This is a genomic window from Luteimonas aestuarii, assembly GCF_004357985.1.
Classification (GTDB): domain Bacteria; phylum Pseudomonadota; class Gammaproteobacteria; order Xanthomonadales; family Xanthomonadaceae; genus Luteimonas; species Luteimonas aestuarii.
The window spans coordinates 224,367-279,856 of the sequence record NZ_SMTF01000003.1 but is presented as its reverse complement, the minus strand read 5'-3'; the positions used below and the strand labels follow the sequence as shown (position 1 = coordinate 279,856).

Below are 55,490 nucleotides of genomic sequence, written 5' to 3'. Positions count from 1 at the left end.
GCGCTCGGCAATCGCTATGCCATGAGGGGTCGGCTCCCTTGTTCCAATAATCGCGATAGACTTCTCTGGGTCTGGCGCAAAGTTGCCGCGCACATACAGGAGAAATGGGTCATCCTTCGTCGATGAGAGCAGCGACGGATAGTCTTTGTCGACCGGAGAGATGATACGAGCTCCAATCTGTTCGCATGCTTCGATCTGTGCTTCAGCCTTTGCACGGGCCGTTCGCCATAGCCGACCGTCGTCGAGTGCGTCGGTGAGCGCATTGTTGCTGGCGGCGATGTCCTCCGCTTCAAGGGTGTCGATGCCGGGGTCTGAAGCGAAGCGACGCAACGTGGCGGGGCCAACGCCCGAAAGCTGCGAGAGCTCCAGAAGCTTCCTGGTAGTAGAGGAGATTGCCTTCATTCGGGACCGATCGCCTTGGCTAGCGCTACGCATTCTACCTTGGACGCACCGGCTGCCTTGAGGTATTTCGCGGCATACACCAGGGATGCGCCAGTTGTTGCGACGTCATCGATCACCACCACGTTCTTGCCGCGAGCCTGATCCGGTCTGGCTACTTGCAGATGGTCGCGAACATTGATGAATCGTTCCTCCCTGGTCAAATGTTCGCCGTGATGGCTGCGTGCCCCATTCGTATAGCGAAGCAGGTCTGGCACGAAGGAAATGGGTGTGAGCGGATGGATGTCCACGGCTGCGTCGGACGCTTGTAGTTGGTTGAGGAGCCGCTCAAGTCGTGGTTGGCGACCGGGCTTGAAGGGTATGACACTGACGACGGTAGGCTCCAGATGGTGCACGGGCCAACAATGGTGCAGGTATGCGCGGAGCGCATTGACCCAGTGACCAGGGAATTGTTGTGCGTCCTTGAGGTCAGCAATTTCCTGCGATAGCCGGTGCCAATTGCGGCGGTGGTCAAGATCGCGATAGTCCGAGAATGAACGCCCCAAGACATGGACCCACGCAGATCCACGTTCGATGGAGTTTGGAATGAAGTGATTGATCGCATCGTAGCGACAAGACGCAAGCAGGTTCGCCCCCGGCCGTTCGCCTGCCAGCTCCAATACGGGCAAACTTGAAATGGGATCAGCGATCTTCCTGCGCAAGTCGGCCGGTCCGTTGACAATCACGTCCGCGACCCGCTCCACGGCGTTGTATTGCGGAGAGGTCCAAGGTTGGGGCCATGCTCCCTGGTCTAGGATGGCCCAACAACCAGCACGGTAGGCTGCGATGACATCTGCCTTTTCATCCCCAACGACAGCGACGCTTCGCACATCTTGGATGCCCAGCTTCTGCATGGCCAGCCAAACGCCATCGGGATACGGCTTGGTGTGCCGAACATCCTCGTAGGCGATGACGCAGGACCATGGAGCTCGCGGGAAACACTCTGCCAACAGCGTAGCGGCATAGGCGCTAGGGGACCGGGTGAAGACGCCTATGCGCCGCCCCTGCGCTAGGGCGATCAAATCGTCCTCCGTGTAGTGGAGTCGATCCGAATTGGCGCGGATGGCGCGCGTCAGTGCCTGAATGCGTGCTGGGGTCCGTGGGCCGGTTCCTTCGGCGCCCCGAAAAGGATCCAAGTCGGTAGAGCGAACTAGGGTGTTGTCCAAGTCGAAGAGCAGCAGTTCCAGTGCCATGATCGCCTCCCAACCGATGTGTGGACGCTAGCGGGAAACGCTCGCCAGTTCAAAGGCTTAGGCAGCGGAGTATTACATTTTGACAGAATAAGACTGGTTCGACTTGACATTGGGGCGTGGCGGCTTTTACGCTGCCCCCATGGCCGAGAACGAAATCATCGATTTGGGGCACACGTCGCGGTGGGCCCGCACGCGCAGAGCGCTGAAGGACCCCGGTTGTGCGGTGGACGATGTTGCGACCGCAATGGCTGCGGACATGGAGGGCATGTGCGCCGCCTTGAGCGGTGCGCTGCGCAACGGGCCGCCGCTGTCGAGCTTGCTACGCCTCTCACTGGGTGCCCCTGTGCAGGTCCAGACGGTCATTGCCCAGTTCACTGAGAAGGGCCTCGCCAGCCTGGTCAACGATGCCCGCAACCGCTGCCGAAGCAATGACCCGGCGGAAGTCGCCGCGGTCGCCGCGCGATTGCTGACGCAGCGCTTGATCGATCAGGCGCAGTGCCGGGCGGGTCAGGAGGAGCGCTTCCGCGATCCAGAGCTTCGGAGCGAGCTTTCAAGCCAGGTTGCCACGGCCTTCGGGGCATACGAGGGCGATCTTCGGGCCATTCTGGAGGCCGCGTTGCGGGATGGCGCCCCGGTGCGCTTCAAGCGGCGCCTGACCGCGAAGCGGCGCATGAGCTCCAAGGAGTTGATGAATGTGTCGCTGGTCCCTACCGGACCGCAATCGACTACGGAGACGGATCGTGCTCGTTGAGCTGCCAACCCAGTTGCATGTCCGCTACGCTAATGGTCGCCTTGAAGTTCAGGGCGACACTACGCGCCGCATGAGCATCAGTGCTCAAGCCATGATCCATGACCTGTTGGCGTGCGTAGACGACCGCTCGATCGATCTGATCAGCATTGCTGCAGGCGCCTATGCGATCGATCGCATCCATCGTCGCAAGGTCAGCATCAAGAACGAAGCCGGATTGCGCACGATCCCGGTCTGCTTTCATGTGGCCGACCTCGCTTACTGGTCGCAGCCGCACGTCGTCGATCAGCTGGCAGAGCTTCTGCATTTCCTGTCCGGCGACTTCTGGCTGATTTCCTTCTCGCCGCACGAGCGGCCAGCCCCTGCCGTTGGCCAGACGACGCTGGACTTCGGTCCGCACTTGAAGCCTAGTCGCGTGGCGCTGTATAGCGGTGGCCTGGACTCTGCAGCGGGTCTGGCGGCGTCGCTGCAAAGCGGCCAGCGCGACATCATGCTCCTTACCGCAGGACACCAGTCGGCTATCCGCCGACGGGCTATGGACCAGATCAAGCTGCTCAAGCATGTCTTGCCGCAGGCGGGCTCCATTAGCCATGCGTCCTTCGTCCTGGGTCTGGAGCGATCGGGTCGTATCCGCGATCAGGAAACGACGCAGCGATCTCGCGGGTTCTTGTTCTGCGCCTCCGGAGCCGTTCTCGCCTCGGTTTGCGGGGTGGACGTTGTCCATGTCTACGAGAATGGACACGGCGCGATCAACCTGCCGTTGGGCGGGGCCCCCTTGTCCAATGGCTTGTCCACGCGAGGCGCGCATCCGACCTTCCTTGCCATGATGACGCAGGTCGCTAGCGACGCGCTGGAGCGGCCGGTTCGCTTTGAGCTGCCGTTTGCGCGTGTGACCAAGGCGGCGATGATCGAGGCTCTGGTGCACACCCCAGGGCTCGTCCAGTGGGCGCAACAATCTCGATCGTGTGTCCATACCTCCTGGCGCGAGGCTGGGGTGACCCATTGCGGCTATTGCGCCGCCTGCATCGAGCGGCATCAGGCCTTCGTTGGTGCCGGTGCTCGCGACCTCACCCCATACAGCCGGCCACTGTGGGAGCGCGAGGACGCCATGAACGATGACTACTTTCGCAGCTATGTCTGGCAGGCGCAGCGCTGGGCGGAAGGAGACCTTGGCATGAGGGACCGGCTTGGGGATCATTGCGCCCCTTCCCAGCTGTCAGCGCCCTTCGAGGATCTTGTCTTGCTTCACCAAAAGCACGCGGAAGAAGTTCTGAGCGTTTACGCCAGACACGCCGATCCATCGCCTTCCGGGCGGGCTCGTCAGGCCCAGTTGAGGGCCGCATGACCGCGCTCTCTGCCCGACTGGTGGCCGCACGTAAGGCAGCTGGAGTGTCCCAGCTCGACGCCGCGAGACACATTAGCATCAGCCGACCGACGTATATTGCGATCGAAAAAGGTGAGCGCGACGTAAAGCCTGGAGAGCTGGTGGCATTGGCGGCACTGTTCAACACGTCGGTGAGCCGCCTGATCAGGCAGGACACCGCGCCGCCGATGATCGCCCCCCACCTGCGCGGAGAGATTCCGCAAGCGTCGCAGGAGGCTGGGGTCAGTGAAGCAATCGACAAGCTCGCAGAATTCGTCGACGACTACCAGTTCCTTCTGGAGAAGAACCACGTCCGCCTGGTCCAGGCGATGATGCCGCCTAACATTGACCGATCGGCGGCGGATCTTGATGCGCTGCCCGCACGTGTCGCGCAGTATGAGCGAAGCAGGCTTGGCTTCGGTGAGCGAGAGCCGATCGGCGACTTGCGCAAGACGTTGGATGAGGTGGGCGTCCACGTCTTCGTCGACGCACTGAACTCGAAACTCGCAGGGCTCTATTCCTATGCCCCGGGATTTGGATACTGCATCCTAGTCAATCGGCTTCACCCTCGCGAGAGGATGCGCTGGACCATAGCGCACGAATACGGACACTTCGTTTTCGATCGCGACAAGCCGGGGGTGGATTACCTGAGCTCAGGGGAACGTAAGCCGCTCAGCGAGCGGTTCGCGGATGCGTTCGCATACAACTTTCTAATGCCGGCAGAGGGTGTTCGAAGGCAGTTTGAGGACGCCAAGGCCCGCGCAGGTGATGTCAATGTCGCCGACGTTTGTCGGATGGCGGACTTTTATGGCGTGTCGATGATGGCCATGACGCTACGAATGGAGAAGCTCCGGCTCATTCGCTCGGGCACGTGGGATTTCCTGAAAGACTCCGGTGTTCGGGTTAGCGACATGAAGCGCGAGGCGGGGATCGCAGAGCCCGATCAAAAGCCCCACATTGATACGTTCCCGGAGCGTTATCTCCTGCTTGCCATCCAGGCTTGGAACAACGAGGAAATCACGACCGCACAGTTTGCCAAGCTTCTTCGGCGTTCACCAATCAAAGCTCGGGAACTGGCTGAGAAGCGATCGCTGCTCGACGAGGAGGGACTAATTCAGTTTAAGCTCAATGCGTCGGTTTTGGACCGGAATAACGCTCCTGCATGAATGGATATGTGCTGGACAGTTGCACGCTGCTCAATCTCTACTGTGCTTGGGGCAGCATCGCAAACCTGAAAGCGTTTCCAGTGCGGTTCTATCTCGGGACCGGTGTCGAAGCGGAGATCCACCACGTCCGCGAGTTCGATGCGAGGGGTGGCATTGTTGGCAAGAAGCTAAGCACCGTTGAGCTGGCCCGTCACTACCCTCTCGAAGCGTTGGCGCCAACGACCGCAGAAACCGAACTCATGGTCCGGATGTCCCAGTGGTTGGATGACGGCGAGGCCCAAGGCCTGGCAATCGCAGTGTCTCGCAATATGGTCTTCTGCACGGACGACGGCGCAGTTCGCAAGTTGCTCAAGGCGCAGGCAATTGAAGCGAAGCTCGCGACTACTCCCGAGCTGCTACAGGGCTGGGCTGGCAGTGACACGAAGCGCCTGGCCACTTTGCCAGACGCCGTAAGAAGGGTGGTTGAGCTCGGCAAGTTCCGCCCCCATCGATCCAGTCCGCATTTCGAATGGTGGACGCACACGCTAGGCGGCACCGTGGAGCAGCACGAGTGAGACCTTTCCGATGACGGCACCCCGCGTTTTCCTCTCCTACTCCCACGCCGACGCTCAGTGGCGCGATCAGATTGAGAAGCAGCTGTCAGCGCTTCAGCGCCAAGGCGTGATCGAAGTTTGGCACGATCGCAGGATCGAGCCAGGGCAAGACTTCGCGCAGCAGATCGATGACCATGTCAATCAGGATGAGATCATCCTGTTGCTCGTGAGCTCCGATTTCATCCACTCCAGCTACTGCTATGAGATTGAGATGCAGCGGGCAATGGAGCGGCACGCAGCCGGAGAGGCGGTTGTGATCCCGGTTATTCTGCGGGCGTGCGACTGGACGTCATTGCCATTTGGCAAGCTCCAGGCCGTGCCGGAGGACGGCAAGCCCATCAAGCAGTGGGCCGACCCCGATGAGGCCATGCTTCAGGTCGTTAAGGGCGTTCGGAAGGCTGCCAGTCGGTGGCTTAAGGCGCCTGTCGAACAGCCGACGCCACCTGCCTACGCGGTCTCTAGCAGTGCAGCTCATGGCAAAACGCCGGGCCCGCGGTCCAGTAACCTGCGACTGGCCAAGAGCTTCACCGAGCGAGACAAGGACCGGTTCAAGGACGAAACGTTCGAATATGTGGCCAAGTTCAATGAGAACTCACTGGCCGAGCTCACCGACCGCAACCCTGGCTATGAAGGCGTGTTCAAGCGGGTCGATGCCAATCGCTTCTTCGCGACCATCTACCGCGACGGAAAGGATGTCGCACGAGCCACATACTTCACCGGAGGCGGGATACTCGGGGAAGGCATCAACTACCGGCAGGGTGAGACAACCGAAAGCAGCTCAACGAACGAGACCCTGACTGTTGAAGCTGACGACCAAGCCATCTTTATGAAGGCCATGGGAATGCCAATGCTCGGCTCTGAGCGCGACCGTAAATTGTCGCAAGAGGGCGCCGCAGAGTATCTGTGGAGCCTGCTCATCGAGCCCCTTCAGCGCGACGTTCGCTAGGGATCAGTGTCGACGGTCGTGAACTCCTCTCGATATAACTGCCGGGTTCTGCATTTGACAGGCGGCGAAGTTCGGTTAGGTTGGCGGCATGGTCGACAGTGAACCTATCCAACGCCCCGGCAGATGCATCCCGCTCGAAATATGGACGGAGGCTTACATTCTGGCGTTGCAAACCGAGGTTGCGGAAAAAGCAGCCCTGACGGCGGACGGTGCAGTGGAACGCTGGGCTCGGAAGCGGTTGCAATATGGATGTGATCAAATTCGTGCTAAGAGAGATCGTTAATCGCTTCAACTTTGACTGTCTCGGCCGAAGCACATCTCGACCGAAGCACTCTAGGGGCGGCGGGGCTTTCTGGCGCCGGTGGTAGGGGCACAAACTATCCTTAGTTGTGTAGTTCCGATCGAGCGCGGCTTCCCTGTCCTTCGATGACCGCTCGAACGAGCTGGTTTAGCTGATGCCGTGTTTTTCGCCCAGTCCACGCCTAGCTGCACTGCTTCCTGTAGCGAACTTATTCGCCTTACAAACCCCGATTCAGGGCTGAACGCGATCAACTTTAAGGCGATGTCGGCGCTCCCATCTATCTCTTTCCGCAAGTGTTGGACGAAGTCGAGAAACTCGTTGCGACCAAGGCCGAGCTTGTATGCCTCTACGTTGTCACCGGTTGATAGATCTCCATTAACCGCTGTCGCCGAGCCATTGAACATCGCCTCTATAGGCGCAGCTTCAACGATCGTTTCTCCATCGTTTGTCCGAAGCGAAATCGCATGCGCTAGGCGGAGATCCAATGCGTAGCGACCTGGTTGATAAAGTTGATCGAGAACGAACAAGGCATAGGGACTAAATGAGATCGATCCGCGAGTATTTCCATCGCTTAGTCGCACATCGTCCTCCCAGTAAACAAGGTGATGACAGCGGATGGATAAGGAGAGAAGCTCGTCGAAAGCAATGCTTGTGGAGTGCGCCGAGGAGTGCAACTTCTCGTAAAGACCAAATATTGGCTTGTTTTTCTCGGTATTCGCGCGTTCCCACGATGCTTTCAGTTCGAATAGGAATAGGCGGTCGTCTGCTTTCAGGACAACATCGCCAAGTGCGGTTTCAGCCGCGTGATCGAGCGCAATGACTAGGTCCGGCCGCTGCGATGAGGACTTGAGAAGATGAACCCAGCGCATATTCAGAAGTGCAGTGAAAACTGACACCTCCCACGGCGTTTCATCAACATTCTGTTCGCTCATAACGCGTCCGCCTTGTGCCTATCGCGTGCGACCGTCGAACTATCGTTCGACCGCGCCAAACTGAACCGATGTGTGCGCTGCGACACCCGTCGCCGCGCGGGCGACCTAGCCTAGATCCGGGCAGGAGCCCTGGACGGTCCTAAAGCTTCGTCAGTCTCACGCTCCAACCTGAAATTCAAGGAAGCTGCCTCATCACTAGCCGCAGATAGCTTCAGCTCATCAAGATATTGACCTAGCGTGAGCCATAAGCAGCTATTTTCGTCGCTTAAGCCCATCGCCAATGATCCGATAAAATCCACCGGTCGGCCTCGGGCGATCACGAACGGCCATTGATCGAGCAGGTAGCCTTCCGCCAGGAATGAGGTGAACGTCGAGAACCCCCGAACGTGATCTTGCTGCGCTTTCTTGGCTGCCACATTGCTTGGTGCCGCCGCCGACCGTCGAGCGGCCAGCACCTCGCCCAGAAGATAGGACACCTTGGTTCCCCGGCCGCCAGGCTGGCGAGGGAGGGGCGGTCGTCCCGAACGCTTACGCTCTGCCATCCCGGACACCGCGCATCCCAGCAGCATCGCCGCTTGTGCTGTGGTGATCAGCAGCTCCGGATCCAGTTCATGGACGCCGCCAGCGACCAGCATCTCGTCGGAGATTGTCTTGACCCGTGCGCCCATGGCCAGATGGTAGTCCGTGGGCGCCTTAGGTTGCGAGCAGCCCCAGGATCATCGGGATCTTGGTCGCCACCGCCTTGCGGCTGGTGGGGCTGCGCTTGGCCCTAGCCAGGAAGGCCTCCAGATCGGCGAACGGGTCCTCTGGGGCCTCGATTTCGAGCCCGGCGGTGCGGCGCAACTCGATCTCCCGGACCTCAAAGACGGGCCGAAGCATGTTAGCGATGTTCCGGATGTAGCCGCGAGTGGTGCTCGCACCACTGGAATGGTTCAGGGCGGCAGAGACAAGCAGGATGTTCTGGGTCTGGATCGCGGTCTCGGTAGCGAACGTCCGGCGCAGGTCGTGCGCCGTGATCCACAGGCCGGTTTCCTTCTTGAGCTCCAGTAGGACGCCCCGGAAGTTCGCAATGTGCTTGCCGTGGTGGCGGGAGGGGAAGACCCAGTCGCCGTCGCGCTCCCAAGCCCGGTTCTTGGCCCGGCGTTCTTCGAGGATGGTCCGGGCCCAAGGAGTGAGTGGCAGATAGTGAGCTCGGCCGCTTTTCGTGTTCTCCTCCCGGAGAACGACGATGTCCTCGGCAAAATCGATATCCCGCCACTGCAACCGCTCGATCTCTTCCTTTCGCGCCCCCCACAGCAGCAGGCAGATCAGGTAGTCCGCTGCGACGCCGACCTCCGGCCGCTCGTGATCGCGCATTGCGACCAGCTGCGCCAGCCAGGCCTGTCCCGTGGCCTTGCTGGTATCGAGGTAGGTGGTGCGGGTCTTGGGCTTGGGCCAGTTCCGGGTGGTCTCCAGCGCGGCGAACGGAGAGACCCCGCGACGGCTGGCGACCCCCTCTTTGGCCAGCGCGTTGTTATAGGCGGCCTTGGTATAGCGCCAGATCTTCCAGGCGCTGGACAGGCTCCGCTTCTTCGGGCCCCAAGCAGGCTTCTTGGCCTTCTCGGACAGTGCCGCGTTGAACAGGGGATCGAAGGTCTTCTCCAGGTCATCAACCGTCAGGGCGTGTAGGGAGACGGCCCACAAGGGGCTGGTGTCCATCCACTTGGCCACCTTCGATCGGTCGGTTGCGGTGCTCGCCTTACCCAGCTGCACGCCTTCCTCCCCGCCGCTTCCGGACTTGGCCGTCATGTAGTCCGCGTAGACCACGCGCATGCTCTGGCGGTCCCGCTTGCGCTGCGCTGTCGAGGCGCGCTGTGAGGCCTGCTTCTCGACCAATGGATCCTTGCCGCTGGCCATCATCCCCAGCCACTCCTGGGCGCGACGGCGGGCCAGATCCAGGGTGATATCGGAGACCTTCCCCAGGGTGCGCTTGATACTGGTGCTGCCCCCCATCTTGCGCTGGACGAAGTAAGAGGCTGCGCCAGGAGAGACCCGCACGCCCATCCCGCGCACGACGCTGTCGCGAACGATCCAATCGCTCATGGTGGGCGGAGTGGCCTGCGTGATGGCCTTGCCCGCCTTGTCGACCGCGATCACGCGATCGGCAAACGAGAGGCCTTGGAGGATGTCTTTGTTAAGCCGGATCCGGACTGCGCCCATGGCTGCTCTCTCGATGCCCAAAGGCTCTCATATGGCTCCTCCATGGCTCCCTGCGGAGCGGATTGGAGCATATTGGAGCAGTGCAAAGACTACCTGAAATCAGGCGTTTGCAGTCAATCCGGAGCGCGAGAACTGGCCCGAAAGGGGATGCAAAGGGCTTGAAAATCCCCGTGTCGGGGGTTCGATTCCCTCCCCGGCCACCATGAAATTCAAGCACATATGACGAAGGCGCCGAAGGGCGCCTTTTTCGTTCTCCGGCAGTTCTCCGGAGGAATAGGGGCGGAATTCAACTGAGGCGTGTCGGGTGCTGCCGCTGACGCCACGATCCCCACCCAGCGCACCTGCCAGAGCCCTTCAATTTGAGGGTGAGGTGCCATCTGCTGCTGAGGCCCATTGCGACCCGAAAATCTCTCGACCACCGCGGCCTTGCCTCCCCGCGGTTCCGCGCGCGCCGCGCTGGGGCCCCCGACGGCCGGTCATCGCCCGCCGCGTCGCACCGCGCTGCGTGCGTTGCTCAGCGAGCGCGACCGCTCGATCATCTGGATGATTCGTGGTGCGGCGGCGTTGACCAGGCGATCCATCACCTCCTGCTCCCCGGCGCGGAGCGCGGTTGCCATCGCCTTGTCTGGTGCGACGAACTCCACTTTCAGTGTGTCGGTCACCGGTTGCGCCAGCCCCTCCTGCGCAGCCGCGCGCCGCGTCTCTTCCGCAGCACGATCCGCCTCCTCGCGAAGGCGACGGGCCTCGTCCCGGCGGCGTGCCACTTCCTGCTCCACCTGCATCTTCTTCTGAGCCAGGCCGCGCAGGGTCGTCTCGTCGACCATCCGGAACTGGTCGCGAAGGCGTTCCAACTCCCTCTCGATCGGGTCGTAGGCCTTGGCGTTTCGCTCCAGCTCCTCATTCAGCCGCGTGACTTGGTCGTACTGGTCGTTGATCGCGCGTATCGTCCGATTCCACGCGGGCAACCAGGACTGGGTGCCGGCCAGCCAGTTGAGCCCTTGCAGCGCGCGGGCGGCCTCATCGGACATCTGGCGCAGTGCGAAGCTCATCTTGCCGACGTCGCCGGCGGCACCAGCAGTGCTATCGCCTGCGTCGCCGGCAGCCGTGCCGGCCTTCTCCAGGCTGCTGGCCGCTGATTCGGCGGCGTCGACGATGCGGGTGAGGGCGTCCTCGCCCACGCGCGCACCCTTGGCGATATCGGTGCCCACCTCGGTGCCGGTCCGCTTCAGCGCCTCCAGCTTGGCGTCAACCTCTGCGATGCGGGCTTGGAACTCGACGAAGCCGATCGAGCCCGCGTTGAGCGCATCGATCAGTGACTCCTTCAGCGCCTGCAACTCGCTCTGGGTCGATGCCTGGCGGAAGGCGTTGTCGAAGGCCTGCGCGATCGCAGCCGCCTTCTGGGTTGCCGTGAGTCCAAGGTTGTCCACCTCCCGCACCGCGACGGCGAACGCATCCACCGCAGTTTTGCCCACGTCGGTGAAGCCGGTGCGGATGGCGTTGATGTCGACGCCGAGCTTGGCGAAGCTGGCCGTGTTGACCAGCTCGACCATGCGCTTGGCCTCTGTATTGCCAGCCGCGAAGGCCTCGGCTGCCTTCTTCTTCACCTCCTCCAGCGTCTCGTTGGAGAGCTTGGACAGCGCCTCGATCAACTCGCCTTCGACAACGGCAGCGGCCTCGCGACCGCGACCGCTCACCTCCTCCAGTATCTTCGAGGCGTTCTGGATGCCCTCAGCGCGCGTCCAGTCGACACCGTCGAAGATCCCGGCGACGGCTGCTTTCGCCTCCTCTCCCTTCCATCGCAGCTCGTCGAACTTCTCGACCGCCTTCTCCGCAGTGCTGAACATCGCGGTCTGGCGCGCCGCGGTGCTGTCGAACTCGATCAGGCGCTGTTCGGTCTGCTTGAGGGCCTCGCCGAGTGCATGCCAGTGCTTCAGGCCGGTCGCCTCGGCTTGGGCATCTCCCGTCGCCCGCGCCTGCCTGATCACGCCGGCGTAGAACAGTCGGGCCTGCTCCAGGGTGAACTTGTAGTCTTCGGCCTGGCCGCGGGTCAGCTCGCGCAGCTCTTCCGCACCCTTGATGGCAGTGCCGGCGCTGTCGGCGTAGAGCTGCTGGAGCTGTTTGCCCAGCGCCAGCTGCTCCTGCTGCAGCATCTTCTGGTTGCGATCGAATCGCTCCTGCGCCTGCAGCGCGCCCTGGTAGTACTCCACCGCACCGGCCAGCTTCTGGAACTGCTGAATGGCGAAGTCGACACCGAATACGGCCACGCCGATGCGCAGCATCTGGGGGAGCTTGCCGATCAGGGTGCCCATCGCGCCGAACTTGCCCGTGGCGCCCGCCGCCGCGTTACCAGCTGCCGTCGTGGCTGCGGCGTTGGCCAACGTCGCCCGGGTCAAGATGCTGAACTGCCCGGCCAGCTCGGCCAGCTTCAGGGCGGCGTACACCTTGCCGAGGAAGATGACCTGCTTCGCGTGCTCGGCGATGGCTTGGGCAAGCCCCGCCAGCAGCGCGCCCAGCGGTGCGAGCTGCCGGAAGAGCCCGGCCACGGCCTTGGCCGTGGAGACGATGGCATCTGCGGTGCGTTGGGCCCAGAGGGCGAGGGTGCCGTTGTCGCGCAACTCGGTGATCGTGCGCAGCAGGTCCTGCAGTTGTCCCTTGAAGTAGTCCAGCACGCCGCGGGCGGCGATGTCGTTCTTGAACTCGGCGAAGTTCTCGCGGATCGTCTTCCACAAGCCGGCGATCGTGCCCAACTGCTGGGCCTGGGCGGCACCGCCATAGGACTCGGCCAGCATATCCATGATGACCGCCTGAGCCTCGGCGGTCCGACCGGTCTCCTCCAACTGCTTCAGCAGGGTCTTCTGGCCCTCCTCAAGCACGAAGCCCTGCCGGCCCAGCGCTTGCATCGCCTTGACCGGCTCCTGCAGCGCGCGCCCGACCAGTTCGGCTGACTGTTCGAGGGAGATACCAAGCCGGGCCGACTGGTCGAGGACGATCTGCATCGCGCGGGGGAACTCTTCGCGGGCGATGTTGGTGTAGGACAGCAGCCGGGTCTCGGCGTTGGTGATGTCGCCGACCATGAACCTGCTGGAGCTGGCCAGCTCACGGGCGAGGTTCTGCAGTTCCTGGGCACTGAATTCTGCGGTGCGGCCGGTCGACGCCAGCACGGCATTGAGCTGGCCCAGCTCCTGTTCCGCGTTGCTCCCCTCGCGCACGATGCTCTGCAGGCCACCGACCAGGGTGCGGACGGAGAAGAACGCCAGCACAGGGCCCAGCAGGCCGCGCAAGCGCTGAAAGACACCGGCCGTGGTCGTGCCCGACTGGCTGAGCTGTTCGGTGGCCTCAGAAGCTGCCTGAGCGCGCTGGCGATAGGCATCCAGCGCCTCGCGCGCGTTACGGGTGGATTCGGCTTGGCGCTTGAAGGCTTCGTCGCCGGCAGCGAGTCGGGTAGCCGTGGCGTTCGCTGCGTCGCGGGCCTTCAGCAGGTCGCCGGCATAGGTACGCAGCGCGGCAGCGGATTGCGACTGGCGGCTGGCGATCTGGCCCTGCAGGTCCGCGTAGCGCTTGGTCGCGATGCCGTTCTGTTCGAGCACCTGGCGGTGCTGGGTCCATTCGCCCCGGGCCTTGCTCAGCTCGGTGCCGGTCTTCGTGAGGTCCTTCGATAGCCGTGCTAGTTCCGCTCTCTGGCGCTTCGTGGGCGCCTCGGCGTTGGCGATCTCGGTGGTGAGGGCAGTGATGCGTTCCTTCGTGACCTGCTGTTTCCGGCCGAGGTCGATCACTTCGGTGCCCAGCTCGCGGAAGCGCTTCGCGGTACGGTCGAGCGCCTGGTCCCTGGAGAACGCCTCCAGGAGGCCGGCGACCTTCTCCTTCGCCTCGTCGCCGTCGTCGCCGAGTGCCACGAGCTGGCGCGCGAGCTTGGCGACGTCCTCGTTCCCGTCGGCCTCGATCAGGAACCTCAGGACTTCTTCGTACACGTTGCGTGTAGACATGCGATCCGGCCGGATTGGGTGTGGTGTGCCAGCTCACCCCCGCTACAGGACTATTGCCAAGAGGATGCGCAGGGCGCTGGCTGCCGGTGTTGTTTGCGCCACCGCCGGCTGGGCGCTTGCTGGACCTGCAACCAACGCTGATCAGGTACGACGGCCCTGAATGAGGGTGCGCGGACGCGTGCAGTAGCTGAGCGGGTTCGACTCGGCGTAGACCTGCACCCAGCGGCCGGCCTGATCCGGCACGACGCGCGCGTAGTAGGGGAGCCCGATCGCATTGACCGTGTCGATGAAGTTGCCCGGCGCGAAGACCGTCTTGAACACGCCCGGGGTGGCGACCGGGAAAAAGTGCGCTTTGTCGTTATCGACGAACTGGATGGTGCCGACCCGGCCGCGGTACTCCTCGAACGTGATGCCGGCGTAGAAGAAGGTGCGGCGTGCAGTGCGCTCCCGCAGGGCTTCGCCGTTGTTCCAGCGCTGGTAAGCCTCGCGCGTCTCCGGATGGTCGACCAAGGCGTCGAAGAAGGCCGGACCGACAAAGGAATGGACGCCGCCGAGGGGCAGGGCGCCGAGTTCGTCTTCCATCGCACGGATCACCGCGCTGCACTTGCCGCGGACCGCTCCAGGCGCCGGGCTGGCCGCGTCGAGGTCGAAGTCGATCTCGGTCGGCTGGCTCACGTTGAAGAACTCGAACAGGTCGATCAGCTCGGATCCGTCGGCGTCGAGGACGCGGCCTTTCAGCGCGCCCAGCCGCTGCCATTCGATGGTCACGTCCATCGACGTGCGCATCTCGGTCATCCGTTCCGCGAGCACCGTCTGCGCGGTCTCGAGCTCGGCTTCAGTACCGAATCGGCGGGCATCCTGCAGCGTGGCCGCGTAGATGGTGGTGCGCATCGGTAGGTGGAGGGTCGAGAGTTGGCGCAACGTCCGGCCGCCAGTCAGATGGGGCGTCGACGGCGCGCCTCGCGGCTGGGTCGGGACCAGGCGAAGCACCCCCTCGCGCGCCTCGATGTTGGCCTTGGTGGTGTTGATACCGCCCTCTTCGAAGAGCTGCATGCTCTGGATGCGAGTGGGCACGAAGGGGAGGTCGTTGATCTGGCTGGTGAGGCTCGCCAGAGTGAAGGCGTCGCGTTCGAATACGTCGAGCAACATCAGAGTTCTCCAAGAATGATCGCCGGATCTGCATCCGGGCGACGATGGACGTTGAGACCGGAAACTTCGGCCTGGGTGATCAGTGCCTCTTCCTCGATCTCGGCTTCCCGCAGTTCCGCGGTCAGCGCTTCGATGCGTTCGGCGCGCTCGCCCTGGGCGGGGCCGCGGAGGTGATCGCTGCCCTTGATCAGCTTCTTCAACAGCTCGTGCATCCGCTTCGGCTCCAGCGCACAGAACAGGTCGAAGGCCGATGGCTCGATGCTGCTTCCGTCCTGGTCGACCGGCCAACCGATGCGTGCACTGGTCGACGCGTGGATGAGGTGGGAGAGGATGCGATCGGTCTGCGCGCCAGCGGCATGCGCGGCGATCATGGCGGTTGCCTTCTCGGCAGCTTCGTCGTCGCTCAGGGGGGCGCGCCGCTGCGCGTCCAGCTCGAGTTGCAGTTCGCCGATGCGTTGGCGGATATCGGCGACGGCTTGGGGCGTGCTGAACATGATCATGCCCGGACCTCCAGCGGGTCCGAACCGACGCCGTGCTCTTTGCACCATGCGGTAAGACGGTCGACGGTATGCCCCAGCGCGCGCGCGTCCTGTCCAAGTACCTGCCGACGGGCGCGGAGATCGTCGACATCGGCCGCTAGCTTTGCTAGCTTCGCGGCAGCGGCCTGGTACTGGTCACTGTCGGGTACCAAAAGCCCCACCTCGACGCGCTCCTCGAAGTTCTGGCGCTTCTCCTCGAGGTCGTTGACCAGGCGGGTGATCTCTTCGTCCATGCCGGCGATCATCTGGCGGATGCCGATGCGCAGGCCGGCGAGGCGTTGCAGTTTTTCGGGTCGGGCCATGGATGAGGATCAGACACGCAATCGCAGCGCGCGCGTAGTACCTAAGTGGCCGGGTTTGGCCGGGTTCGGGACCCGGTGGCCGTGTTTGGCCGACTACCTGTCGCCGGCGACCCCGTTGGCTTCGATGAAATGCAGCACATCCGCCAGCGCGTACGTGACCCTCCCACGGATTCTGGTGAAGGGGATTACCACCTCACCTGCAGCGCGCCACGTGCGCAAGGTCTTCTCTGAGCGCCCCACGATCGTGCTCACCGCGTCAGGCGCGACCCTTCCGTCTGGGCTTACCCAGAATCCTGCGGCCTCCAGCCGCGCCCTGAGTTCATCGATCGACATGTCAGTGCTTCGCCGCCCATGCCGATTCAGCGCGCGCCGACGCGATCGGCTTCATCCGGCCGCCTGCGTCGATCAGCACCAGGTCAATCTGAGGCGCCCCGCCGGCTGTGACGATGACCACCACCAAGCGATCACCAGCGGCGAGGGCATCGAACACGCCCGCCGCGGCCGCGTCATCATGCTTCGCTAGCGTTGCTACCTGGTCTTCCGCCCATTGAACCGCTTGCTGCTGCAGGCCCGCCGTAGTGCCCGCGGGCGATTGGTTCTGATCTTCGCTCATTTCGCGTTCCTTGGCGTCTGGTCTGGGTAGTACTGCTCGGTGCCGTGAAGGCGGCTGGTGACGGTGTCAATCCACGCATCCATTGCGCGCTGGTCGAAGTACAGCTGCCGCGAGGCCTTGGCCGCGCCCAACGCCTTGAGCACACCCTCGAACCCGGTGCGGGTGTACTGCATGCCTTCCCCCCAGTCCATGCCGAGCACCCGGTGCTCGGGGCAGTAGAGGATCCTCACGACGTCGTGCTGATCGTGCAGCCAGAGCGTGGTGTCTAGGAGGCTGCCGATCGTCGGCCGATCGCTGGTGAACTCGGTCATGGTGCGTCGGTCCTCCATTCGGGCAGCTGGCGCAGCACGTCATCGCTCCAGCGCGCGACGTCGGCCGCGTCGAAAGCCAGCCCTTTGTGGCGCACCTCCCCGACCAGGCGGGCGGCGTCACCGAAGGGCATGCGTGCGTACGTCCAGCCCGCCGCGGTGATGCCGCCGAAGGTGTGCGTGGTGGGGAAGTAGGCGACCCGGAACAAGCCGCTGGCGCTGGCCAGCTGCACGGCGGGGCCGAAGGCGACGGGGTGCAGGTCCATCGTCAACCCTTGGCCTGCCGCGCAGCGCGCGTGGGGCGTGCGGTGGCCGCGGCCGGCGGGGGTGGCTCAGCCCGCTCGAGCAACTCGGCGAGGCGGGCCAGGCCCTTGGGCGTCACCAGCACCTGCTCGACGATGCGTGGAGTGCCGTCGCTCCGCTCGACCGTGATAACCCGGTGCTTCAGCTGGCCCCGCGCGATCCGGGGCTGGAAGGCGAGCCAACCCCCGTGGTCGCTGCTGCGGTAGATCCAGCTGTGCTCCTTCAGCCAGGCGAAGAACGCGCTCGGGGGGATGCTCAGGACCTTCGCGGCGGCGGTGATCGAGACGGCGCCGCGTGCCTCGGCGATGCGCTCGAAGGCCGAGACATGTGCCGTCTGCTCTTCCAGCTTCTGCTTCAGCTCGATCTCGCGCTCGGTGTGCTCCAGCAGCAGGCCACGTAGGGCGGCCGGATCGTCGAGGGGCGCCAGTTGCGCCGCTGCCCTCGCTTCACGTTGCACCTGCAGGAAGGTTCGGAGGACTCGGAGGTGGAAGTGGGTGTCGATCCACGCCGCGAAGGCGATCGCCAGCTCCGCACTCGCGAACGTTCCAGCGCGCGTGCCGCCGCGGACCTTCGCCACCGCCGGAATTCCGGCTTCCAGCTCGACCGCCTCCACCAGGTCCTGCACCTGCTGGTTCGCCAGCCACACCGATGGCCGATGCTTGGGAAGCCCGCCGCTCGCGCGGTGAAGATCATTGAGCGAGTACCTGCCGTCGGCGTCGCGGCGGATAGGGGTGTCGGCGATGATGAGCGAGCTCAAGGTGCACCTCCGTTGGTACTTCTAGAAAGGTGTTCGGTTTCCGAAGCGGCGTTGGTGCTGAAACCGCGCTTAAAGGTTCGATTTCCGAAGCGGTGTTCCTCTTCAACTGACGTCCCCGCTTCGAAAATCGAAGCGGGCTTGTTCGATTTCCGAAGCGGCTTTCTTGTTTCTGGCGGCACGAACTTGGGACGTTCCTCACGCCAAAAGCCTGGCGCTGTAGTCGTGGCCGCGACTTCCAGATGACCACCGCAGTGGTCGATCGCGTGCCACGTGAGGGCGTAGAGGCTTGGCATGCCGAGCCCCCCATGCTTCGTCTGCACGAGAAGCCCGTAGTGCACCAGCTCGCGCAACGCGCGGACCTTGGCCTCTGAAGCCGGACGCTTGATCAACGCAGGCGCGAGATCGCCGTTGTTCTTCCCGCGGTACAAGCCCGCGATGTCGATCAGCAGCTTCGCTGCAGTGCCGCTGCATCGCTTCCAGTTCTCGCTCTCGAGCACGGCGTGAGGGATGGCGAGAAAGCTCCCGCCTTCCCTGCGACCTTTCTGCCGATTTCGCTTGCGCGCGCTCACGCCAAAGCTCCGGCTCGCAGTGCATTTGGAGACGCCGTGTCCGCTTCGGAAATCGAAGCGGTGGCCGCCAGCGAAGCGCAACACGATCGCGTTCGGGTATGATCGTCGCGCAGGTCGCCGCCAAGCTCTGCGCACGCGCCCCGGCTCGCCGGGGCGTTGCTGTTTTCAGCCATCGGGCGGGCCCCTAAGCGGAAGCCGATCGCGTGGGCGCTCCAAGCCCGTTACGCTGCAGCGCGCGGATGGCTCACGCATCGTCGTGTTCCACGACATGCTTGGCGATCCAGCCGTTGATCCGCTGGCGGTCGTAGAGAACGCGATCTTCGATCCGTACGTACGGCGGGCCGCGGCGCAGGCGACGCCACCTGATCAGCGTCTTCTCGCTTCGCTTCAGGATCTTCGAAGCGGTAGCGGTGTCGACTAGGTCGACGTTGTCGCCGGTACGGCCGCCGGCCGAAAGATCGTCTTGTGCGGCGCTGTGGGATTTCTGTGGCACTGGTAGGCACTCCCGTGGGGTGCCTATTAATTGCCTATGGCTTCCGGCTAGTCATTCTGAATTTTCGCCCAGAAATAGAACCGTCTGCATTGCGCGTGCTGCGTTTGGGGGCGATGATCGGCCTCCACTTGTAGTACGCCGCCCGCACAGTCTCGAACGAGCAGGACATCTCAGCGGCGACGGCGTGCATGGCGCTGGTCACCCTCTCTTTGCGCATTACTCGTGCTGCCACGGTCAGCGCGATGTTGAACTCTTTCTCGTCTCGGGGATGCCAGCCAGTGCTCCCCGGCTGCGGCGCACGGCCTGGAAGATCGAACTCGTCGTGCCATTCGCCACCTTTCAGCACGCCGAGAAGCGAATCCGCGAGCGCCTCTAGCATCCAATGCTCGATCTCTCGACCGTCCAATGCGAAATCACAGAAGCGGTTGATGATCGCCGGGTGGAAGTGGACAACATCTCCGGGCTGACTCTCGTCAGATCGCACGCGCTCGAGCAATGCATCCTCCCCAGCGCGTGCTTCTTCCGTCGTCAGATCTGGATAGACCGGCGGGTTCCATTCGAACTCGCGCATCTGAACAGGCGGGTTTGCGCCCGCCCGCTTCTTCGCGCCGCGCTTGCTGGCCTTGCCAGTCATTTCTTCAGGCTGTGCGTGCAGGCTGTGGCGCTCACGATGCGCGATAGCTGCAGTAGCACGTCGGCGGCGGCCAGGGCAGCGTCCAAGGTGCCGGCGGGGTCTTCGTCGTTTTCACCGCGGAGACGTGCAAGGCGAAGGACGGCGGCGGCGCCCGCGGCCATGTCATCGGCGATCGTGAGATAGCCGGACGGTTCGAATGCATGGGCCTCGATGCCAATCGGGAGGATGTTGCCGCAGTGCGTGAAAACTCCGCTCGTGGCAGCGAAAGTGTCGGGGCGGTCGTTGAGTACGCCTTCAGTTGCCATCGGTGCTCTCCGTTTGCTTGGCGGAGGGGTCGAGCTTCTTCACCGTGGCCATGATGTCGGTGAGCATATCTTCGGCCGCGAAGCAGGCGGCGGGAAGCGCCTCGTCGTTCACGTTTTCCAGGTTCGGGCCGGCGGCGCGGAGGGTCGAAAGGATCCCGCGGGCCTTGTATGCGAGCAGGTGGATGTCATCGAGGTGATTGATTTGATCGATGGTCGGGTACGCTGGTGTAGCCATTGTCGTTCTCCTATCGAACGGTGGTGGAAGGCGCTCCGGGTGTTCACGCACCCGGATGCGCCGCTTATCCGGCTTTCGCCGGGAACTTGATGACATTGCCTTTGGGTTCGAACAGCGCGCGCAGCTTCTTCAGCGCGGCGCGCTTCTCGTTGAGGTAGTCGTGCGCTTCGTAGTGCTTCGCCTGAACGCCGCCCAAGCCGTGGCTCAGTAGGTAGCCACGTATCTCGCGTGACACGCCAGCGGCCTGCAGGCGGGTCTCGACGGTCTTACGGATCGTGCCAGGGGTGAACAACCGCCCGACCTCGTCGGCCTCGACCATCGCGCCGGCGACGGCCTGCACCGCTTCCCAGACGACGTGGTACGCCGCCGGCGCGTCGCCGTCGGTCAGCGTGAACAGGTAGGGGCCGGGCGGCACCGTCCTGCCGGCTTCGTCCTGCCGCGGCTGGCGCATCGCCTCGAGCGCCTTCACCGCGTCCGGGAGCAGGGGGACGATGTGCTCGTGCGCGCGCTGCCGGCGGCCCTTCGTATCCCACAGGGTGATCGTCTTCGCGTCGACGTCGTAGTCGGCCGTGGTGAGCCTGGCCAACTGCTCGACGCGCTGGCCACCGGTGAGCAGATGGAACCGGAGGAGGGCGCCTGCGGCCGTGGTGTCGGCGCTGATCCGCTTCCAGTAGGCGCGCAGCTGCTCCTCGCTGAGGGCCCACTTCCGGGCCTTGGCTGCCTCCGCGGCCTTCTCAGCGGCTTCCCGCGGCCGGGAGACGTCCAGGTCCTGCAGGGGGTTCTCGCGGATCTGGAAGCCGGCGAAGGCATGCATGGTGGCGTTTGTCATGGCCCCCCGCGCGGCCGTGTACGCCGCGCGCAGGTATGCCCGCAGCTTCTGGGCCTCCCGATATTTGTCATCACGGACGAGGGCGTGGAACACCGGCATCACGTCCTTAATCTGCAACTGGTCGGCCGGCAGCTTGGCCAGCGCCTTCCGTGGAGTGATATGGCGCTTGATCGCCCGGTCGACCTCCCTCCAGCTCGCTTTGCCGGAGGTCTTCAGTTGCTCGACATAGGCGGCGAGGAGGTTGCCTAGGTTGGGAGCGTCCTTGCGGGCTCTCTTCTCGGCAGCAGCGCGCGCCTGCTTCGCTTCCTGCCACGGATCCCGGCCCAGATCGACCAACGCGCGCTTCTCCTTCGCCAGGCGCCGCGCCGCGGAAACGGAGAGCTTCGGCGCCGGGCCGTACTCACCGATGACCATGCGGCGCTCTCGGCCGCTCTCCCGGGCCACGTAGACCAACAGGAAGCGCTTGTTGCCGGTGTAGCTGGTCTGGACAGCCATGCCCCGGACAGGGCCGTTGTCGTAGTCGATCCGGATGCCCTTCGGAGGAACTGGAAGGTCCCGAATCGCTGCATCGTCGAAGACGAACTTGGCCACTCAATTCTCCGGCAGTTCTCCGGCAACTCGTGTAGTAGCCGTGTATCCCCTTTGTACGCCTATGTCCCCTTGTTGGTCAAGACATGGCGTAAATTCAGGGAGATTCGCTCCGGAGAATGGCTAGATCACTGGGGCGGCGTTGCCTGCCGGCTTCGATCACTTGGGGATTGAAAATCCCCGTGTAGGGGGTTCGATTCCCTCCCCGGCCACCATGAAATTCAAGAGTTTACGAAGCCCGCACACGTTGCGGGTTTTTTGTCGGTGCACCTGCAGTACAGGGCTGCGACCCGAACTCGCCCATTCCATGGCGTTCGACATCCGTTTGACGCCGCCGGCCATGCTGTCGGCTGAATCCGCGCCGGGCGTTCGCTTGTGAGTCACCGCGTCGGGCGCATGATTCAGGCAAGTCCCTGCACTGGATGCCTGCCATGAACGCCTTGAAGTCGATTTTGCTGGCCGCGGTCGCGACCGCTGCCTTGTCCGCCTGCGCGACGGGCGGCTTGCGCGATGCCGAGAAGCTGGACCTCTATCGCACGCACGCCGGCGATCCCGTCGGCAGCTTCAATTTCTTCGGGCGCCTCAATGGCTGGACGCCGCTGGGCGACAGTGCGCTGGCAGTGTGGACCCGGCCGAACGAGGCCTTCCTGCTGGAGTTGTCCGGCCCCTGCCAGGACCTGCCATTCGCCACCGCGATCGGGTTGACCAGCAGCGCCGGCCGCGTGCACGAGCGGTTCGACCGGGTGCTGGTGCGCAGCACCGGCAGCATGAACATTCCGTGCTTCATTCGCACGATCCGCCCGCTCGACGTGAAGGCGGTACGCATGTCCGAGCGCGAGCTGCGCGAGGCGCGCACCGAGGAGCGCGAGGCCGCGTCGGACTGAGCTGCGATCAGCCCTCCGGCACGTAGCCGGCGGGCTTCTCGGCGCCGCCGCCGAACAGGAACTTCCGCATCTCGTCTTCCAGGAAGGCGCGGTGCTTGGGGTCGAGTGGCGACAGCCGGTTCTCATTGATCAGCATCGTCTGGTGCGCCAGCCATGCCGCCCACGCGGTCCTGCCGATCGACGCGTACACCCGCTTGCCCAGTTCGCCCGGCCAGGGCACGAAGTCGAGGCCATCGGTCTCGCGCTGTTCGTATTCGCAGAAGACAGTACGTGGCATGGCGTGTGTTTCCAGTCCAGGGGCTGCCATTGTAGGAGCCGGCCGAGCCAGCCGTTGTCCACGACCCCTGCGTCGACCACCGCGCCGCCACGCGTGATGAGGTTGAATCGCCCGGGATGCGGCGCTCCTGCAGGAACGGATCATGCCCGCGACAGGATTGCGCGGGCGATCCATTCCCGGTCGCATCGAAGGAATGTTCCTACGAGAGGTCGGCTTCCAGCAGCTTGCGGATCGGCGCGGGAATGCCGAGCGATTGCAGTTCGTCCCGAGAGACCCAACGCAGGTCGGCGGCATCCCGCACGGCGTTGCGTGGCGCGACGCCGCGCCAGTGCAAGGGCAGCATCGTCAGCCGGTAGTGGGTGAAGCCGTGGGCGATCGCGCCGAGCGTGCGTGCATTGGTGCCGTGGGCATCGACATGCGCATCGATCCATGCTTGCGCATCGGCGTGTGAATCGGCTTCCGGTAGCGACCATAGCGCGGCCCAGATGCCGGTCGGCGGACGCCGCTGCAGCAGCACGCGCCCTTGCGTATCCGTCGACAGCAGTACATGGCACTGTCGCTCGGGCAGCGGCTTGCCGGGTTTTGGCGTGGGCAACTCGCCCACGCGGCCTTCACGCAGGGCGACGCAATCGTCTTGCACCGGACACCTCACGCAGGCCGGGTCATGCCGGGTGCAGAGCGTCGCGCCGAAATCCATCTGCGCCTGCGTGTAGTCCGCCATGCGCGCATCCGGCAGCAGGCTTCCGGCAATGCGCCACAACTGCTTCTCGACGGCCGGCGTGCCCGGCCAGCCGGCGATGCCGTGATGCCGGGCCAGCACGCGCTTGACGTTGCCGTCGAGGATCGGGAAGCGATCGCCCCAGGCCTGAGACAGGATCGCGCCCGCGGTGCTGCGCCCGATGCCGGGCAGGGCGAGCAGGGCGTCGAAATCGCGTGGCAGTTCGCCGCCGTGCAGTTCGATGCAGCGCTGCGCCGCCGCATGCAGGTTGCGTGCGCGGGCGTAGTAGCCCAGGCCCGACCACAGCGCGAGCACGTCGTCGAGCCGTGCTTCGCCCAGCGCACGCACGCTTGGCAAGGCAGCGACGAAGCGTTCGAAGTACGGGGCCACCACGCGCACCTGCGTCTGCTGCAGCATGATTTCCGACAGCCACACGCGGTACGGCGTGCGCGGATGCTGCCACGGCAGGTCGTGGCGGCCGTGGAGGTCGAACCAGGCCAGCAGGCGTTCGGCATAGGCAGGGGGGTGCGGCGTCACGGACGACTTACTCCATGGCCGGGCCATCGGGCAGGCCCCCATCCGCCCGCCGGGCACCTTCCCCCGCGGGCGGGGGAAGGGAAGGCGCTCATGCGCTGCCCAGCGCTTCGGGCAGCAGCGCATCCACGAAGGCTTCGGCATCGAACACGCGCAGGTCTTCCGGGCGTTCGCCAATGCCGGCGTAGCGGATCGGGATGCCGAACTCGCGCGCCAGTGCGAACACCACGCCGCCTTTTGCGGTGCCGTCCAGCTTGGTTACGACCAGGCCTGTCACGGTGGCCGCGGCATGGAACTGGCGCAGTTGCGAAAGCGCGTTCTGGCCGGTGGTGCCGTCGATCACCATCAGCACTTCGTGCGGCGCCGCGGGGTCGATCTTGCCCAGCACCCGGCGGATCTTGCCCAGCTCCGCCATCAATCCCTGTTGCGTGTGCAGGCGGCCGGCGGTGTCGGCGATCAGCACGTCCACGCCGCGCGACTTCGCCGCCTGCAGCGCATCGAACGCGACCGAGGCCGGATCGGCATCCTGGCCCTGTGCGACCACGGCCACGCCGTTGCGTTCGCCCCAGGCCTGCAGCTGCGCGACCGCGGCGGCACGGAAGGTGTCGCCGGCGGCGAGCATCAACGCACGGCCCTCGTCCTTGTAGCGCTTGGCCAACTTGCCGATGGTGGTGGTCTTGCCGACGCCGTTGACGCCGACGGTGAGGATCACGAAGGGTTTGGCACCCGCATCGATCGCCAGCGGCCTGGCCACCGGCTGCAGCAGCGCGATGAGCTCGGCGCGCAGCGCGGCGAGCAGGGCGTTGGCGTCGGCGAACTCGCGCGATTTCATGCGCTTGCGCAGCCCCTCGACCAGGCCTGTCGTCGCGGACACGCCGACATCGGCCGTCAGCAGAGCGGTTTCGATCTCGTCCAGGAGCGCGTCGTCAAGGGCGGGATTGCGCGAGAACAGGCCGCCGAAGCTGCGTGCGAAGGCGCTGCCGCGCAGGCGTTCCCGCCATCCGGGCTTGCCGGGCGCGGCTGCGGGGGCGGGTTGCGGTTCTGGTAACTGTACTGGTTCCGGCCCGCGTGTCGGCTCGGGCGCTGGTGCCGCGTCGGATCCAGTGGGTACCGGCGGCACCACGATGGGCGCTGCGGGTGGTGTCTCTGGCGTGGCCTGGGTTGCGTCGCTTGCCGGCTCGGCCGGCGCTTCGGGCTTCTTTCGACGGAACCAGCTGACCATGTCGCACGCGATCGCGGAGAATGGGCACCATGGTAGCACCCGTCCCCGCGAGTCCTTGATGAAAACCGCGCGCCACGGCGGCAGCGGCAGCGTGCGCATCATTGGCGGGCGCTGGCGCGGTTCGCGCCTGCCGGTGGCCGATGCCGACGGATTGCGCCCGACCTCCGACCGCGCGCGCGAAACGCTGTTCAACTGGCTGCAGCCGGTGCTGCCGGGCGCGCGGGTGCTGGATCTGTTTGCAGGCAGTGGGGCGCTCGGCTTCGAGGCGGTCTCGCGCGGCGCGCGGGAAGCGGCGCTGGTCGAGCGCGATCCGACGCTCTGTGCCTCGCTGCGTGACAGCGCGACGCGATTGCAGGCAGGCGATGCCATCGAGGTGGTGTGTATCGATGCCTTGCGGTTCCTCCGTGACGCGGCGGCTGCACCGTTCGACCTCGCCTTCGTCGATCCGCCGTTTGCGGAGGATGCGTGGGGAGAGGTGCTGTGCGCCTTGCCTGCGGCGATGGCGGCGGTGGCGTGGCTGTACGTCGAATCCACGCCGCAGTGCAACATCACGCCGGGCGAAGGCTGGCAGCTGCATCGCGAGGGGCGCACCCGCGATGCCGCGCACCGGCTCTACCGGCGCGGCGCCTGATCGGCGTTTCACCTCGCTGTTACACTGCCCCGACCGTTGCCCAACCCATGATCGTCCGACGCATGAGCCCGGCCCGTAACCGTACCGCGATCTACCCGGGGACCTTCGACCCGATCACCAACGGGCACGTCGATCTCGTGGATCGCGCCGCGCCGCTGTTCGAGCGGCTGGTGGTGGGCGTGGCGGAAAGCCCGTCGAAGCGGCCGACCTTGCCGCTCGAGCTGCGCGTCGGACTGGCACGCGATGCGCTGGCGAAGCATCCCAATGTCGAGGTGCGCGGGTTCGATTCGCTGCTGGCGCACTTCGTGCGCGAGATGGGCGGTGGCATCCTGTTGCGCGGGCTGCGCGCGGTGTCCGATTTCGAATACGAGTTCCAGATGGCGAGCATGAACCGCCACCTGATCCCGGAGGTGGAGACGCTGTTCCTCACCCCGGCCGAGCAATATGGATTCATTTCCTCGTCGCTGGTGCGCGAGATCTCCCGCCTTGGCGGAGATGTCTCGGGGTTCGTACCGGCGGCGGTGGCCGAGGCGCTGCAGGCCGAATGGCGGCGCAATGCTGTTTGATGCACCACGACACACACACCACGTCCGTCGCGACGATCGCAGGGGTATGACAATGAAATCGATGAACAGGTTGATGCTGCTGGCTTGCCTCGTGCTGCCGTTCGCGGCATGCAAGAAGGAGGAGGAAGTCCAGGTGGAGCGCGCGCCGGTAGCCGCACCGACCACGGATGACAAGACGGAGTGGAACGCCTACCTGCAGGACCAGGTGCCGCGGCACATGGAAGGCATCACCACCAATCCCTTCATCTACCGCGTGCCCGCCGAGACCAACCCGGACGATCCGGAAGAGTTCAACCGCCTGCAGGAAAAGGCGCAGCAGGACGTGGCCCGCGGCATCGTCAAGGGCAACATGCTGGCCTATGCCGGTCGCGACCCCGCCAGGACCGCCGACCTCGTGGTCACCGCGTTCGCGGACGTGCCGCCGGGCAGCATGAACGGCGTGCGCGTGCTCTACATCGGCGACGCGGCCAACAGCGAGCGCGTCAAGGCGGCCGTGGAGCCGGCCGGCGTAGAGTACGTGTTCGTCCAGGCCCGGTAACGCGCTCCAGGCGCCCGGCCACCGGGCGCGCAGGATGGCCAGCCTCCGGCCCACGAAGCCCGCGCAAGCGGGCTTCGTCGTTTCCGGCGGCCGCCGTTGCGCAGGTGGAACGCGACGGCGGCTGGTGCGGCCTTACAATGCGGGCATGTCGCTGAAGATCAACGAGCTTTGCGTCAACTGCGATGTCTGCGAGCCGGTGTGCCCGAACAAGGCGATCGCGCAGGGCGAGACCATCTACGTGATCGATCCGGCGCTGTGCACCGAATGCGTGGGCCACCATGACGAGCCGCAGTGTGTCGTCGTGTGTCCGGTGGAATGCATCGATCCCGACCCCGACCATCCCGAAACCCAGACCGAACTGCTGGCCAAGCTGCGCCGGCTGTCCGGGGAGGCCGCATGAAGCCATCGAAGTCCCTGCTGTTCGCGCTGCTGCTGTCGCTGCTGTGCACCCCGCTCGCCGTTGCCCGCGACCACGCGCCGCAGGAACGACCGCCCGGCCACGCCGTCGCGTCCGCGCATGCGCTGGCGACCGAGGCCGGGCTGGAGATCCTGCGCGAAGGCGGCAATGCCTTCGATGCGGCGATCGCGGTGTCCGCGGCGCTGTCGGTGGTCGAGCCGATCTCGTCCGGCATCGGTGGCGGCGGCTTCTTCCTGATGCATGACGCCAGCAGCGGCCGCGACGTCTTCATCGATGCGCGCGAGACCGCGCCGGCGGCGGCCACGCCCGAACGCTACCTCACTGCCGACGGCGAGTTCGATCGCGACCGTGCCGAAAACGGCCCGTGGGCTGCGGGTATCCCGGGCCTGCCGGCGGCATTCGTGCACATCGCCGAGCGCTACGGCAGCCTGCCGCTGTCGCAGACGCTGGCACCTGCCATCCGCTTGGCGCGCGAGGGCTTCCCGGCCTATGGACGGCTGGTGCGCGGTTACCAGGCCAAGCGCGAAGTGATGGAGCGCTTTCCCGGTACGCGTGACGTGTTCCTGGTCGACGGCCAGCCGCTCGAGGAAGGCGACGTGCTGCGCCAGCCGGATCTTGCGCGCACGCTGGAGCTGCTGGCCGAGCGCGGCTTCGACGGCTTCTATCGCGGCGAGGTGGCGGAGAAGCTGATCGCCGGCGTGAATGCCGAAGGCGGCGAATGGAATGCCGATGAGCTGGCCGCGTATGAGGTCAAGGAGCGTGAGCCGATCCGTTTCCGCTACCGCGACTGGGAGATCGTGACCGCGCCGCCGCCGTCGTCGGGTGGCATCGCGCTGGCGCAGATGCTGCAGATCCTGCAGGGCTGGGACCTGCGCGCGCTGGACGATGCCGCGCGCGTGCACCTCGTCGTCGAATCGATGCGCCGCGCCTTCCGCGACCGCACGTTCTACCTGGGCGATCCCGATTTCGTGCAGGTGCCGCAGCGGCTGCTGACCAGCCCCGACTACGCCGCCGGCCTGCGTTCCACCATCAACCCTGCACGGGCCACGCCCAGCGACCTGCTGTCCGGCGAGGCCACCCCGCTGGAAGGCAACGACACCACGCATTTCTCCATCATCGATGCGCAGGGCAACCGCGTCGGCGGCACGCAGACCATCAACCTGCTGTTCGGCTCGGGGCTGATCCCGCCCGGCACCGGCGTGCTGCTCAACAACGAGATGGACGATTTTGCGCTCAAGCCCGGTACGCCGAATGCGTTCGGCGTGATGGGGTACGAGGCCAATGCGCCGGAGGCGGGCAAGCGCATGCTCAGCTCGATGACGCCGACCTTCATGGTGTCCGCTGACCGCACCGCGGTGCTGGGCACGCCGGGTGGCACGCGCATCATCACCATGGTGCTGCTGGGCGTGCTGGGCTACGACGCCGGCCTCGATGCGCAGGCCGTCGCCGCACTGCCGCGCTACCACCACCAGTGGATGCCGGACCGTATCTCCGCCGAAGGCAATGCTTTCGATGCCGGCACCGCCGCAGCGTTGCGTGCGCTGGGCCATCAGGTCGACCTGCCTGGCGAGACGGCCGCGGGCGGCCGCGGTTCCAGCCACGTCTGGGGCAACTTCCAGACCGTGCTGTGGAACCGCGCCGATGGCACGCTGCAGGCCGGCAGCGATCCGCGCAATTCGGTCGGCAGCGGTGAAGTCGTGTTGGCGGAGCCGGTCGCGCCTTGATCGGCGTGCCGGCGTCGCAGCGCCTAGGGAGGGCGGCATGAAACTCTGGTCCATCGAAGGCAACAGCCAGAAGCTCGACGGCGGGTCCATGTTCGGCAACGCGCCGCGCACGATGTGGACGCGCTGGGTCGAGCCCGATGATCGCAACCGCATCCGCCTCGCCACGCGCGGGCTGCTGGCCACTCCGTTGAACGGGAAAACGGTGCTGTTCGAGACCGGCATCGGCGCGTTCTTCGATCCCAACATGCGCGACCGCTTCGGCGTGGCCGAAAGCCACCACGTGCTGCTCGACTCGCTGCGCGAAGCCGGCTTCGACCATACCGATATCGACGTGGTGGTACTCAGCCACCTGCACTTCGACCACGCCGGTGGCCTGCTGGCGCCGTGGCGTGCAGATGCCGAACCGGAGCTGCTGTTCCCCAACGCGACCTTCGTCGTCGGCAGGCGGCATTGGGCGCGTGCCTGCGATCCGCACCCGCGCGACCGCGCCAGTTTCATTCCCGAACTTCCGGGGCTGCTGGAAGCCAGCGGCCGGCTCGAGTTCGTGGAGGGGGGCGACCGCACGCCGTCGCTGGGCGATGCCGTGCGTTTCCACTACAGCGACGGCCACACGCCGGGGATGATGCTGGCCGAGATCGTCGGCCCTGACCTGCGCGATGGCGTGCCGCACGGCGGCGTGGTGTTCTGCGCGGACCTGGTGCCCGGGCTGCCATGGGTGCACGTGCCGATCACCATGGGCTACGACCGCAATGCGGAACTGCTGATCGACGAGAAGCAGGCCTTCCTCGACGACAAGCTGGCGCGCAACGTGCATTTGTTCCTTACCCACGACCCCGGCTGCGCGTTGGCGCAACTGTCACGCGACGAGAAGGGCCGTTTCGTCGCCATCCACCAGGTCGAGCGCCTGGCTGCCCGGTCACTCCACGGAGACGCTGCATGATTCCGCGCATCGCATTATTGGTCACGTCACTGCACGTGTTGCTTTACGTGGTGCTGTCGCTGCGCGTTGTCCTGCACCGCCGCGCGCACAAGGTGGGCGTGGGCACCGGTGGCGATGCCGCGCTCACGCGCAAGGTGCGCGTGCACGCCAACTTCGCCGAGTACGTGCCGCTGGCGTTGCTGATGCTGGCGTTGCTGGAGCTGGCCGGCATCCGCGCGGCGCTGCTGTGGACGTTCGGCATCGCGCTACTGCTCGGGCGCGTGCTGCACGCGGTGGGGCTGGGTGGATCGGCCGGTTACTCCGTCGGTCGCTTCGCCGGCACGTTGCTCACGTTCTCGACGTTGGTCGTGATGGCGGCATTCGGGGTGTGGCGCTTCGTGCTGCCGCTGACCGTGTAGCAAGCGCCATCAGCCGCGGCGGTCCGGACGGGTCGCCTCGGCCATCAGCAGCAGGGCCTGCTTGACCTCGCCGCTGGCGGCGCGGAAGGCCTGCAACATGCGACGTTCGATCGGGTCTTCCACCCATTCCGCGTCCACCGCGGCGATGTGTTCGCCGGAGGGCGACGCCGGCCCGCGACCCGTCGCCAGCCATTCCCAGGCCACGCCGGTCAGCAGGGCGATCTCTTCAAGCCGCTGGCTGGACGGACGCACGCGCACGGCGCTGCTCTCCCAGTTGGACACTGCGGCACGACTCACTCCGAGGCGGACGGCCACGTCGGCCTGTGACAGGCCCGCGCGCAGGCGGGCGGTGCGGATACGGGTGCTCAGGTTCACGGAGGGCGTCCTGCCCGGCATGACAGCAATACTGACGTGACAGGAATATTGACACAGGTTGTCAAGGATTGCTGTCGCCTCAGGCCACACTCGTTCTGCCGCCCCGGCTTGGGGTGCACGGGTCAGCAAAACTGACGGAGATCCCGCGTAGCGACACTTGTGATCGCCTGCACGTCTTGAAGAATGTGCGCGCGTTGCCGGCTTCGGCCTGCAATCGAACACGGACGTGGCACACGCAGGGACGCGCTCGAACGACAGGACCAGCTGGGCGACGGGTGTCGCCCAGCTGGTCATTCGCTGTCGTGCGGATCAATCCACCCGGGTGCCGAAGATGCGGTCACCGGCGTCGCCCAGCCCGGGCAGGATGTAGCCCTTCTCGTTGAGCCGCTGGTCGATGGCCGCGGTGTAGACCTCGACATCCGGGTGCGCCGCCTCCAGCGCTTGCAATCCTTCCGGCGCGGCCACCAGGAAAATGCCTTTGATCCGGCGCGCGCCGGCACGCTTGAGCATGTCGACCGTGGCGACCAGCGTGCCGCCGGTGGCCAGCATCGGGTCGAGGATCAAGGCGTCGCGTTCGTCCAGCCGCCCGGTAAGGCGTTCGAAGTAGGTCGCCGGTTGCAGGGTTTCCTCGTCGCGCTGCAGGCCGACCACGCTCACCTTCGCCGCGGGAATCAGCGCCAGCACGCCCGGCAGCATGCCCAGGCCCGCGCGCAGGATCGGCACCAAGGTGATCTTGGCGCCGGCGATCTTGCGCACGCTCACGTCGCCCGCCCAGCCCGGCATCGTCGCCGCCTCGGTCTCCAGGTCCGCTGTGGCTTCGTAGGCGAGCAGGGTGCCCAGCTCGGTGACCAGTTCGCGGAAGGCCTTGGTGCTGAGCGAGGCATCGCGCAGCAGGCCAATCTTGTGCTGGACGAGCGGATGGCGGACTTCGACGGTCTTCATGGCAGGCAACGGGGTGGACTGGTGCCAGCTTAAATCAGGTGCAGGCCAGCCTGCCTGTCGCCAACGCAGCAGCGCGCTTGGTCGCGATTTTTTGCGGGCGATGACATCCCGCCCGAAGGCGCTCCAACGAAAAAGACCCCGCGAGGCGGGGTCTTTTTGCGTGGTACGACCAGGCGTGGTCAGAACTCGTAGCGCACGCCGGCCAGCCAGGAGCGACCGAAGCCTTCGAGTTCCAGCACGCGGCTGCGCTCGCCCTGGAACCGGACCTGCCGGGTATCGGTGATGTTGTTGACCTCGCCGAACAGGCGGAAGTTGCGCGTCAAGGCGTAGCTGATGGTGAAATCGAGGCTGGAACGGTCGCCCCAGTAGACGTCGAGTTCCGGCGAGTCGATGTCGAACGACTGGATGAACTTCGAGCGGTGGTTGTAGGCCAGTCGCGCGTTCAGGCCGTACTTGTCGTACGCCAGCGCGACGTTGTAGTTGGTGCGCGAGGTGCCGGGCAGCATGGTGCTGCCCTCGCCGAAGGGCAACTCCGCACTGGAGTCGGCGTAGGTGTAGTTGGTGTAGATGCCCAGCCCGTCGAACGGCGCGGGGAGGAAATCGAAGGTCTGCTGCCACGCCAGCTCGACGCCCTGCACGCGACCCTTCTCGCCGTTCTCCGCGCGAATGAGTTGCACGTCGCCATAGTCGTCGAGAGTGGTGTCGCGTGTCGCAATGAACAGCGGATCGTTGATTCGCTTGTAGAACGCGGCAACAGACACCAGGCCCAGCGGACGGAGATAGCGCTCGTACGACACGTCGAGACTATGGGCGTAGGCTTCCCTGACATCCGGATTACCTTGGCTGACCTCGGAATCCTCTTCGTTGAAAAGCGTGTACGGAGCGGTCTGCATGAAATCCGGACGATTGATAGCGGTGGAGTACGACGCCCGAAAGATACTGTCTGGAGTCATTTCGTAACGTAGGTGCACGCTGGGCAACAGATTCCCGTAGTCGCGACTACTGCTTTGCGGAGTGATGATCGGATCTTCGTTTTCAGGCACCAGGTAGGATGTGGCGTTGCCTTCGGTGCTGGTGCGCTCGTAACGCAAGCCAGCGACCATTGTCAATTTGTCCCAGTTGGCATCGAAGCGAACATAGCCGGCGTGCACGTCTTCGCTGGCGCTGTAGTCGCCGGTGATTGAGTCGGGTACCAGCCGCTGGTGGTTGGCGCTGGCCTGCAGTGGACCGGCATAACGGTTGAAGATGTCGCGGCAGAACCGCCGCCCGGCCAGGAAGTAGTCGAAGTTGTTCGACGGGCCCAGGTCCGAGCACAGCATGTCGGACATGGTGATGCCGAGTGCGGCGAAGTCGGCGGCGTTGCCGTTGCGGCGGCGCTCGTCGTCGAAGGACTTGTCGCGCAGGCGCGCGCGCAGGCCGAATTTGACCGTGCCGCTGTCGCCCAGGAAGCTCTGGCTGCGTTCGGCGTCGACGCGGAAGCCCTTCTCCGTTTCCTCACCATACTCGTAGCGCTGGTTGAGCCGGCGGAAGCCGAACCACTCCTCCGGGAGGTTGACGCCCGTGGCAGGTGCATCGGGACGACCCTGGATCGTCCAGGTCGGGAAGTCGTAGTCGGTGTAGTCGTAGTCCATCCGCGGGCGCACCGTCGAGCGGAAGATGTACTGGTCGCGCGGCGTCGTTTCCTTGGTGGCCTTGCTCTGCGAGGCCTGCCAGTCGAAGCGCCAGTCGTCGCCAACGAAATGCTCGCCGCCGAAGTTGTAGGTGCGGATGGTCTTGTCGTAGGTGCGCTCGCGCAGCTCCTTGTCGAAGGTGGCGCGCACGTTGCCGATGGTCTGGGTGGAATCGGCCGTGTGCTGGTCCATCTCGATGATCAGGTTGTCGCGGAACTCGCGATCCTTGAACCGGGCATCGGAAGCGACCAGGTACACCAGGTTGCCCGGGTCGATGCGGAAATCGAAGCGGCCGGTGATGCCGGTGCGTGTACGGGTGCCTTCGTAGTCCTTGATCTCGACGGTGGTGGGCATGATGCGGCCGTCGTCGAAGCGCGTGTAGATGGTTTCGACGTTGTCGGTGAAGCGGCCCTGGCGGCTGTGCGAGCCCGAAAACAGCACGCCGATGTTGCCGTCGGCGCCGAAGCGGTTGCCGATGGTGGCGTTGTAGCGTTCGTTGTCGCCGTCGCCCAGTTCAAACCGGCCCATCGCGGCGGACGCGCGTAGGGTCATTCCATCGCGGTCCAGCGCGCTCTGCGTGCGGATGTTGATGTTGCCGGCGATGGCGTCACCGTCCATGTCGGGGGTGATGGCCTTGGTGACTTCCAGCGCGGCGATCACGTCGGATGGAATGGTGTCCAGTTCGACGCCGCGGGTGGTGGAATCGGGGTTGGCCAGCTGCACGCCGTCGATGGAGACCGTGGTGAACTCCTTCGGCGCGCCGCGCACCGTGACGTAGCGGCCTTCGCCCTGGTCGCGCTCGATCGAGACGCCCGGGATGCGCTGGGTGGATTCGGCGATGTTGTTGTCGGGGAACTGGCCCAGCAGGTCGGCCGAGACCACGTTCATGTAGTTCACCGAGGTGCGCTGCTGGTTGAGCGCCAGCGCCTGGGCGTCGCGGCTGCCGCGGACGTTGACACGGTCGAGGTCGGCGGCGTCGCCGACCGCAACGGTGCTGCGCAGCGTCACTTCGACGGTCGCGCCGCGCGATTCGCCCACCACCACCTCGACGTCCTGCGTTTCGTAGCCGATGTAGTCGACCTGCAGGGTGTAGCGTCCCGGTGCGACGCCGGTGATGCGGAAGCCGCCGTCGCGCTGGGTGATGGCCTGGTAACCGTTGAGGGTTACGCGCGCGCCGTCGAGGTAGACGCCGCGGGTGGACTCCTTCACGCGCCCGATGACGGTCCCTGCCGCGGCATCCGCGACGACGGAGGCGGCCTGCGCTTGCGCGTGCGCCGGCGCATGGGTGGACATGGCGAGGACGGTGGCAATCGCGGCGGCAATCGCTGAGGTTCTGGGATTCATGGGATCAGGACTTCGATGGGAGAAGGGGTGCCGGCAACCCGCGGGGCGCGACATCGCGAAAGTTTTCGTCACGAATATTTCACCGTGATGAACGCCCGCGCCTCATTTCGGTACAACCGTGGCAGGGCGGTGACAACGCGGTGTCCGTTCCATTGCGCGACCGACACCCGCGGTGCGCGCTGTCATGCCGGCGCAACATCTCGGTCATACGATGGCGCGTTGTCTCAAACGGGGATCGCTTGACATGCGTTTGCACGGGATCGCGGCCAGCCTGCTGGCCATGTCGTGGCTCGCCGCCTGCGCGACGGCGCCGTCGATCGCGGACCGCGAGCCGGACGAGGCGGCCGATTACGAGCCGATGCTGTCGCAGGCCAATGCGCCGCACGTGGTTGTGCGCGAGGCATTCGTCAGCGCGTCCACCCCCGGACACAACATCGACTCCCCGGCCAGCTGGCGCGGCGAGGATGGCCGCCTGCAGGTGGCCGCGACCGCGAAGTCCACCGGCCTGCTACTGGTGTACGACGGCCACGACGGCACCCTGCTGCGCACGGTCGGCGGCAGGGGCGCGGGCCTGGGCCAGCTCGACCGGCCCAACGGCATCGCCACGCTCGACGGCTACGCCTGGGTGGTCGAACGCGACAACCGTCGGGTGCAGATGTTCCGGCTGCCCGCGTTCACGCCGCTGCTGGCTTTTGGCGAGGCCGACCTGCGGCAACCCTACGGCCTGTGGGTACGCAGGCAGGGCGCCGGCTTCGAAGTCATCGTGAGCGACAACTACATGTCCGAGCACGACGAGGACGTGCCACCGCCGCTGGCCGAGCTGGACCAGCGCTTCCGCCGCTACGTGCTGGACGGCGCCGGCGAAGCCTGGCAGGCGCGGACGGCGGGCACCATTGGCGACGTGACGCCGGCAGGTGCGATCCGCATCGCAGAATCGCTCTGGGCGGACGAGGACAACGATCGCCTGCTGCTGGCCGAAGAGGACGTGGACACCGGCACGAGACTGCGCGAGTACGGCCTGGCGGACGGGCGCTATCGCGGCCGCGACGTGGGCGCCGATGTCTACCAGGCGCAGGCGGAGGGCATTGCGCTGATGCGCTGCACCGACGGCAGCGGGGTGTGGATCGGCAGCGACCAGTACAAGGACCGCACCCTGTTCCACGTGTTCGACCGGCGCGACCTGCGCCACCTGGGCTCGTTTGCCGGCGAAACCACCGCCAATACCGATGGCATCTGGCTGGACGAGGCCGGCGATGCGCGTTTCCCGCAGGGTGTGCTCTATGCCATCCACGACGACCAGGCGCTGGCCGCGTTCGACTGGCGCGACATCGCCGCGGCACTTTCACTTCCCGATTGCCCGAGAGACTGAAATGACGCTCAAACCCGCGCGCGGCCTGGCCGTGCTGTTGTGCGTGCTGTCGCCGCTTGCGTTCGCGCAGGCCGATGCCGTGCGCAAACCCGACCCCAATACCCGCGTGCCGCAAGGCGTGATCCACCATGCGGCCACCGGCTTCCCGGACCGCATCGTCGCCTCGCCGCTGCAGGCGGGCGATGCCGGATTCGCGGTGTCATGGCGCACGTCGCCTGCGGTCGATGCACCGATGCTGGAGATCGTGGTCGCCGGCGACTCGCCGGACATGGGCACGCCACGCCAGGTGTCGTCGCGCACGCAGGCGCTGCAGACTGAAAACGGCGATGCCCGCTACCACCACGCCGTCATCGACGGCCTGCAGGCCGACACCCTCTACGCCTGGCGGGTGCAGGGCGACCGCACCTGGAGCGCGTGGTACCACACCCGCACCGCACCGGCGGCGGGTGCGCCGCTGACGCTGCTGTACTTCGGCGACACCCAGAACCAGAACACCAGCCTGACCACGCGCGTGATCCGCGAGGCGATGCGCCATGCCCCCGATGCGCGCCTGGCCCTCTACGCCGGCGACCTGGTCAGCGGCGGCGATGGGGAGGACGACAACGAGTGGGCGGAGTGGTTCGAGGCCAACGATCCGCTGACCACCTCGATGGTGGTGGCGCCCGCGCCCGGCAACCACGAGTACTTCGAGGAGTTCGAGGACACGCCGATGGAGCGCCGGGTGCTGGGCGCGCACTGGCCGCTGCAGTTTGCGCTGCCCGCCAATGGCGTGGACGAGGCGAAGGAGACGACGTACTGGTTCGACTACCAGGACGTGCGGGTGGCCGTGATCGACGGCACCTCCGCGCTGGACCTCGGTACCGCCGAAGCGCAGGCGCGCTGGCTCGATGGCGTGTTGTCCGGCAACCCGCGGCGCTGGAGCATCGTGCTGACCCACCAGCCGTTCCATTCGCCGCGCGCGGGTCGCGACAACGTGCTGATGCGCGAGCACCTGCTGCCGGTCATCAAGCGGCATGGCGTGGACCTGGTGCTGCAGGGCCATGACCATACCTACGCGCGGCGCGGCGCGGATGCGGCGCCGACGCCGGTGTTCGTGGTGTCGGTGGTCGGCGCCAAGCAATACCGGCTGTCCGAACAGGCGCGGGCCACGATGCGCCCGGTGGGCGAGGACACGCAGCTGTTCCAGGTGCTGCGTTTCGATGGCGGTCGCATGCGCTACGAGGCGCGTACGGCGACCGGGCGCCTCTACGATGCGTTCGAACTGATCGACGAAGCCGACGGCAAGCGCCTGGTCGAGGTCACCGAGGGCCGCATCGACGAGCGTCGCTGCGACCGCGAAGCCACGCTCAAGGGACGCAAGGACCGGTGCTGGGAATGAAGGCGCGCGGGACCCTGCTGGCGATGACATGCGCGGTCGCGGCGATGCTTTGCGGCCCGTTGGCCCTCGCGGCGGACACGATGCGGCATCCGTTCCGCGTCGCACAGCCTGCCGCCGCGCCGGACGAGGTGCTGCTGGCGGTGGAGATCCCCGCGGGCGGATTCACCAAGTACGAGATCGGCGAGGACGACGGGCTGGTCCACGTCGACCGCTTCCTGTCGATGCCGATGGCGTATCCGGCCAACTATGGCTCGATGCCGCGTACGCTCGCGGGTGATGGCGACGCACTCGACGCGCTGGTGCTGACACGCACGCCGCTGCATCCCGGCGTGCTGGTGCGGTTCCGCCCGATCGGCGTGCTGCGGATGGTCGATGGCGGTGAGCAGGACGAGAAGATCATCGGCGTGCCGACCGACCGGCTGGACCCGACCTACGCCGCCATCCGCGACATCGGCGACCTGCCACGGGCCGAGCGCGATCGCATCGAAGCGTTCTTCCGCGTGTACAAGGACCTGCCCGGCGGCATCGCGGCCAACCCGGTGCAGCTGGAGGGCTTTGGCGATGCCGCCGAGGCACGGGCGTTGATCGAGCAGTCACTGCGTCGCTACGAAGCAGGCGGGCGCTAGAAGGCCCTTGTCCCGAGTGGTGCGGGAGTGGGTGCGGGCGCGCAGGCACGGTGCCGCCGCAAGTCGCCGCCCGATGTCCGCTTGGTTGCGACGGCACCACGCCTGCGCGGACAGGCCGATGCGTCTCTGCGAAAAAGCGAAGTCGTGACTTCGGACCGTGTGGCAGAACCGAAAAAGGCGGGTCAAAGCCCGCCTTCCGTGCAACGTGCCGATGGCCGCCGGTCAGGCGGCGTCGGCTTGCTTCAACCGCGGCCCTTCGCGCAACGCCTTGCCGACCATCGATACCAGCAAATCGAGTTCGTCTTCCCGCGTCTCGAAGCGCGGCGTGAAGCGCAGCGAATTGGCACCGCCGTGGATCACGCCGATGCCTTGCTCGCGCAGCCATTCCTCGGTGGAACCGGCGCCGTAGCACTTGAACTGCGGCGCCAGCTCGCAGGAGAACAGCAAGCCGGTGCCCTGCACCTTGGTGATCAGTCCGCCCGACTCGGCTTTCAGTGCTTCGAGCTTCGCGACGGCCTGCTGGCCTGCCTCGCGGATGTTCGCGCGCAGCTCCGGGGTGATCGCGTCCAGCACCGCGCAGGCCACGTCCAGTGCGCGCGGATTGGTGGTCATGGTGTTGCCGTAGACGCCGCTGCGGTACAGGGCCGCGGTCTTCCCGGTCACCGCGAGCACCGACAGCGGGTACTGGCCGGCGTTGAGCGCCTTCGAGTACGTCTCCATGTCCGGCGCGTCGCAGCCTTCGAAACCGGGGTAGTCGATGATCGACAGCACGCCGTGCGCACGCAGGCCGGCCTGGATGGAATCGACCAGCAGCAGCGAGCCGTGCGCGGCGGTGAGCTTGCGTGCGGCGTCGTAGAAGTCGCGCGGCAGCGAGCGGCCGGGGTCGCCTTCGCCCATCACCGGCTCGAGGAACACGGCTTCCACGAACCAGCCCTTGGCATCGGCATCGGCGAACGCGCGCTCCAGCGCGGCCATGTCGTAGGGCTCAATCGCGATCAGTGAATCTTCGCCGCGGAAGCTGGCCAGGTGCTGCAGGTAGGCCTTGCGGGTGGAATCGGAATACAGTGCCGGGCGCTCGGTGCGGCCGTGGAAGCTGCCCTTGACCACGATGCGCTTGACCGCCTTGCCCGCGTGCGAGGCGCCCGGGTCGGTCTGCAGCTTGGTGTTGATGTCGGCGATCCGCGCGGCCAGGCCCACGGACTCGGAGCCGGAGTTCAGGCACAGGAAGCGTTCGAACGGACAGCCGCCGCGCGTGTGGCCGATCTCCTTGCGCATCGCGCGATCGAAGCGCAGTTGCGACAGGCTGGGCGTCATCACGTTGGCCAGCGCCTGCGGCTTCGCCATCGCCTCCAGCACCTGTTCCGGCGCATGCCCCAGTCCGAGCATGCCGTAGCCGCCGGAATCGTGCACCACTGCGCCCTTCAGCGTGACGATCCACGGCCCGCGCGCGGTCAGTGCGACATACGGGTTCACGGCATCGGCCGGGTAGAAATTGACGTAGCCGGCTTGCACGGCCGCGATCTGTGCGTCTTCGTCCAGTTCCAGCAGCTCCGCGAACTCGTCCTTGATGCGCGCGTATTCGGATGCGGCGGCCTCGATGGCGTCGCGCAGTTCCGGATGGGTTGCGGCGAAGCGTTCGATGGCGGTGGCGTCGAGCCCCTGGGTGCGGCGTTCACCGCCATGGGCGTGAAGCGGGGCGAGCTGGTCGGTCACGGACATGGGCGATCCTCCTGGATGGGCGGTGCGCGGGTGGAACGGCGCAAACTCCCTATTATCGGGAAGTTGTCGTCGTTTGACAGGTGCGATCTGCGCACATTTCAGGTAGTTTTCGTCGAAACGACGAGATGATTCGCCCATATGAAGCCCACGCCCGCCGACGAAGCCCTGCTGTCCATCCTGCGCGAGAACGCGCGCCTGTCCACCGCGGATATTGCGCGTCGGCTGGGCCTGTCGCGGACCACGGTGCAGAGCCGCATCGACCGGTTGGAGCGCGAGGGCGTCATCGGCGGCTACACCGTGCGCGTCGGCGACGATTACGCCCGGGGGCGCGTGCGCGCCCACATCCTGGTGACCGTGCTGCCCAAACAGATGCCGGCGGTGGTGGCCGCGCTGCACGCCATGCCCGAAGTGCGCAGCCTGCATTCCGTGGCCGGCGAACACGACCTGGTGGCGATGGGCGTGGTGCCGACCGTGGGCGACATGGACGAGCTGACCGACCGCATTGGTGCAGTGGAAGGTGTGGAGCGCACCACGTCGTCGGTGATCCTGTCGACCAAGTTCGAAAGGTAGGGCGGGCCCAGGCCCGCCATCACGCAGGCGACGTTCGCATCGTGGCTGCGGGATCGCGATGGCGGGCCTGGGCCCGCCCTACAATCGCGCCATGAAGAAATCGGATTTCAATTACGAATTGCCGCCCGAGCTGATCGCGCAGGCGCCGCTGCCCGAGCGTTCCGCCAGCCGGATGCTGGTGGTGCCGCCAGGTGACGAGGCATTCGTCGATGCGCACGTGCGCGACCTGGTCGAGTGGCTGCGCCCCGGCGACCTGCTGGTGTTCAACGACACCCGCGTGATCCCGGCGCGGCTGTTCGGGCAGAAGGACACCGGGGGACGCGTCGAGATCCTGATCGAGCGCCTGCTGCCCGGCAACGAAGTGCGGGCACAGGTCGGTGCCAGCAAGTCGCCGAAACCCGGCGGGCGGATCGCGCTCGACGGCGGCGGCGAGGCCGAAGTGCTGGGCCGCGACGGCGAGTTCTACCACCTGCGCTTCCATGTGGAGGGCGCGCTGGAATCATGGTTGCTCAAGGTCGGGCGCCTGCCGCTGCCGCCCTACATCCGTCGCGAACCGGGACGGGACGACGACGAGCGCTACCAGACTGTCTTCGCGCGCAACGTCGGCGCCGTCGCCGCGCCCACGGCGGGCCTGCACTTCGACGACGCGTTGTTGGCGGCGCTACGCGAACGCGGCGTGCAGTCCGGCCACGTGACGCTGCACGTCGGCGCGGGCACGTTCCAGCCGGTGCGCGTGGACGACGTGCGCGAGCATGCGATGCACAGCGAATGGTTGAACGTGGGCGCCGAACTGGTGGCGCAGGTACGGCGCACGCGCGAGGCGGGCGGCCGTGTCGTCGCGGTGGGTACGACCGTCGTGCGCGCGCTGGAAAGCGCGATGCACGCCGGCGAACTGCATCCGTTCGCCGGCGAGACGCGGATCTTCATCTTCCCCGGTTATCGCGTCCGCAGCGTGGATGCGCTGCTGACCAATTTCCATCTGCCCGAATCGACCCTGCTGATGCTGGTCTCGGCGTTCGCCGGCAAGGACCGCATCTTCGCCGCCTACGCCCACGCGGTGCGCGAACGCTACCGGTTCTTTTCCTATGGGGATGCGATGTTGCTGTTTCCGCAGGCGTCGACGGGTTGAGGCTGGACAGGTCGCCGGCGATGCGTCGACAACACGCGGGACGCTGGTTTGTCCAGAGATTCGTCGACTGAAATACGCCGGGATGAAGGCGCTCTGCTCTCGACCTACGTTGAGTAGCAATTTGCTGGAAGACCCGGCGGGCGGCTGGCATGGATGCCAGCCGTTTCTCGACAAGACACGGATGTCCTGTCGAAAAATCCCGTCGAGCCCGAGACGAATCGTTAGCGCCGTCGGGGAAAGGCATTTCTTTGGGTTACTTTCTTGACCGGCTTCGCCGTTCGCTGCGCAGTGTGCCCGCAAAGAAAGCAACCCGCCCGTTCACGGGCGGAACGCTCTCACCTTGGCCGGCTTCGCGCAGCGGGCAAGCGAAGAACAGCTGTTTACCAAAAATGGAAGCCTTGATCGCGCAGATGCGAGTGGCCCCCTCCGGGCCATTGGACTTTCCCTCGGGCATCGTGGACGTGTGCGGTGAAGAGGGCGGGTATTGGTCGCTACCTTCTGAATGAGTACAATTCTCATTCCCGCGCCAGCCGCCGCATCCACGGCATCGCCAGAGCCGGCTCCCCCCGATCTCCAGGAGTTCCCGATGCGTCGCCTGATCCAAGCTGCCCGCCTGACTGTCGTGCCGGGCGCACTGTTGCTGCTGGCCGCCTGCGGCTCGCCCGATACCACGCCTGCCACCGAAGTCGCCGCGCCCGCGGCCGATGCCGGCGAGGTCAACCTCTACACCACCCGCGAGCCCGGCCTGATCCAGCCGCTGCTCGAAGCGTTCACCGCGCAGACCGGCACGAAGGTCAACACGGTCTTCGTGCGCGATGGCCTGCTCGAGCGCGTGCGCGCCGAGGGCGAACGCTCGCCCGCCGACGTGCTGATGACGGTCGATACCGGCAACCTGCTGGACCTGGTCGATGGCGGCCAGACCCAGGCGATCGAATCCCAAGTGCTGTCCGCGGCGATCCCCGCGCACCTGCGCGGCGGCGATGGCCAGTGGTTCGCGCTGTCGCTGCGCGACCGCGTGCTGTATGCCGACAAGGACCTGTCGCTGGACGGCTTCACCTACGAGCAACTGGCCGACCCGCAGTGGAAGGGCAGGGTGTGCATCCGCTCCGGCCAGCACCCGTACAACACCAGCCTGATCGCGGCGATGATCGCGCACGATGGCGTGGAGCGGACCGAAGCCTGGCTGCGCGGCGTCAAGGCCAACCTGGCGCGCAAGGCCGCCGGTGGCGATCGTGACGTCGCCCGCGACATCCTCGCCGGCATCTGCGACATCGGCATCGCCAATGCTTACTACGTCGGCCGCATGAAGAACGAAGCCGAAGGCAGCGAGCAGCGCCAGTGGGGCGATGCCATCCAGGTCATCCGCCCGACCTTCGCGGTCGCCGGTGGCGGCACCCACGTCAACATCAGCGGTACCGCGGTGGCCAGGCACGCACCGAACCGCGACAACGCGGTGAAGCTGCTCGAGTACCTGGTGTCCGACGAAGCGCAGAGCCTCTACGCGAAGGCCAACTACGAGTATCCGGTGAAGGCCGGCGTGGAGCTGGACCCGGTCGTCGCCAGCTTCGGCGAAATGACGGTCGACGCGCTGCCGCTCACCGAAGTGGCGAAGCACCGCAGGCAGGCCAGCGAACTGGTCGATCGCGTCGGCTTCGACAACTGATCGCGGCTTGAGCGCGCGCGCGCCGACGCTGGACGAGGTGCGCGTGCAGCCGCGACCGCGATGGAACGGCTGGCAGTGCGCCGCGGTCGCCATCGCGGCCGCGGTGCTGCTGCCGCTGCTGGCCCTGGGCTGGACCGCGGCGCAGGGCAGCGACGGCTTGTGGTCTCACATCGCCGCCAACGTGCTGCCGCAGGCCACGAAAAATACGGCGCTGCTGCTATTGGGCGTCGGCACCCTGGCCGTCACGCTGGGTACCGGCAGCGCGTGGCTGGTGACCGCCTACGAGTTTCCCGGGCGCAAGGTCATCGCCTGGGCGCTGCTGCTGCCGCTGGCGGTACCGACCTACATCGTCGCCTACGCCTATCTCGACCTGCTGCATCCGCTGGGCCCGGTGCAGTCTGCGGTGCGCGCGCTGTTGGGCTACGACAGCCCGCGCGATTTCCGGTTGCCCGACATCCGCGGCTTGCTGGGCTGCATCGTGCTGCTGGGCTTCGTGCTGTACCCCTACGTGTACATGACCACGCGTGCGATGTTCATGACCCAGGCGGCCAGCCTGCTGGAAGCCGGCCGCACGCTGGGCGCGGGGCGTGCGTCGCTGTTCTTCCGCGTGGCGCTGCCGCTGGCGCGCCCGGCGATCGCGGTGGGCGCGGCGCTGGCATTGCTGGAAACGCTGGGCGACATCGGCGCGTCGGAGTTCCTAGGCGTGCAGACGTTGACGGTGTCGGTCTATACCACCTGGATCACGCGCTCCGACCTGGCGGGTGCCGCACAGATCGCGCTGGCGATGCTGGTGATCGTGCTGGCATTGATCGCGCTGGAGCGCTTCGGCCGGCGGCGCCAGCGCTATGCGAACACGCAACGGCCGCGGCCGATGCAACCACGACGGCTGCGCGGCTTGGCTGCGTTCGGCGTGCTGGCATTGGTGTCGGTGCCGGTACTGGTGGGCTTCGTCGCGCCCACGACGCATCTCGCGGTGGAATCCTGGCAACGCCTGTCCAACGGCGGCGTGTCGCCGACGCTGTGGTCCAGCCTGTGGAACACGGTGCGCGTGGCGTTCATCGCCACGCTGGTGACGGTGGCCGCGGGACTGGTGCTGGCCTGGGCGCATCGGCTGGCGCAGGCGCGACGCGACCCGCGCATTGCAGGGGTCGCGCTGCGCATCGGCGGCTTCGGCTATGCGTTGCCGGGCACGGTGCTGGCGATCGGCCTGCTGGCGCCGCTGGCCTGGTTCGACGATGGCGCCAACCTGCTGCTGCAGGGCTTCGGGAGGGATCCACGGATGGTGCTGATGGGGTCGGTGTCGGCGCTGGTGCTGGCCTACGTGCTGCGTTTCCTGGTGATCGCATCGGGCGGCATCGAGGCAGGATTGATGCGCGTGCCAGCCTCGCTCGACCATGCCGCGCGCGGGCTGGGCGCGTCGCCCGGCGCAATGCTGCGTCGCGTGCACCTGCCGTTGCTGAAGCCTGCACTGGCCGCGGCCGCGCTGCTGGTGTTCGTGGATACCATGAAGGAACTGCCGGCCACGCTGCTGCTGCGGCCGATGAACTTCGAGACGCTGGCGACGTGGCTGTATGCGGATGCGGTGCGCGGTGCGTACGAGGACGGTGCGGTCGCCGCGCTGCTGATCGTGGCCGTGGGCCTGCTGCCGGTGATCCTGCTGGCACGGGCGGGTGTGCAATACGGAAGGGAGCTGTCGTCGCGGTGAGTGGACCCATGCTGCAACTCGATGCCATCCGCGTCGGATATCCCACGGTCGATGGCTTCCATGTGGTGGTCGACGACCTGTCGCTCGCGTTGCCCGCGGGGGGGATCGGTTGCCTGCTGGGCGCGTCCGGTTGCGGCAAGACCACGGCCTTGCGCGCCATCGCCGGGTTCGAACCGGTACAGGCCGGCAGCATCCGGCTCGATGGCGGGATGCTGTCGTCGGCGGGACGCACGTTGCCGCCCGAACAGCGCGGCGTGGGCATGATGTTCCAGGACTACGCGCTGTTCCCGCACCTGGATGTGGCGGCCAACATCGCGTTCGGCCTGCGCGGCATGGACAAGGCGGCGCGTCGTGCGCGCGTGGACGAGATGCTGGCGCTGGTGGGGCTGGAAGGCGAGGCACGGGTGTTCCCGCATGAACTGTCCGGCGGCCAGCAGCAGCGGATCGCACTGGCGCGTGCGCTGGCACCGGCACCGAAACTGCTGCTGCTCGACGAGCCGTTCTCCAACCTCGATGTCGATACCCGAGAACGCCTGGCCATCGAGTTGCGCGGCATCCTCAAGGTGGCCGGCATCACGGCGCTGCTGGTCACACATGACCAGGCCGAGGCCTTCGTGGTCGCCGACGCCATCGGCGTGATGGATCGCGGCCGCATCCTGCAATGGGCGGGGCCGGCGACGCTGTATGCGCGGCCGGTGGATCGCTTCGTCGCCGGATTCATCGGCCGCGGCAGCGTGGTGCCCGTGACGGCGCTGGGCCTGCCGGGCGACGGCGACGTGCTGGTGCGTCCGCAGGCGCTGGTGGCGGATGCAGCGGGCGGACTGGTCGCCGAGGTCGTCACGTGTTCGTTCCGGGGGCCGGGGCAGGTGGCGCAGCTGCGGTTGGCAAGTGGCGACATGGTGGAGATCGACTTGCCACCCGAGCTGATGCCTGCGCCGGGGTCTGCGCTGGCGCTGAAACTGGTCGATGACGCCCTGGTTCTCTTTCCGCCTCGCGGAAAAGCGCGATAGCCCCGAGGTCGTCATCCCGGCTTGCGCCGGGGCCACGGGCCGAAGGCCCGCGGCGAAAGAGGGTAATCTTTGCCGCCCTCGACCGGCCGTCCCCACGCTCCACTCCATGTCCCGAATGCAGTTCCAGCTCCTGACCACAGATGGCATCGCGCGCCGAGGCCGCCTGTCGTTCCCGCGCGGCACGGTGGAGACGCCTGCGTTCATGCCGGTGGGCACCTACGGCACGGTGAAGGGCGTGCTGCCCGACCAGATCCGCGCGCTGGGCGCGCAGATCATCCTCGGCAATACGTTCCATCTCTATTTGCGGCCGGGGCTGGAGATCATCGAGGCGCATGGCGGCCTGCACGGTTTTGCGCGCTGGAACGGGCCGATCCTCACCGACTCGGGCGGCTTCCAGGTGTTCTCGCTGGCGCACAAGCGCAAGATCACCGAGCAGGGCGTGACCTTTGCCGCGCCGACCGACGGGTCGAAGGTCTTCCTGGGCCCCGAGGAGTCGATGCACATCCAGAAGGTGCTGGGCAGCGACATCGTGATGATCTTCGACGAGTGTCCGCCGGTGCATGTGGACGGCCAGCCGGTGGACAAGCGCGTGATCGAGCGCTCGATGGAACTCTCGCTGCGCTGGGCCGAACGCAGCAGGCGTGCGCACGAAGGCAACGACGCGGCCCTGTTCGGCATCGTCCAGGGCGGCGTGCACCACGACCTGCGCAGCCGTTCCGCCGAGGGCCTCCGGCAGGTCGGGTTCGACGGTTATGCCGTGGGCGGACTGGCCGTGGGCGAGACCGAAGCCGAGCGCAACGCCATGCTCGACCACACCTGCCCGCAGCTGCCCGACGACCGCCCGCGCTACCTGATGGGCGTGGGCCGCCCGGAAGACCTGGTGGAGGCGGTCGCGCGCGGCATCGACATGTTCGACTGCGTCATGCCCACCCGCAACGCACGCAACGGCCACTACTTCACGTCCACGGGCACCGTGCGCGTGCGCAACGCCAGGTACGAGAAGGACCTGCGGCCGATCGAGGAGGGCTGCGGCTGCCCGGCCTGTGCCGGAGGCTACAGCCGCGCCTACCTGCGCCACCTCGACCGCTGCAACGAGATGCTGGGCCCGATCCTGGGTACCCTGCACAACCTCTGGTACTACCAGGCGCTCATGGCGGAGATGCGGGCCGCCATCGACGCGGGAACCTTTGCCGCCTTCCGCGAGTCCTTCTACGCCAGGCGCAGCCCGTAAGAAGCCCTTGTCCGTGCCGTGCTCCACCTCCCCCGCCTGCGGGGGAGGTCGGTGCCGCCGGCGCCGGGTGGGCGCGCGGTGCGTCGATGGCCCCCCACCCCAGCCCTCCCCCGCAGGCGGGGGAGGGTGCCGTACCCGGCCACCGGGTCCGCGAGGGCGGCCCGTGGCATAATTCCCCGCTGTTTTTCCGCTACCGGACAACCCGATGAACCTGCTCGACCTCGTGATCGCCCCGGCCCACGCCGCCGCTGCCGCGCCGGCTGGCCCCAGCCTGCTGTCGACCCTCATGTTCCCGATCCTGCTGATCGTGATCATGTACTTCCTGCTGATCCGCCCGCAGATGAAGCGCCAGAAGGAACACCGCGCGATGCTGGAGAAGCTGTCCGTCGGCGACGAAGTGATCACCAACGGCGGCATCGCCGGCGTGGTGCGCAACATCGGCGACAGCTTCATCACCGTCGAGATCGCCGATCGCATCGAGGTGCGCGTGCAGAAGGGCGCCGTCGGCAACGTGCTGCCCAAGGGCACCTTGAAATCCGCCTGACCGGGGCGATATCCCGCCAAGGCCCGGTTCGTCGGCGACGTCCCACCCGTCGTCCGGCGGCAACGCCCCCTGTCGCACGCGGCAGGGCGGCGGCTGGCACCCGGCCACCATTCCGCTAGACACGGCAGCTGCCCATGCTCGAGTTTCCCCGCTGGAAATACGCCCTCATCCTCGTCGTGGTGCTGCTGAGCGCGCTGTATGCGTTGCCCAACGCGTACCAGATGGACCCGTCGGTCCAGGTCGCCAAGGCGCGCGCCAGCGCGGTGATCGATGATGCCCTCGTCCAGCGCGTGCAGTCGCAGCTGCAGGAAGCCGGCATCGCGGCCAGGTCGGTGGCGATCGAAGGCGACCACGTCATCGCGCGCTTCGATGACGCGGACCAGCAGGCCGCGGCGTCGGACCTCCTGCGCCCCGCGCTGGGCGAGGACTACACCACCGCGCTCAACCTCGTCTCGACCACCCCGGCGTGGCTGGACCGGCTGTCGGCCAAGCCGATGTCGCTGGGCCTGGACCTGCAGGGCGGTGTGCATTTCATGATGCAGGTCGACCAGGCCGCGGCGCTGGATCGCCGGCTGGATGCCTACGTCGATGCCATCCGCCTCGACCTGCGCGAGGAGCGTGTTACGTACACCTCGGTCACGCGACGCCCCGACCACAGCATCGAAGTGGTGCTGGCGCAGGGTGCCGACGTCGACAAGGCGCGCGGCATCGTCACCAGTGCGGCCAGCGGCATCGCTGGTGCCGGTGGCACCATGGGTGCAGCACCGATCATCAACGTCGCCGGCAACCGCATCAGCCTGCGCCTGCCCGACTCCGAGTTCGCGCGCATTGCCGCCGACGCGATCGAGCAGAACCGCAACGTCATCGCCAACCGCATCAACGCCATCGGCGTGGCCGAGCCGGTGCTGCAGCGGCAGGGCGATGACCGCCTGATCATCCAGCTGCCGGGCCTGCAGGACACCGCCGAAGCCAAGCGCCTGATCGGTGCCGCGGCCACGCTGGAATTCCGTGCCGTCACCGGCGACGAATTGCAGGCCGCAGCTGCGGTCGCCGATGGCACCATCCCGGCCGATTCGCGCATCTACTACAACGACGCCGGCCAACCGCTGCTACTGTCGCGGCGTATCCTGGTCGCAGGCGAGGACCTGGTGAACGCGGTGCCGGGCACCGACTCGCGCACCGGCCTGCCCTCGGTCAACATCACGCTCAACGCCGCCGGCGGCAAGCGCATGCTCGACCACACGCTGGAGAACGTGGGCAACCGCCTCGGCATCGTCTATGTCGAACGCATCCCCACGGTCACCCTGGTCGATGGCGAGGAAGTGCGTTCGGCGCGGACCACCGAACGCGTGATCAGCTCGTCCACCATCCAGGGCGTGTTCGGTCGCGAGTTCCAGACCACCGGCCTGAGCCGTGACGAAGCCGCGTCGCTGGCCCGCCAGCTCAAGGCCGGCGCGCTGGCCGCGCCGATGGATTTCGTGGAAGAGCGCGTCATTGGCCCCAGCCTGGGCAAGGAGAACGTGGAGCGCGGCATCACCGCGGTGGGCCTGGCGTTCGTGTTCACCCTGATCTTCTTCATGCTGTATTACCGGATGTTCGGCCTGGTCACCTCGGCGGCGCTGCTGCTGAACCTGGTGATCGTGGTGGCGGTGATGTCGGTGTTCGGCGCCACCATGACCCTGCCTGGCTTCGCCGGCCTGGCGTTGTCGATCGGCTTGTCGGTGGATGCCAACGTGCTGATCAACGAACGCATCCGCGAGGAGCTCAAGGCCGGGGTGCCGCCTCGAACGGCGATTGCCAGCGGTTACGACAAGGCCTCCAGTTCGATTTTCGACGCCAACATCACCGGCATGCTGGCCGGCGTGGCGTTGTATGCATTCGGCACTGGCCCGCTGCAAGGCTTCGCCATCACCCTGGTGGTCGGCATCCTGGCCTCCATGTTCACCGCGCTCACCGTGACGCGCGGCATCGTCACCCTGATCTATGGGCCTCGCAAGAAGCTCAAGACGCTGGCGATCTGAGGAATACACCGACATGAAGATTTTCCCACTGACCCTGGTCCCTTACGGCACCAACATCGACTTCATGCGCTTCCGGCTGATCGCGCTGGTGATCGGTGCGCTGTTGTTCGTCGGTTCGATCGGCGTGGTGCTGTTCAACGGGTTCAATTTCGCGCTGGACTTTACCGGCGGTACCGCGATCACGCTGCGATTCGAGCAGCCCGCGGACGTGGAGGGCACCCGCAGCCGGTTGGCCGATGCCGGGTTCGAGAGCGCGCAGGTGCAGGGTTTCGGGCCTGCGACCGACGTGCTGGTGCGCGTGCGCGCCGAGGGCGAACAGCTCACGGTCGACCAGAACGACGTGCTGGTACAGCAAATCCAGTCCGCGGTCAGCCAGCCCGGCAACAGCGCCACCGTGCTCGATCGCGCATCGGTCGGTTCGCAGGTCTCGGCCGACCTGGCCGAACGCGCGACCGAGGCGGCGATCTTCGTGCTGATCGGCTTCCTGGTCTACATCGCGTTCCGCTTCCAGCGGAAGTTCGCGATCGTCGCCAGCCTGATCACCGCGTTCGACGTCCTGGTGGTGGCGGCGTTCTTCTCGCTGACCGGGCGCGAGTTCGACCTCAGCGTGCTGGCCGGCCTGCTCGCGGTGATGGGCTTCTCGATCAACGACACCATCGTGGTGTTCGACCGCGTGCGCGAGAATTTCCGCAACATGCGCGGCAGTCCGCTGGATGTGATCAATGCCTCGATCAACCAGACGCTCTCGCGCACCATCATCACTTCGCTGGTGTACTTCCTGTCGGTGGCCGCGCTGTTCTTCTACGGCGGCGGTTCGCTTGAGGGCCTGGCGCTGACCCAGATGGTGGGCGCGGTGGTCGGCACGCTGTCCTCCATCCTGCTGGCCTGTCCGTTGCTCACTTACGGCTTCCTCAAGGTCACCAAGCAGGACCTGCTGCCGAAGGCCCGCGACGAAGAGGCATTGGCGCGGCGGCCCTGAACGGGCCCGCGTTTCTCCATTAACGGAAAGGCCGCGCATTGCGCGGCCTTTTCCTGGGGTTTTCGTCCAACCGCCGCTGCGACTGTGTTCGCACCTCCGGCGGTTCATCAATGCAGACTCCTGCCGCGCCTGGCCGGTGTCACGCCGAATCGCGGCCCGATATCCGCCTGGTCGGCATGGCACCGGCCAGGCGCTTCGGGCATCGACTGCCAGCGGATCGAAAAGCGGACAAGCAAGCGTGCCGTTGAAGGGCCGGGGACTGCACTGCGCAGATGGCAGCCATCGGCGCAACGCACACCCATCCCGACCCGACGCGGCCGTTTCGCTGCATCAAGGGCGGCAGGATCGCCCGAATCCCGCGGCGGTGACCTGCAACGTCAGGCGAAGGCTTTCAGATAGCCGGAATCGGCGATGGTCTTGAGCAGCGGATCGACCAGCTTCACATTGCCCGCGACCAGTTGCCGGCCTGCGGCCGCACCCGGGATGTGCATCGGGGAGGTGGCGGCGCCCTTGAAATCGGCGATGCGGCCGCCGGCCTCGCGCACCAGCAGTACGCCGGCGGCGATGTCCCAGGCCTGCACGCCGGCTTCGAAGTAGCCGTCCACGCGACCCGCGGCCACGTAGGCGAGGTCCAGTGCGGCCGAGCCGGTGCGACGCACGTCCTCGGCATCGCGCAGCAGGTGCTTGAGGCAGTCCAGCTGCGCGTCGGCGCGCTTGCGCTCGCGCGGCGGGAAACCGGTGGCGAGCACCGCACCGGACAGGTCCTTGCGCTCGGCGACGCGGATGCGCTTGTCGTTGAGCACCGCACCGGAGCCGCGGGTGGCGGTGAACAACTCGTTGCGCAGCGGGTCGAACACCACGGCGTGCAGCGGCTCCGGGCCTTCGCACAGCGCGATCGACACGCACCAGTGCGGCAGCCCGCGCAGGTAGTTGCTGGTGCCGTCCAGCGGATCGATCACCCAGGTGTAGCGGCTGGGGCCATGCTTGCCCTTCTGCGCGCCGCCTTCCTCACCGAGGATCGCGTAGTCCGGGTTGGCCCGGCGCAGTTCCTTGACGATCGCTTCCTCGGCCAGGCCGTCGACTTCGCTGGCGTAGTCCAGGCGGTCCTTCTCGACGACGTTCAGCGCATCCAGCCGGTGCATGTGCCGCAGCAGCACGTTGCCCCCGGCGCGCGCGGCCTTGACCATGATGTTGACGGCAGGTTGCAGCATCGCATCGGGCTCCGTGCGGGTGGGGATCGGCGGGTGGAAAGAGCGCGCCGGCGCGGTGGCCGGAGGGCGCGCAGTTTACCATTGCGCCATGGACGAGACCTTTCCCGCAGCCCAACGCATCCGCATCGTGCTGGTGGGGACCCAGCATCCGGGCAACATCGGTTCGGCTGCGCGGGCGATGAAGACCATGGGCCTGCACCGGCTGGCGCTGGTGGCACCGGAGCGCTTCCCGCATCCGGATGCCGCGGCACTGGCCGCGGGTGCCGGTGACGTACTCGACGCGGCCCGGGTGCACGCCACGCTGGCCGACGCCGTCGCCGACTGCGGCCATGTCATCGGCTGCACGGCGCGCACGCGGCGGATCGCAATGGACGAGGCAGGCCCGCGGGAAACCGCCACCCGCGTGCTGGCCGAGGCCGCGCGCGGCAACGAAGTGGCCCTGGTGTTCGGCCGTGAGCGCACCGGGCTGGACAACGACGAACTGCAGCTCTGCCACGCCGCGGTGACCATTCCCGCCAATCCGGGCTACAGCTCGTTGAACCTCGCGGCTGCGGTGCAGGTGCTGTCCTATGAGTTGCGGATGTCGGCGCTGGCCGACGTCACCCGGACGACAGAAGCCGTTGCCGCTGACGACCTGCCGGCGAGCCATGCCGAGATGGAAGGCTTTTTCACCCAGTTGGGCGACACGCTGGATGCGATCGATTTCCACAAGGGTCGAACGCCCGAAGCGGCGATGCACAAGTTGCGGCGGGTGTTCCTGCGGGCGGCGCCCGATGCCCGTGAGGTGCGGCTGTTGCGCGGCGTCCTGGCTGACGCGCAGCGCATGGCGCGGCTGGCGGGCGGGCAAGGGGGCAGTGGTTCGCAGTCCTGATCCGGATCCCTGTCGCAGGTTGGCCATTTCGGCTAGTCTCGGCGGTGTCGGACAGGCTTGGGGTAGCCCGTTGTTGCGTAAACGCGTCCATCGAGCCGGCATGCTGGCAGTGCTGCTGTGGTGCTGCGTCGGCTGGATCATGCCGGTGCTGGCCAGCGATAGCCATGTCCTGGTGCTTGGGCGGATCAGCGACAACCCCAAGGCGCACTACGAGCAGCTCAAGCCACTGCTGGACTACGTAGTCCCCCGGATGGCCGACGTGGGCATCCGCGAGGGGCGGGTGCTGATGGCGCGCGACACGCAGCAGATGCAGAGCTACATGCGCCGCGGCCGCGTCGACTGGGTGACCGAGACCACCGCCGCCGCGGTGCTGCTGCAGCAGCGTAGTGGCGCCGAACCGCTGCTGCTGACCGAGCGTGACGGGGTGAGCAGCTACAGCACCGTGTATTTCGCGCATCGCGACGCCGGGATCGGCTCGCTCCAGGACCTCGCCGGTCGCAGCATCGCGTTCCAGAACCGGTCGTCCACCAGTGCCTACTACATCCCGGCGACCGAGCTCCTGGCGCGTGGCATGCGCATGGAGATCCTGCTGTCGCCGATGGACCGCCCCGCGCCCGGGTCGGTGGGCTACGTCTTCGCCCGCACCGAACTCAACCTCTCGTCGTGGGTGCACAAGCGCCTGGTCGACGCTGGCGCCATGAGCAACCTGGACTGGGCGGACGAACGTCGCGTGCCGGCCAGCTTCAAGCGCGATTTCGTGCTGATCCGCGAAACGCCGCCCTATCCGCGCGCGCTGGAGATGGTGCGCGGCGACCTGGACCCACGGGTCAAGCGCCGCCTGCGCGAGGTGTTGCTGGCGGCCGCCGACGATCCGGATGCGCGCGAAGCGTTGCTGCAGTTCTTCAAGACCACTCGATTCCTGCCGTTGGACAGCGCCAACGAGCACGCGCTCGAACACCTCAAGCAAGGCGTCATGCGGATCACGGCGGAGCTGGAATGAACCTTCGCTACGGCCTGCGCGCCAAGTTTGCGCTGGTGGCCGGCATTGCCGTGCTGATCGCCATCGCCGCGGTCGCCGCCTTGTTGCACCGGCAGGGCTCGACCCAGCGCGAGGTCCAGTCCCTCAGCCGCCAGTCGATGCACGCGCTGGCGTCCAACCGCGTGCTCAGCCATGGCCAGGGGTCGGTGGCGCAGGCCGCCGACACCCTGGTCAACCCGTTGTACTACTTCGACCTGGATGCGATCGGCGGCATCGTCCGGAACCAGCTGCGCCAGCCCGATGTCGCCTATGCGATCGTCTTCGACACCGAAGGCCGGGTGATCCACGACGGCAGTCCGGATATCGCGAACTACGGCCAGCAGATGACCGACCCGTTCGCATTCGAAGTGGTGTCGGCCGGCGAGCTGCACGTGCAGACCGACGATGAGTTGATGGATGTGTCGATGCCGATCCGCATCGCCGACCAGCGCCTCGGCGGTTTGCGTGTCGGCTATTCGCTGGCGTCGGTGCGTGCCGACGAGGATCGCATCGGCGCGACGCTGGGCCAGCGGCTGGCCGAGGTGGGCCGCAAGCACATGCTGTGGGTCGGGACGCTGCTCGCGGTACTGGCGGCGTTGATCGCCATCATCGCGCTGTACCTCCAGCAGTCGGTGGTCAAGCCGATCCGCCGGCTGGCGGACGCCGCGGGCCAGATCGAATCCGGCGATTTCAGCGGCGAAATCGCGACGACCGACCGCCGTGACGAGATCGGCGACCTGGTGCGCGCGTTCTCGCACATGCGCGACAGCATCGCGCGGCACGACCGCGACGTGCGCCGCATGGCCTATACCGATTCGCTGACCGGGCTGGCCAACCGCCTGTCGTTCCGCGAAACCCTCGACCAGCGCCTGTTCGAAAACAGTGGAAGTGCGCGCCAGCTAGCCCTGTTGTTCGCCGATATCGACGATTTCAAGCGGGTCAACGACACCATCGGCCACGACGCCGGCGACGAAGTGCTGATCCAGTTCGCCGCCAGGATGCGCGACGTGATCGAGCAGCGCAGCGGTGGCGAGGGCGTGCTGGCCCGGTTCGGCGGCGATGAGTTCGTGATCCTGCTGCAGCTGCCACGAGGCGGCGACGGCGATATCCGTGAGGCGGCGACGCGTTTGGCCGAAGCACTGGTCGACGAGCTGGGACGGCCAATCCTGGTGCATGGCCGCCATGTGTTCCTGGGCATCTCGATTGGCGTCACCCTGTTCCCGGACGATGCGCCCAATGCGTCGACGCTGATGAAGAACGGCGACATCGCGATGTACCAGGCGAAGGTGGCGGGCAAGAACTGCTTCCGCTTCTACAGCCGCGCGATGGACCAGGCGGTGGAACGGCGCGTGCGCATGGAGCAGGACCTGCGTGGTGCGTGGGAGCGCGGCGAACTCAGCCTGGCTTACCAGCCGGTGTACCGCCTGGCCGACAACCGCCTGATTGGCGCCGAGGCGCTGTTGCGCTGGCAGCACCCCGAGCATGGCTCGGTATCGCCGTCGCTGTTCATCGACGTGGCCGAACAGAGCGGCCTGATCGAAACCATCGGCCCGCAGGTACTGCGCGCGGCCTGCATCGATGCGCGCCGCTGGCAGCGCGACTTCGCCAGCGGGCGCGACCTGTTCGTCTCGGTCAATGTCTCGCCGCGGCAGCTGCGCGCGGCGGACCTGTCGGCGCAGGTGGACGCGGTGCTGCGCGAAACCGGGCTGGCGCCGCAGCACCTGCACATCGAGCTGACCGAAACCGCGGTGATCGGCGACGAGGCCCGCGTCAGCGCGC

General features: G+C 66.3%; 56 protein-coding genes (2 of these 56 cut by a window edge). 28 read left to right on the top strand and 28 right to left on the bottom strand.

Annotated elements, in window-relative coordinates; all coding sequences use genetic code 11:
• Together E2F46_RS06230 and E2F46_RS06225 are read right to left on the bottom strand one after the other, a co-directional pair.
• Positions 1-402 carry the 5' portion of a DNA-processing protein DprA gene (locus tag E2F46_RS06230; protein ID WP_133321224.1) on the bottom strand. Its footprint begins 591 nt before the window's first position, so the window shows 402 of its 993 coding nt (coding positions 1-402); the start codon lies at positions 400-402; the stop codon falls past the left edge of the window.
• Positions 399-1,631 carry an HAD hydrolase-like protein gene (locus tag E2F46_RS06225; protein WP_133321223.1) on the bottom strand — a complete coding sequence of 411 codons (1,233 nt, stop codon included), beginning with the start codon at positions 1,629-1,631 and terminating at the stop codon, positions 399-401. Before E2F46_RS06225 ends, E2F46_RS06230 begins: the two co-directional genes overlap by 4 nt.
• 139 nt (positions 1,632-1,770) lie before the next feature.
• Here E2F46_RS06225 and E2F46_RS06220 point away from each other — a divergent pair, with 139 nt between their 5' ends.
• From E2F46_RS06220 to E2F46_RS06200, 5 genes are read left to right on the top strand one after another with little or no spacing between them, the layout of a single operon-like run.
• Complete coding sequence (locus E2F46_RS06220) at positions 1,771-2,382, top strand: hypothetical protein (protein WP_133321222.1); 612 nt, start codon at positions 1,771-1,773, stop codon at positions 2,380-2,382.
• Complete coding sequence (locus tag E2F46_RS06215; protein WP_165967365.1) at positions 2,372-3,724, top strand: 7-cyano-7-deazaguanine synthase; 1,353 nt, start codon at positions 2,372-2,374, stop codon at positions 3,722-3,724. Before E2F46_RS06220 ends, E2F46_RS06215 begins: the two co-directional genes overlap by 11 nt.
• On the top strand, positions 3,721-4,908 hold the full coding sequence (locus tag E2F46_RS06210) for a helix-turn-helix domain-containing protein (protein WP_133321220.1): 1,188 nt from the start codon (positions 3,721-3,723) through the stop codon (positions 4,906-4,908). Before E2F46_RS06215 ends, E2F46_RS06210 begins: the two co-directional genes overlap by 4 nt.
• Complete coding sequence (locus tag E2F46_RS06205) at positions 4,905-5,462, top strand: hypothetical protein (RefSeq protein ID WP_133321219.1); 558 nt, start codon at positions 4,905-4,907, stop codon at positions 5,460-5,462. Before E2F46_RS06210 ends, E2F46_RS06205 begins: the two co-directional genes overlap by 4 nt.
• A 10-nt stretch (positions 5,463-5,472) precedes the next feature.
• The gene (locus E2F46_RS06200) at positions 5,473-6,447 is read left to right on the top strand and encodes a toll/interleukin-1 receptor domain-containing protein (RefSeq protein ID WP_133321218.1); all 975 of its coding nucleotides are present in this window, start codon (positions 5,473-5,475) and stop codon (positions 6,445-6,447) included.
• A gap of 333 nt (positions 6,448-6,780) precedes the next feature.
• Here the strand turns inward: E2F46_RS06200 and E2F46_RS06195 are convergent, their stop codons facing one another.
• From E2F46_RS06195 to E2F46_RS06120, 18 genes are all read right to left on the bottom strand, one after another.
• Entirely contained in the window at positions 6,781-7,680 is a 900-nt protein-coding gene (locus E2F46_RS06195) for a hypothetical protein (protein WP_133321217.1), read from the bottom strand.
• A gap of 110 nt (positions 7,681-7,790) precedes the next feature.
• A complete protein-coding gene (locus E2F46_RS06190; protein WP_133321216.1) occupies positions 7,791-8,348 on the bottom strand; it encodes a hypothetical protein in 558 nt (185 codons plus the stop codon).
• 25 nt (positions 8,349-8,373) lie between these two features.
• Positions 8,374-9,879, bottom strand: coding sequence for a tyrosine-type recombinase/integrase (locus E2F46_RS06185; RefSeq protein ID WP_133321215.1), 1,506 nt, complete (start codon positions 9,877-9,879; stop codon positions 8,374-8,376).
• Positions 9,880-10,355: 476 nt separating this feature from the next.
• Positions 10,356-13,652, bottom strand: coding sequence for a phage tail length tape measure family protein (locus E2F46_RS06180; RefSeq protein WP_165967364.1), 3,297 nt, complete (start codon positions 13,650-13,652; stop codon positions 10,356-10,358).
• Positions 13,653-14,003: 351 nt separating this feature from the next.
• Complete coding sequence (locus tag E2F46_RS17425; protein WP_165967363.1) at positions 14,004-15,011, bottom strand: major capsid protein; 1,008 nt, start codon at positions 15,009-15,011, stop codon at positions 14,004-14,006.
• Positions 15,011-15,511, bottom strand: coding sequence for a hypothetical protein (locus E2F46_RS17420; RefSeq protein WP_165967362.1), 501 nt, complete (start codon positions 15,509-15,511; stop codon positions 15,011-15,013). Before E2F46_RS17420 ends, E2F46_RS17425 begins: the two co-directional genes overlap by 1 nt.
• Complete coding sequence (locus E2F46_RS17415) at positions 15,508-15,852, bottom strand: hypothetical protein (RefSeq protein WP_165967361.1); 345 nt, start codon at positions 15,850-15,852, stop codon at positions 15,508-15,510. The genes E2F46_RS17420 and E2F46_RS17415 overlap by 4 nt, the downstream gene beginning before the upstream one ends.
• A gap of 93 nt (positions 15,853-15,945) precedes the next feature.
• Positions 15,946-16,185 (bottom strand): helix-turn-helix domain-containing protein, encoded by a 240-nt coding sequence (locus tag E2F46_RS06170; protein ID WP_133321212.1) that lies wholly within the window; start codon positions 16,183-16,185, stop codon positions 15,946-15,948.
• A gap of 1 nt (position 16,186) precedes the next feature.
• Positions 16,187-16,465: a hypothetical protein gene (locus tag E2F46_RS06165; protein ID WP_133321211.1), complete on the bottom strand. Its 279-nt coding sequence runs from the start codon at positions 16,463-16,465 to the stop codon at positions 16,187-16,189.
• A complete protein-coding gene (locus tag E2F46_RS06160) occupies positions 16,462-16,776 on the bottom strand; it encodes a hypothetical protein (protein WP_133321210.1) in 315 nt (104 codons plus the stop codon). The genes E2F46_RS06165 and E2F46_RS06160 overlap by 4 nt, the downstream gene beginning before the upstream one ends.
• A complete protein-coding gene (locus E2F46_RS06155) occupies positions 16,773-17,039 on the bottom strand; it encodes a hypothetical protein (protein WP_133321209.1) in 267 nt (88 codons plus the stop codon). Before E2F46_RS06155 ends, E2F46_RS06160 begins: the two co-directional genes overlap by 4 nt.
• A 2-nt stretch (positions 17,040-17,041) precedes the next feature.
• Complete coding sequence (locus tag E2F46_RS06150) at positions 17,042-17,833, bottom strand: phage antirepressor KilAC domain-containing protein (RefSeq protein ID WP_133321208.1); 792 nt, start codon at positions 17,831-17,833, stop codon at positions 17,042-17,044.
• Positions 17,830-18,402 carry a hypothetical protein gene (locus E2F46_RS06145; RefSeq protein ID WP_133321207.1) on the bottom strand — a complete coding sequence of 191 codons (573 nt, stop codon included), beginning with the start codon at positions 18,400-18,402 and terminating at the stop codon, positions 17,830-17,832. Before E2F46_RS06145 ends, E2F46_RS06150 begins: the two co-directional genes overlap by 4 nt.
• Before the next feature lie 244 nt (positions 18,403-18,646).
• Positions 18,647-18,895: a DNA-binding protein gene (locus tag E2F46_RS06140; protein ID WP_133321206.1), complete on the bottom strand. Its 249-nt coding sequence runs from the start codon at positions 18,893-18,895 to the stop codon at positions 18,647-18,649.
• Positions 18,896-18,929: 34 nt separating this feature from the next.
• Positions 18,930-19,529, bottom strand: a complete 600-nt coding sequence (locus tag E2F46_RS06135) for a hypothetical protein (protein ID WP_133321205.1) — start codon at positions 19,527-19,529, stop codon at positions 18,930-18,932.
• A complete protein-coding gene (locus E2F46_RS06130) occupies positions 19,526-19,834 on the bottom strand; it encodes a hypothetical protein (protein ID WP_133321204.1) in 309 nt (102 codons plus the stop codon). Before E2F46_RS06130 ends, E2F46_RS06135 begins: the two co-directional genes overlap by 4 nt.
• Entirely contained in the window at positions 19,824-20,069 is a 246-nt protein-coding gene (locus tag E2F46_RS06125; protein WP_133321203.1) for a hypothetical protein, read from the bottom strand. The genes E2F46_RS06130 and E2F46_RS06125 overlap by 11 nt, the downstream gene beginning before the upstream one ends.
• A gap of 64 nt (positions 20,070-20,133) precedes the next feature.
• Positions 20,134-21,489: a tyrosine-type recombinase/integrase gene (locus E2F46_RS06120; RefSeq protein ID WP_133321202.1), complete on the bottom strand. Its 1,356-nt coding sequence runs from the start codon at positions 21,487-21,489 to the stop codon at positions 20,134-20,136.
• A gap of 437 nt (positions 21,490-21,926) precedes the next feature.
• Between E2F46_RS06120 and E2F46_RS06115 the strand changes: the two genes are divergently transcribed.
• A complete protein-coding gene (locus E2F46_RS06115; RefSeq protein ID WP_133321374.1) occupies positions 21,927-22,370 on the top strand; it encodes a DUF6491 family protein in 444 nt (147 codons plus the stop codon).
• 7 nt (positions 22,371-22,377) lie between these two features.
• On the opposite strand, the gene E2F46_RS06110 is transcribed toward E2F46_RS06115, so the two are convergent.
• From E2F46_RS06110 to ftsY, 3 genes are all read right to left on the bottom strand, one after another.
• Positions 22,378-22,647, bottom strand: a complete 270-nt coding sequence (locus E2F46_RS06110; protein ID WP_133321201.1) for an oxidative damage protection protein — start codon at positions 22,645-22,647, stop codon at positions 22,378-22,380.
• A gap of 199 nt (positions 22,648-22,846) precedes the next feature.
• A complete protein-coding gene (gene mutY / locus E2F46_RS06105) occupies positions 22,847-23,929 on the bottom strand; it encodes an A/G-specific adenine glycosylase (RefSeq protein ID WP_133321200.1) in 1,083 nt (360 codons plus the stop codon).
• 61 nt (positions 23,930-23,990) lie between these two features.
• A complete protein-coding gene (ftsY, locus tag E2F46_RS06100; RefSeq protein ID WP_425599805.1) occupies positions 23,991-25,220 on the bottom strand; it encodes a signal recognition particle-docking protein FtsY in 1,230 nt (409 codons plus the stop codon).
• On the opposite strand from ftsY, the gene rsmD reads away from it, so the two are divergent.
• The 7 genes from rsmD (at position 25,180) to E2F46_RS06065 (ending at position 30,336) form a co-directional block, all read left to right on the top strand.
• Positions 25,180-25,752, top strand: coding sequence for a 16S rRNA (guanine(966)-N(2))-methyltransferase RsmD (rsmD, locus tag E2F46_RS06095; protein ID WP_133321198.1), 573 nt, complete (start codon positions 25,180-25,182; stop codon positions 25,750-25,752). The genes ftsY and rsmD overlap by 41 nt on opposite strands.
• A gap of 62 nt (positions 25,753-25,814) precedes the next feature.
• Positions 25,815-26,318, top strand: coding sequence for a pantetheine-phosphate adenylyltransferase (gene coaD / locus E2F46_RS06090; protein ID WP_133321197.1), 504 nt, complete (start codon positions 25,815-25,817; stop codon positions 26,316-26,318).
• Positions 26,319-26,379: 61 nt separating this feature from the next.
• Positions 26,380-26,856, top strand: coding sequence for a hypothetical protein (locus E2F46_RS06085; RefSeq protein WP_243720324.1), 477 nt, complete (start codon positions 26,380-26,382; stop codon positions 26,854-26,856).
• Positions 26,857-27,001: 145 nt separating this feature from the next.
• A complete protein-coding gene (locus E2F46_RS06080) occupies positions 27,002-27,256 on the top strand; it encodes a YfhL family 4Fe-4S dicluster ferredoxin (protein WP_133321195.1) in 255 nt (84 codons plus the stop codon).
• On the top strand, positions 27,253-28,998 hold the full coding sequence (gene ggt, locus E2F46_RS06075; protein WP_133321194.1) for a gamma-glutamyltransferase: 1,746 nt from the start codon (positions 27,253-27,255) through the stop codon (positions 28,996-28,998). Before E2F46_RS06080 ends, ggt begins: the two co-directional genes overlap by 4 nt.
• 37 nt (positions 28,999-29,035) lie before the next feature.
• Positions 29,036-29,938, top strand: a complete 903-nt coding sequence (locus tag E2F46_RS06070) for an MBL fold metallo-hydrolase (protein ID WP_133321193.1) — start codon at positions 29,036-29,038, stop codon at positions 29,936-29,938.
• Positions 29,935-30,336, top strand: a complete 402-nt coding sequence (locus tag E2F46_RS06065; protein ID WP_133321192.1) for an MAPEG family protein — start codon at positions 29,935-29,937, stop codon at positions 30,334-30,336. Before E2F46_RS06070 ends, E2F46_RS06065 begins: the two co-directional genes overlap by 4 nt.
• Before the next feature lie 9 nt (positions 30,337-30,345).
• On the opposite strand, the gene E2F46_RS06060 is transcribed toward E2F46_RS06065, so the two are convergent.
• From E2F46_RS06060 to E2F46_RS06050, 3 genes are all read right to left on the bottom strand, one after another.
• A complete protein-coding gene (locus tag E2F46_RS06060) occupies positions 30,346-30,711 on the bottom strand; it encodes a helix-turn-helix transcriptional regulator (protein WP_243720323.1) in 366 nt (121 codons plus the stop codon).
• Positions 30,712-31,020: 309 nt separating this feature from the next.
• Positions 31,021-31,653, bottom strand: coding sequence for a uracil phosphoribosyltransferase (gene upp, locus E2F46_RS06055; RefSeq protein ID WP_133321190.1), 633 nt, complete (start codon positions 31,651-31,653; stop codon positions 31,021-31,023).
• Between the two features lie 179 nt (positions 31,654-31,832).
• Complete coding sequence (locus tag E2F46_RS06050; RefSeq protein ID WP_165967360.1) at positions 31,833-34,667, bottom strand: TonB-dependent receptor; 2,835 nt, start codon at positions 34,665-34,667, stop codon at positions 31,833-31,835.
• A 244-nt stretch (positions 34,668-34,911) separates the two neighbouring features.
• Here E2F46_RS06050 and E2F46_RS06045 point away from each other — a divergent pair, with 244 nt between their 5' ends.
• The 3 genes from E2F46_RS06045 to E2F46_RS06035 are packed head-to-tail and all read left to right on the top strand — an operon-like array spanning position 34,912 to position 38,040.
• Positions 34,912-36,036 (top strand): phytase, encoded by a 1,125-nt coding sequence (locus tag E2F46_RS06045; RefSeq protein ID WP_133321188.1) that lies wholly within the window; start codon positions 34,912-34,914, stop codon positions 36,034-36,036.
• Position 36,037: 1 nt separating this feature from the next.
• Positions 36,038-37,414, top strand: coding sequence for a purple acid phosphatase family protein (locus tag E2F46_RS06040; protein WP_133321187.1), 1,377 nt, complete (start codon positions 36,038-36,040; stop codon positions 37,412-37,414).
• A 23-nt stretch (positions 37,415-37,437) separates the two neighbouring features.
• On the top strand, positions 37,438-38,040 hold the full coding sequence (locus E2F46_RS06035) for an inorganic diphosphatase (protein WP_243720340.1): 603 nt from the start codon (positions 37,438-37,440) through the stop codon (positions 38,038-38,040).
• 222 nt (positions 38,041-38,262) lie between these two features.
• On the opposite strand, the gene E2F46_RS06030 is transcribed toward E2F46_RS06035, so the two are convergent.
• Positions 38,263-39,759, bottom strand: a complete 1,497-nt coding sequence (locus tag E2F46_RS06030; RefSeq protein ID WP_133321185.1) for an aminotransferase class III-fold pyridoxal phosphate-dependent enzyme — start codon at positions 39,757-39,759, stop codon at positions 38,263-38,265.
• A gap of 138 nt (positions 39,760-39,897) precedes the next feature.
• Between E2F46_RS06030 and E2F46_RS06025 the strand changes: the two genes are divergently transcribed.
• From E2F46_RS06025 to secF, 9 genes are all read left to right on the top strand, one after another.
• Positions 39,898-40,329, top strand: a complete 432-nt coding sequence (locus E2F46_RS06025) for an Lrp/AsnC family transcriptional regulator (RefSeq protein ID WP_133321184.1) — start codon at positions 39,898-39,900, stop codon at positions 40,327-40,329.
• 91 nt (positions 40,330-40,420) lie between these two features.
• Complete coding sequence (gene queA / locus E2F46_RS06020; protein WP_133321183.1) at positions 40,421-41,458, top strand: tRNA preQ1(34) S-adenosylmethionine ribosyltransferase-isomerase QueA; 1,038 nt, start codon at positions 40,421-40,423, stop codon at positions 41,456-41,458.
• 586 nt (positions 41,459-42,044) lie between these two features.
• Positions 42,045-43,121 (top strand): Fe(3+) ABC transporter substrate-binding protein, encoded by a 1,077-nt coding sequence (locus E2F46_RS06015; protein ID WP_133321182.1) that lies wholly within the window; start codon positions 42,045-42,047, stop codon positions 43,119-43,121.
• A gap of 7 nt (positions 43,122-43,128) precedes the next feature.
• A complete protein-coding gene (locus E2F46_RS06010; protein ID WP_207949529.1) occupies positions 43,129-44,826 on the top strand; it encodes an ABC transporter permease in 1,698 nt (565 codons plus the stop codon).
• Positions 44,823-45,836 (top strand): ABC transporter ATP-binding protein, encoded by a 1,014-nt coding sequence (locus tag E2F46_RS06005; protein WP_207949528.1) that lies wholly within the window; start codon positions 44,823-44,825, stop codon positions 45,834-45,836. Before E2F46_RS06010 ends, E2F46_RS06005 begins: the two co-directional genes overlap by 4 nt.
• Before the next feature lie 106 nt (positions 45,837-45,942).
• The gene (gene tgt / locus E2F46_RS06000) at positions 45,943-47,067 is read left to right on the top strand and encodes a tRNA guanosine(34) transglycosylase Tgt (RefSeq protein ID WP_133321181.1); all 1,125 of its coding nucleotides are present in this window, start codon (positions 45,943-45,945) and stop codon (positions 47,065-47,067) included.
• A gap of 205 nt (positions 47,068-47,272) precedes the next feature.
• The gene (gene yajC, locus E2F46_RS05995) at positions 47,273-47,611 is read left to right on the top strand and encodes a preprotein translocase subunit YajC (protein WP_133321180.1); all 339 of its coding nucleotides are present in this window, start codon (positions 47,273-47,275) and stop codon (positions 47,609-47,611) included.
• Positions 47,612-47,745: 134 nt separating this feature from the next.
• The gene (gene secD, locus E2F46_RS05990; protein WP_133321179.1) at positions 47,746-49,632 is read left to right on the top strand and encodes a protein translocase subunit SecD; all 1,887 of its coding nucleotides are present in this window, start codon (positions 47,746-47,748) and stop codon (positions 49,630-49,632) included.
• Positions 49,633-49,645: 13 nt separating this feature from the next.
• Positions 49,646-50,611: a protein translocase subunit SecF gene (gene secF / locus E2F46_RS05985; RefSeq protein WP_133321178.1), complete on the top strand. Its 966-nt coding sequence runs from the start codon at positions 49,646-49,648 to the stop codon at positions 50,609-50,611.
• A gap of 377 nt (positions 50,612-50,988) precedes the next feature.
• Here secF and E2F46_RS05980 read toward each other — a convergent pair whose 3' ends face one another.
• Entirely contained in the window at positions 50,989-51,822 is an 834-nt protein-coding gene (locus E2F46_RS05980; RefSeq protein ID WP_133321177.1) for an inositol monophosphatase family protein, read from the bottom strand.
• 88 nt (positions 51,823-51,910) lie between these two features.
• Here E2F46_RS05980 and E2F46_RS05975 point away from each other — a divergent pair, with 88 nt between their 5' ends.
• The 3 genes from E2F46_RS05975 to E2F46_RS05965 form a co-directional block, all read left to right on the top strand.
• Positions 51,911-52,693 carry an RNA methyltransferase gene (locus E2F46_RS05975; protein WP_133321176.1) on the top strand — a complete coding sequence of 261 codons (783 nt, stop codon included), beginning with the start codon at positions 51,911-51,913 and terminating at the stop codon, positions 52,691-52,693.
• 100 nt (positions 52,694-52,793) lie between these two features.
• Entirely contained in the window at positions 52,794-53,693 is a 900-nt protein-coding gene (locus tag E2F46_RS05970; RefSeq protein WP_133321175.1) for a phosphate/phosphite/phosphonate ABC transporter substrate-binding protein, read from the top strand.
• Positions 53,690-55,490, top strand: the 5' portion of a protein-coding gene (locus E2F46_RS05965) for a putative bifunctional diguanylate cyclase/phosphodiesterase (protein ID WP_133321174.1). 332 nt of this gene lie beyond the right edge of the window; only the first 1,801 of its 2,133 coding nucleotides appear in the window; the start codon lies at positions 53,690-53,692; its stop codon lies off the right edge, out of view. The genes E2F46_RS05970 and E2F46_RS05965 overlap by 4 nt, the downstream gene beginning before the upstream one ends.

What these genes read in the sequence shown, in the direction of transcription:
- E2F46_RS06025 (WP_133321184.1), top strand. Translation starts at nt 39,898, where the DNA reads ATGAAGCCCACGCCCGCCGACGAAGCCCTGCTGTCCATCCTGCGCGAG.
- E2F46_RS06170 (WP_133321212.1), bottom strand. Translation starts at nt 16,185, where the DNA reads ATGTCGATCGATGAACTCAGGGCGCGGCTGGAGGCCGCAGGATTCTGG.
- secD (WP_133321179.1), top strand. Translation starts at nt 47,746, where the DNA reads ATGCTCGAGTTTCCCCGCTGGAAATACGCCCTCATCCTCGTCGTGGTG.
- E2F46_RS06160 (WP_133321210.1), bottom strand. Translation starts at nt 16,776, where the DNA reads ATGACCGAGTTCACCAGCGATCGGCCGACGATCGGCAGCCTCCTAGAC.
- E2F46_RS06070 (WP_133321193.1), top strand. Translation starts at nt 29,036, where the DNA reads ATGAAACTCTGGTCCATCGAAGGCAACAGCCAGAAGCTCGACGGCGGG.
- E2F46_RS06015 (WP_133321182.1), top strand. Translation starts at nt 42,045, where the DNA reads ATGCGTCGCCTGATCCAAGCTGCCCGCCTGACTGTCGTGCCGGGCGCA.
- E2F46_RS06045 (WP_133321188.1), top strand. Translation starts at nt 34,912, where the DNA reads ATGCGTTTGCACGGGATCGCGGCCAGCCTGCTGGCCATGTCGTGGCTC.
- E2F46_RS05975 (WP_133321176.1), top strand. Translation starts at nt 51,911, where the DNA reads ATGGACGAGACCTTTCCCGCAGCCCAACGCATCCGCATCGTGCTGGTG.
- yajC (WP_133321180.1), top strand. Translation starts at nt 47,273, where the DNA reads ATGAACCTGCTCGACCTCGTGATCGCCCCGGCCCACGCCGCCGCTGCC.
- E2F46_RS06165 (WP_133321211.1), bottom strand. Translation starts at nt 16,465, where the DNA reads ATGAGCGAAGATCAGAACCAATCGCCCGCGGGCACTACGGCGGGCCTG.
- E2F46_RS06205 (WP_133321219.1), top strand. Translation starts at nt 4,905, where the DNA reads ATGAATGGATATGTGCTGGACAGTTGCACGCTGCTCAATCTCTACTGT.
- E2F46_RS06185 (WP_133321215.1), bottom strand. Translation starts at nt 9,879, where the DNA reads ATGGGCGCAGTCCGGATCCGGCTTAACAAAGACATCCTCCAAGGCCTC.
- ftsY (WP_425599805.1), bottom strand. Translation starts at nt 25,220, where the DNA reads ATGCGCACGCTGCCGCTGCCGCCGTGGCGCGCGGTTTTCATCAAGGAC.
- E2F46_RS06080 (WP_133321195.1), top strand. Translation starts at nt 27,002, where the DNA reads ATGTCGCTGAAGATCAACGAGCTTTGCGTCAACTGCGATGTCTGCGAG.
- E2F46_RS06135 (WP_133321205.1), bottom strand. Translation starts at nt 19,529, where the DNA reads ATGACTGGCAAGGCCAGCAAGCGCGGCGCGAAGAAGCGGGCGGGCGCA.
- E2F46_RS05970 (WP_133321175.1), top strand. Translation starts at nt 52,794, where the DNA reads ATGCTGGCAGTGCTGCTGTGGTGCTGCGTCGGCTGGATCATGCCGGTG.
- E2F46_RS06195 (WP_133321217.1), bottom strand. Translation starts at nt 7,680, where the DNA reads ATGAGCGAACAGAATGTTGATGAAACGCCGTGGGAGGTGTCAGTTTTC.
- ggt (WP_133321194.1), top strand. Translation starts at nt 27,253, where the DNA reads ATGAAGCCATCGAAGTCCCTGCTGTTCGCGCTGCTGCTGTCGCTGCTG.
- E2F46_RS06130 (WP_133321204.1), bottom strand. Translation starts at nt 19,834, where the DNA reads ATGGCAACTGAAGGCGTACTCAACGACCGCCCCGACACTTTCGCTGCC.
- secF (WP_133321178.1), top strand. Translation starts at nt 49,646, where the DNA reads ATGAAGATTTTCCCACTGACCCTGGTCCCTTACGGCACCAACATCGAC.
- E2F46_RS06220 (WP_133321222.1), top strand. Translation starts at nt 1,771, where the DNA reads ATGGCCGAGAACGAAATCATCGATTTGGGGCACACGTCGCGGTGGGCC.
- E2F46_RS05980 (WP_133321177.1), bottom strand. Translation starts at nt 51,822, where the DNA reads ATGCTGCAACCTGCCGTCAACATCATGGTCAAGGCCGCGCGCGCCGGG.
- E2F46_RS17425 (WP_165967363.1), bottom strand. Translation starts at nt 15,011, where the DNA reads ATGTTGCTCGACGTATTCGAACGCGACGCCTTCACTCTGGCGAGCCTC.
- E2F46_RS06040 (WP_133321187.1), top strand. Translation starts at nt 36,038, where the DNA reads ATGACGCTCAAACCCGCGCGCGGCCTGGCCGTGCTGTTGTGCGTGCTG.
- coaD (WP_133321197.1), top strand. Translation starts at nt 25,815, where the DNA reads ATGAGCCCGGCCCGTAACCGTACCGCGATCTACCCGGGGACCTTCGAC.
- E2F46_RS06085 (WP_243720324.1), top strand. Translation starts at nt 26,380, where the DNA reads ATGAACAGGTTGATGCTGCTGGCTTGCCTCGTGCTGCCGTTCGCGGCA.
- E2F46_RS17420 (WP_165967362.1), bottom strand. Translation starts at nt 15,511, where the DNA reads ATGATCATGTTCAGCACGCCCCAAGCCGTCGCCGATATCCGCCAACGC.
- E2F46_RS06065 (WP_133321192.1), top strand. Translation starts at nt 29,935, where the DNA reads ATGATTCCGCGCATCGCATTATTGGTCACGTCACTGCACGTGTTGCTT.
- mutY (WP_133321200.1), bottom strand. Translation starts at nt 23,929, where the DNA reads ATGGCCCGGCCATGGAGTAAGTCGTCCGTGACGCCGCACCCCCCTGCC.
- E2F46_RS06190 (WP_133321216.1), bottom strand. Translation starts at nt 8,348, where the DNA reads ATGGGCGCACGGGTCAAGACAATCTCCGACGAGATGCTGGTCGCTGGC.
- E2F46_RS06035 (WP_243720340.1), top strand. Translation starts at nt 37,438, where the DNA reads ATGACATGCGCGGTCGCGGCGATGCTTTGCGGCCCGTTGGCCCTCGCG.
- E2F46_RS06050 (WP_165967360.1), bottom strand. Translation starts at nt 34,667, where the DNA reads ATGAATCCCAGAACCTCAGCGATTGCCGCCGCGATTGCCACCGTCCTC.
- rsmD (WP_133321198.1), top strand. Translation starts at nt 25,180, where the DNA reads ATGAAAACCGCGCGCCACGGCGGCAGCGGCAGCGTGCGCATCATTGGC.
- E2F46_RS06225 (WP_133321223.1), bottom strand. Translation starts at nt 1,631, where the DNA reads ATGGCACTGGAACTGCTGCTCTTCGACTTGGACAACACCCTAGTTCGC.
- E2F46_RS17415 (WP_165967361.1), bottom strand. Translation starts at nt 15,852, where the DNA reads ATGGCCCGACCCGAAAAACTGCAACGCCTCGCCGGCCTGCGCATCGGC.
- queA (WP_133321183.1), top strand. Translation starts at nt 40,421, where the DNA reads ATGAAGAAATCGGATTTCAATTACGAATTGCCGCCCGAGCTGATCGCG.
- upp (WP_133321190.1), bottom strand. Translation starts at nt 31,653, where the DNA reads ATGAAGACCGTCGAAGTCCGCCATCCGCTCGTCCAGCACAAGATTGGC.
- E2F46_RS06155 (WP_133321209.1), bottom strand. Translation starts at nt 17,039, where the DNA reads ATGGACCTGCACCCCGTCGCCTTCGGCCCCGCCGTGCAGCTGGCCAGC.
- E2F46_RS06110 (WP_133321201.1), bottom strand. Translation starts at nt 22,647, where the DNA reads ATGCCACGTACTGTCTTCTGCGAATACGAACAGCGCGAGACCGATGGC.
- tgt (WP_133321181.1), top strand. Translation starts at nt 45,943, where the DNA reads ATGTCCCGAATGCAGTTCCAGCTCCTGACCACAGATGGCATCGCGCGC.
- E2F46_RS06125 (WP_133321203.1), bottom strand. Translation starts at nt 20,069, where the DNA reads ATGGCTACACCAGCGTACCCGACCATCGATCAAATCAATCACCTCGAT.
- E2F46_RS06030 (WP_133321185.1), bottom strand. Translation starts at nt 39,759, where the DNA reads ATGTCCGTGACCGACCAGCTCGCCCCGCTTCACGCCCATGGCGGTGAA.
- E2F46_RS06210 (WP_133321220.1), top strand. Translation starts at nt 3,721, where the DNA reads ATGACCGCGCTCTCTGCCCGACTGGTGGCCGCACGTAAGGCAGCTGGA.
- E2F46_RS06200 (WP_133321218.1), top strand. Translation starts at nt 5,473, where the DNA reads ATGACGGCACCCCGCGTTTTCCTCTCCTACTCCCACGCCGACGCTCAG.